The 57,671-nt window shown below is 37.5% G+C and carries 53 protein-coding genes and 1 other RNA gene (2 of these 54 only partly in view); 12 read left to right on the forward strand and 42 right to left on the reverse strand.

Annotated features, from left to right (window positions below):
- Positions 1-2,632 carry the 5' portion of an alanine--tRNA ligase gene (gene alaS, locus AC4BC3_RS07025; RefSeq protein ID WP_490466139.1) on the reverse strand. 11 nt of this gene lie to the left of the window's left edge, so the window shows 2,632 of its 2,643 coding nt (coding positions 1-2,632); its start codon is at positions 2,630-2,632; the stop codon falls past the left edge of the window.
- Between the two features lie 361 nt (positions 2,633-2,993).
- On the opposite strand from alaS, the gene AC4BC3_RS07030 reads away from it, so the two are divergent.
- A complete protein-coding gene (locus tag AC4BC3_RS07030; RefSeq protein ID WP_490466140.1) occupies positions 2,994-3,422 on the forward strand; it encodes a GNAT family N-acetyltransferase in 429 nt (142 codons plus the stop codon).
- Between the two features lie 231 nt (positions 3,423-3,653).
- Here AC4BC3_RS07030 and AC4BC3_RS07035 read toward each other — a convergent pair whose 3' ends face one another.
- Positions 3,654-5,003, reverse strand: a complete 1,350-nt coding sequence (locus AC4BC3_RS07035; RefSeq protein WP_206908844.1) for a DEAD/DEAH box helicase — start codon at positions 5,001-5,003, stop codon at positions 3,654-3,656.
- 126 nt (positions 5,004-5,129) lie between these two features.
- A complete protein-coding gene (locus AC4BC3_RS07040) occupies positions 5,130-6,269 on the reverse strand; it encodes a VanZ family protein (RefSeq protein ID WP_490466141.1) in 1,140 nt (379 codons plus the stop codon).
- A 145-nt stretch (positions 6,270-6,414) separates the two neighbouring features.
- Here AC4BC3_RS07040 and AC4BC3_RS07045 point away from each other — a divergent pair, with 145 nt between their 5' ends.
- Positions 6,415-6,741 (forward strand): hypothetical protein, encoded by a 327-nt coding sequence (locus AC4BC3_RS07045; protein ID WP_206908840.1) that lies wholly within the window; start codon positions 6,415-6,417, stop codon positions 6,739-6,741.
- 87 nt (positions 6,742-6,828) lie between these two features.
- Here AC4BC3_RS07045 and AC4BC3_RS07050 read toward each other — a convergent pair whose 3' ends face one another.
- From AC4BC3_RS07050 to AC4BC3_RS07075, 6 genes are all read right to left on the reverse strand, one after another.
- On the reverse strand, positions 6,829-7,491 hold the full coding sequence (locus tag AC4BC3_RS07050) for an HD domain-containing protein (RefSeq protein ID WP_490466142.1): 663 nt from the start codon (positions 7,489-7,491) through the stop codon (positions 6,829-6,831).
- Between the two features lie 85 nt (positions 7,492-7,576).
- Complete coding sequence (locus AC4BC3_RS07055) at positions 7,577-9,073, reverse strand: carboxypeptidase M32 (protein ID WP_490466143.1); 1,497 nt, start codon at positions 9,071-9,073, stop codon at positions 7,577-7,579.
- Between the two features lie 38 nt (positions 9,074-9,111).
- Positions 9,112-10,275 (reverse strand): THUMP domain-containing class I SAM-dependent RNA methyltransferase, encoded by a 1,164-nt coding sequence (locus AC4BC3_RS07060; protein ID WP_206908834.1) that lies wholly within the window; start codon positions 10,273-10,275, stop codon positions 9,112-9,114.
- A 69-nt stretch (positions 10,276-10,344) separates the two neighbouring features.
- Positions 10,345-10,712, reverse strand: an RNA gene (rnpB, locus tag AC4BC3_RS07065) — RNase P RNA component class B.
- Between the two features lie 17 nt (positions 10,713-10,729).
- Positions 10,730-11,140 carry a cell division regulator GpsB gene (gene gpsB, locus AC4BC3_RS07070; RefSeq protein WP_206908832.1) on the reverse strand — a complete coding sequence of 137 codons (411 nt, stop codon included), beginning with the start codon at positions 11,138-11,140 and terminating at the stop codon, positions 10,730-10,732.
- Positions 11,141-11,234: 94 nt separating this feature from the next.
- A complete protein-coding gene (locus tag AC4BC3_RS07075; protein ID WP_206908830.1) occupies positions 11,235-11,774 on the reverse strand; it encodes an SLOG family protein in 540 nt (179 codons plus the stop codon).
- Positions 11,775-11,837: 63 nt separating this feature from the next.
- On the opposite strand from AC4BC3_RS07075, the gene recU reads away from it, so the two are divergent.
- Complete coding sequence (recU, locus tag AC4BC3_RS07080; RefSeq protein ID WP_206908828.1) at positions 11,838-12,470, forward strand: Holliday junction resolvase RecU; 633 nt, start codon at positions 11,838-11,840, stop codon at positions 12,468-12,470.
- Positions 12,470-14,800 carry a PBP1A family penicillin-binding protein gene (locus tag AC4BC3_RS07085; RefSeq protein WP_490466144.1) on the forward strand — a complete coding sequence of 777 codons (2,331 nt, stop codon included), beginning with the start codon at positions 12,470-12,472 and terminating at the stop codon, positions 14,798-14,800. Before recU ends, AC4BC3_RS07085 begins: the two co-directional genes overlap by 1 nt.
- Positions 14,801-14,851: 51 nt before the next feature.
- On the opposite strand, the gene nth is transcribed toward AC4BC3_RS07085, so the two are convergent.
- The 4 genes from nth to AC4BC3_RS07105 form a co-directional block, all read right to left on the reverse strand.
- On the reverse strand, positions 14,852-15,511 hold the full coding sequence (nth, locus tag AC4BC3_RS07090; RefSeq protein WP_490466145.1) for an endonuclease III: 660 nt from the start codon (positions 15,509-15,511) through the stop codon (positions 14,852-14,854).
- Positions 15,512-15,531: 20 nt separating this feature from the next.
- A complete protein-coding gene (locus AC4BC3_RS07095) occupies positions 15,532-16,251 on the reverse strand; it encodes a DnaD domain protein (protein ID WP_206908822.1) in 720 nt (239 codons plus the stop codon).
- Between the two features lie 191 nt (positions 16,252-16,442).
- Positions 16,443-17,336 (reverse strand): SDR family oxidoreductase, encoded by an 894-nt coding sequence (locus tag AC4BC3_RS07100; RefSeq protein ID WP_490466146.1) that lies wholly within the window; start codon positions 17,334-17,336, stop codon positions 16,443-16,445.
- A gap of 56 nt (positions 17,337-17,392) precedes the next feature.
- The gene (locus AC4BC3_RS07105; RefSeq protein WP_490466147.1) at positions 17,393-18,334 is read right to left on the reverse strand and encodes a magnesium transporter CorA family protein; all 942 of its coding nucleotides are present in this window, start codon (positions 18,332-18,334) and stop codon (positions 17,393-17,395) included.
- Between the two features lie 264 nt (positions 18,335-18,598).
- On the opposite strand from AC4BC3_RS07105, the gene AC4BC3_RS07110 reads away from it, so the two are divergent.
- Positions 18,599-19,093 (forward strand): isochorismatase family protein, encoded by a 495-nt coding sequence (locus AC4BC3_RS07110; protein WP_206908815.1) that lies wholly within the window; start codon positions 18,599-18,601, stop codon positions 19,091-19,093.
- 73 nt (positions 19,094-19,166) lie between these two features.
- Here AC4BC3_RS07110 and AC4BC3_RS07115 read toward each other — a convergent pair whose 3' ends face one another.
- The 7 genes from AC4BC3_RS07115 to AC4BC3_RS07145 all read right to left on the reverse strand — a co-directional run bounded on the left by AC4BC3_RS07115 (position 19,167) and on the right by AC4BC3_RS07145 (position 26,468).
- Positions 19,167-19,448 (reverse strand): DUF5960 family protein, encoded by a 282-nt coding sequence (locus tag AC4BC3_RS07115; RefSeq protein ID WP_490466148.1) that lies wholly within the window; start codon positions 19,446-19,448, stop codon positions 19,167-19,169.
- Between the two features lie 151 nt (positions 19,449-19,599).
- Entirely contained in the window at positions 19,600-20,952 is a 1,353-nt protein-coding gene (locus AC4BC3_RS07120) for an NADH oxidase (protein WP_206908811.1), read from the reverse strand.
- Between the two features lie 321 nt (positions 20,953-21,273).
- Complete coding sequence (locus AC4BC3_RS07125; RefSeq protein WP_206908809.1) at positions 21,274-21,720, reverse strand: transcriptional repressor; 447 nt, start codon at positions 21,718-21,720, stop codon at positions 21,274-21,276.
- Positions 21,721-21,910: 190 nt separating this feature from the next.
- Complete coding sequence (cysK, locus tag AC4BC3_RS07130; protein WP_206908807.1) at positions 21,911-22,837, reverse strand: cysteine synthase A; 927 nt, start codon at positions 22,835-22,837, stop codon at positions 21,911-21,913.
- A 164-nt stretch (positions 22,838-23,001) separates the two neighbouring features.
- On the reverse strand, positions 23,002-23,892 hold the full coding sequence (locus tag AC4BC3_RS07135; protein WP_490466149.1) for a glucosaminidase domain-containing protein: 891 nt from the start codon (positions 23,890-23,892) through the stop codon (positions 23,002-23,004).
- A gap of 231 nt (positions 23,893-24,123) precedes the next feature.
- The gene (gene tkt / locus AC4BC3_RS07140) at positions 24,124-26,118 is read right to left on the reverse strand and encodes a transketolase (protein WP_206908802.1); all 1,995 of its coding nucleotides are present in this window, start codon (positions 26,116-26,118) and stop codon (positions 24,124-24,126) included.
- Positions 26,119-26,228: 110 nt separating this feature from the next.
- A complete protein-coding gene (locus AC4BC3_RS07145; protein WP_067482326.1) occupies positions 26,229-26,468 on the reverse strand; it encodes a DUF896 family protein in 240 nt (79 codons plus the stop codon).
- Between the two features lie 146 nt (positions 26,469-26,614).
- Here AC4BC3_RS07145 and lexA point away from each other — a divergent pair, with 146 nt between their 5' ends.
- A complete protein-coding gene (gene lexA / locus AC4BC3_RS07150) occupies positions 26,615-27,238 on the forward strand; it encodes a transcriptional repressor LexA (RefSeq protein WP_490466150.1) in 624 nt (207 codons plus the stop codon).
- A gap of 136 nt (positions 27,239-27,374) precedes the next feature.
- Positions 27,375-27,593: a hypothetical protein gene (locus tag AC4BC3_RS07155; protein ID WP_067482330.1), complete on the forward strand. Its 219-nt coding sequence runs from the start codon at positions 27,375-27,377 to the stop codon at positions 27,591-27,593.
- A 167-nt stretch (positions 27,594-27,760) separates the two neighbouring features.
- Here the strand turns inward: AC4BC3_RS07155 and AC4BC3_RS07160 are convergent, their stop codons facing one another.
- The 8 genes from AC4BC3_RS07160 to obgE form a co-directional block, all read right to left on the reverse strand.
- On the reverse strand, positions 27,761-29,995 hold the full coding sequence (locus AC4BC3_RS07160) for an immunoglobulin-like domain-containing protein (protein WP_490466151.1): 2,235 nt from the start codon (positions 29,993-29,995) through the stop codon (positions 27,761-27,763).
- A 627-nt stretch (positions 29,996-30,622) separates the two neighbouring features.
- The gene (locus AC4BC3_RS07165; RefSeq protein WP_206899078.1) at positions 30,623-31,135 is read right to left on the reverse strand and encodes an adenine phosphoribosyltransferase; all 513 of its coding nucleotides are present in this window, start codon (positions 31,133-31,135) and stop codon (positions 30,623-30,625) included.
- Between the two features lie 13 nt (positions 31,136-31,148).
- Entirely contained in the window at positions 31,149-33,446 is a 2,298-nt protein-coding gene (gene recJ / locus AC4BC3_RS07170; RefSeq protein ID WP_490466152.1) for a single-stranded-DNA-specific exonuclease RecJ, read from the reverse strand.
- A 345-nt stretch (positions 33,447-33,791) separates the two neighbouring features.
- Positions 33,792-34,235 (reverse strand): LapA family protein, encoded by a 444-nt coding sequence (locus AC4BC3_RS07175; protein ID WP_206908795.1) that lies wholly within the window; start codon positions 34,233-34,235, stop codon positions 33,792-33,794.
- Between the two features lie 8 nt (positions 34,236-34,243).
- Positions 34,244-35,032 carry an SDR family NAD(P)-dependent oxidoreductase gene (locus AC4BC3_RS07180; protein ID WP_490466153.1) on the reverse strand — a complete coding sequence of 263 codons (789 nt, stop codon included), beginning with the start codon at positions 35,030-35,032 and terminating at the stop codon, positions 34,244-34,246.
- Complete coding sequence (rnz, locus tag AC4BC3_RS07185; RefSeq protein WP_490466154.1) at positions 35,029-35,973, reverse strand: ribonuclease Z; 945 nt, start codon at positions 35,971-35,973, stop codon at positions 35,029-35,031. The genes AC4BC3_RS07180 and rnz overlap by 4 nt, the downstream gene beginning before the upstream one ends.
- A 155-nt stretch (positions 35,974-36,128) precedes the next feature.
- The gene (locus tag AC4BC3_RS07190; protein WP_206908790.1) at positions 36,129-36,719 is read right to left on the reverse strand and encodes a DUF1269 domain-containing protein; all 591 of its coding nucleotides are present in this window, start codon (positions 36,717-36,719) and stop codon (positions 36,129-36,131) included.
- A 148-nt stretch (positions 36,720-36,867) separates the two neighbouring features.
- A complete protein-coding gene (obgE, locus tag AC4BC3_RS07195) occupies positions 36,868-38,181 on the reverse strand; it encodes a GTPase ObgE (protein WP_277988512.1) in 1,314 nt (437 codons plus the stop codon).
- 296 nt (positions 38,182-38,477) lie between these two features.
- Between obgE and gap the strand changes: the two genes are divergently transcribed.
- Positions 38,478-39,488 (forward strand): type I glyceraldehyde-3-phosphate dehydrogenase, encoded by a 1,011-nt coding sequence (gene gap / locus AC4BC3_RS07200; protein ID WP_206899084.1) that lies wholly within the window; start codon positions 38,478-38,480, stop codon positions 39,486-39,488.
- 109 nt (positions 39,489-39,597) lie between these two features.
- Here the strand turns inward: gap and AC4BC3_RS07205 are convergent, their stop codons facing one another.
- Positions 39,598-40,530 carry an alpha/beta hydrolase gene (locus tag AC4BC3_RS07205; RefSeq protein WP_206908788.1) on the reverse strand — a complete coding sequence of 311 codons (933 nt, stop codon included), beginning with the start codon at positions 40,528-40,530 and terminating at the stop codon, positions 39,598-39,600.
- A gap of 477 nt (positions 40,531-41,007) precedes the next feature.
- On the reverse strand, positions 41,008-42,102 hold the full coding sequence (locus AC4BC3_RS07210) for a DUF871 domain-containing protein (RefSeq protein ID WP_490466155.1): 1,095 nt from the start codon (positions 42,100-42,102) through the stop codon (positions 41,008-41,010).
- A 186-nt stretch (positions 42,103-42,288) separates the two neighbouring features.
- Here AC4BC3_RS07210 and AC4BC3_RS07215 point away from each other — a divergent pair, with 186 nt between their 5' ends.
- A complete protein-coding gene (locus AC4BC3_RS07215) occupies positions 42,289-43,032 on the forward strand; it encodes a peptidylprolyl isomerase (protein WP_490466156.1) in 744 nt (247 codons plus the stop codon).
- A gap of 74 nt (positions 43,033-43,106) precedes the next feature.
- Here AC4BC3_RS07215 and fabZ read toward each other — a convergent pair whose 3' ends face one another.
- On the reverse strand, positions 43,107-43,547 hold the full coding sequence (gene fabZ / locus AC4BC3_RS07220; RefSeq protein ID WP_067482356.1) for a 3-hydroxyacyl-ACP dehydratase FabZ: 441 nt from the start codon (positions 43,545-43,547) through the stop codon (positions 43,107-43,109).
- 237 nt (positions 43,548-43,784) lie between these two features.
- On the opposite strand from fabZ, the gene fabI reads away from it, so the two are divergent.
- The gene (fabI, locus tag AC4BC3_RS07225) at positions 43,785-44,540 is read left to right on the forward strand and encodes an enoyl-ACP reductase FabI (RefSeq protein ID WP_490466157.1); all 756 of its coding nucleotides are present in this window, start codon (positions 43,785-43,787) and stop codon (positions 44,538-44,540) included.
- Positions 44,541-44,705: 165 nt separating this feature from the next.
- On the opposite strand, the gene AC4BC3_RS07230 is transcribed toward fabI, so the two are convergent.
- Positions 44,706-45,758 (reverse strand): branched-chain amino acid aminotransferase, encoded by a 1,053-nt coding sequence (locus tag AC4BC3_RS07230; RefSeq protein WP_206908763.1) that lies wholly within the window; start codon positions 45,756-45,758, stop codon positions 44,706-44,708.
- A gap of 113 nt (positions 45,759-45,871) precedes the next feature.
- Between AC4BC3_RS07230 and AC4BC3_RS07235 the strand changes: the two genes are divergently transcribed.
- A complete protein-coding gene (locus AC4BC3_RS07235) occupies positions 45,872-46,789 on the forward strand; it encodes a mechanosensitive ion channel family protein (protein WP_490466158.1) in 918 nt (305 codons plus the stop codon).
- Between the two features lie 305 nt (positions 46,790-47,094).
- Here the strand turns inward: AC4BC3_RS07235 and AC4BC3_RS07240 are convergent, their stop codons facing one another.
- From AC4BC3_RS07240 to AC4BC3_RS07280, 9 genes are all read right to left on the reverse strand, one after another.
- Positions 47,095-47,673 carry a lytic polysaccharide monooxygenase gene (locus AC4BC3_RS07240; RefSeq protein WP_490466159.1) on the reverse strand — a complete coding sequence of 193 codons (579 nt, stop codon included), beginning with the start codon at positions 47,671-47,673 and terminating at the stop codon, positions 47,095-47,097.
- A 190-nt stretch (positions 47,674-47,863) separates the two neighbouring features.
- Positions 47,864-48,364 carry a cyclic-di-AMP-binding protein CbpB gene (cbpB, locus tag AC4BC3_RS07245; protein ID WP_206908757.1) on the reverse strand — a complete coding sequence of 167 codons (501 nt, stop codon included), beginning with the start codon at positions 48,362-48,364 and terminating at the stop codon, positions 47,864-47,866.
- Between the two features lie 111 nt (positions 48,365-48,475).
- Positions 48,476-48,988 carry a metallophosphoesterase gene (locus AC4BC3_RS07250; protein WP_490466160.1) on the reverse strand — a complete coding sequence of 171 codons (513 nt, stop codon included), beginning with the start codon at positions 48,986-48,988 and terminating at the stop codon, positions 48,476-48,478.
- Positions 48,989-50,347: a ribonuclease PH gene (gene rph, locus AC4BC3_RS07255; RefSeq protein ID WP_490466161.1), complete on the reverse strand. Its 1,359-nt coding sequence runs from the start codon at positions 50,345-50,347 to the stop codon at positions 48,989-48,991.
- Between the two features lie 3 nt (positions 50,348-50,350).
- On the reverse strand, positions 50,351-51,163 hold the full coding sequence (gene racE / locus AC4BC3_RS07260; RefSeq protein ID WP_206908752.1) for a glutamate racemase: 813 nt from the start codon (positions 51,161-51,163) through the stop codon (positions 50,351-50,353).
- 171 nt (positions 51,164-51,334) lie between these two features.
- Positions 51,335-51,991, reverse strand: a complete 657-nt coding sequence (locus tag AC4BC3_RS07265; protein ID WP_206908750.1) for an amino acid ABC transporter permease — start codon at positions 51,989-51,991, stop codon at positions 51,335-51,337.
- Between the two features lie 14 nt (positions 51,992-52,005).
- Positions 52,006-52,653 carry an amino acid ABC transporter permease gene (locus AC4BC3_RS07270; RefSeq protein ID WP_206908743.1) on the reverse strand — a complete coding sequence of 216 codons (648 nt, stop codon included), beginning with the start codon at positions 52,651-52,653 and terminating at the stop codon, positions 52,006-52,008.
- 11 nt (positions 52,654-52,664) lie between these two features.
- Positions 52,665-53,480, reverse strand: a complete 816-nt coding sequence (locus tag AC4BC3_RS07275) for a transporter substrate-binding domain-containing protein (protein WP_206908711.1) — start codon at positions 53,478-53,480, stop codon at positions 52,665-52,667.
- A gap of 17 nt (positions 53,481-53,497) precedes the next feature.
- Entirely contained in the window at positions 53,498-54,235 is a 738-nt protein-coding gene (locus AC4BC3_RS07280) for an amino acid ABC transporter ATP-binding protein (RefSeq protein ID WP_206908710.1), read from the reverse strand.
- A gap of 254 nt (positions 54,236-54,489) precedes the next feature.
- Here AC4BC3_RS07280 and trpS point away from each other — a divergent pair, with 254 nt between their 5' ends.
- Positions 54,490-55,500: a tryptophan--tRNA ligase gene (gene trpS, locus AC4BC3_RS07285; protein WP_490466162.1), complete on the forward strand. Its 1,011-nt coding sequence runs from the start codon at positions 54,490-54,492 to the stop codon at positions 55,498-55,500.
- 130 nt (positions 55,501-55,630) lie between these two features.
- Here trpS and pheT read toward each other — a convergent pair whose 3' ends face one another.
- Positions 55,631-57,671, reverse strand: partial view of a phenylalanine--tRNA ligase subunit beta gene (pheT, locus tag AC4BC3_RS07290; RefSeq protein WP_490466163.1) — the 3' portion only. Its footprint extends 377 nt past the window's final position; only the last 2,041 of its 2,418 coding nucleotides appear in the window; its start codon lies off the right edge, out of view; its stop codon occupies positions 55,631-55,633.

Consider the following 57,671-nt stretch of genomic DNA (forward strand, 5'->3'; position numbering starts at 1 on the left):
GCAACCAATTTTTTGCTTCAGCTAATGCATCTGGAATACCTGCTGGATTTTTCCCTCCAGCTTGTGCCATGTCCGGACGACCTCCGCCACCACCGCCAACTTTCGGTGCGATTGCTTTGATCAAGTCGCCTGCTTTTAGCCCAGCTTCATTTGCTTCCTTCGACATAGCCACTAACAAACTAACTTTTCCTTCTTGTTCATTTGCCAGAACAAGAATATCAGAGATTGCTTTTTGTTTCCATTGATCTGCTAGTTGACGTAATTGGTTCATATCTTTCACTTTTACTTGTGAAGCAATCAACGTTTTTCCAGCAACTGTTTCTGGGTCTTTGAAAATGTCTCCCGCTTGTTGATTAGCTAATTTACTTGCTAATTTTTCATTTTCTTTTTGTAATTCACGTAATTGTTGTTGTAACTGTTCTGCTTTTGTAACGACTTCTTTTAATTGAGGTGATTTGACAATTGCTGCAACTTCTTTTAATTGTTTTTCTTCACCTTCTAGTAGTTCGTAAGCCTCTTTACTTGTAACAGCTTCGATACGGCGAACGCCTGCGCCGATTCCTGATTCAGAAACAATTTTGAAAATACCAATGTCTTCTGTATTTGACACGTGTGTCCCACCACAAAGCTCGATTGACCATTCACCAATATTGACGACACGAACTTCACGACCATATTTTTCACCGAATAAGGCCATTGCACCCATGTTTTTTGCTGTGTCAATATCTGTTTCAATTGTTTGAACTGGAATAGCTTCCCAGATTTTTTCATTAACAATTCGTTCCATTTGAGCTAGTTCATCTGCTGTGATTTGGCCAAAATGAGTGAAGTCAAAACGTAAGTGTCCCGGAGCAACTAATGAACCCGCTTGGTTTGCATGTTCACCTAAAGTTTCTTTTAACGCTTTATGCAATAAGTGAGTCGCCGTATGATTTTTAATGATTCGATTACGCATTGGTTCGTTGATTGCTAAATGATAGATTGCACCTTCTTGCATTGGTGATTTGACTGTTACTGTATGCATAAATTGACCATTTGGTGCCTTTTGAACATCTGTAACCGTAGCAACTACTTCTTTTGCATCATTTAATATCCAACCTTGGTCAGCCACTTGTCCACCCATTTCGGCATAGAAAGGTGTTTCAGCAAAAATCAATTGAGCAACACCTTCTGTTACTTCACTTAGTAATTCTTCGTCTTGAACGATCACTAGCAATTTACTATCTGCCTCAACTTCTGTATAACCAATAAATTTACTATCCACTTTGATATCTGTTAATAATGCAGATTGGACGCCCATTGATTTTTCCGTGCTTCTTGCAGAGCGGGCACGTTCTCTTTGTGCTTCCATTTCTTTTTCAAAACCAGCATGATCGACTTTTAGCCCCTCGTCTTCTGCTACTTCTTCCGTTAATTCTACTGGGAAACCATAAGTGTCATAAAGTTTGAAGATATCTTTACCAGCTAAAGTTGTTCCTTTTGCTGATTTTACATCTTCAATCACTTGGTTTAAGATATCTAAACCTTCATTGATTGTTTCATTAAACCGTTCTTCTTCTGTACGAATTACTTTTTCAATAAATTCTTTTTGTTGTAAAACTTCTGGATAGTAGCTAACCATGATTTCACCAACAACTGGAACTAATTTATACAAGAAAGCTTGATTGATTCCCAATTTTTTTCCATGCATAACGGCACGACGTAATAAACGACGTAATACATAACCGCGTCCTTCATTTGAAGGTAGTGCGCCATCTCCAATCGCAAAAGATAACGCACGAATGTGGTCAGCAATTACTTTATAAGAGATATCCGTTGTTGGATTTTCGCCATACTTCACTTGGTTACTTAATTTTTCAACAGCGTGAATGATGGGCATAAATAAATCTGTCTCAAAGTTAGTTGGTGCATCTTGAACGATAGAAACCATCCGTTCTAAGCCCATGCCCGTATCAATGTTTTTATGTGGTAATGGTTCAAATGTGTTATCTGGTTTATGGTTAAATTCAGAAAATACCAAGTTCCAGATTTCTAAATAACGTTCATTTTCGCCACCAGGATAATTTTCTGGATCATCTTCGGCTAAATCGTTATATGATTCACCACGGTCATAAAAGATTTCTGTATCGGGACCACAAGGACCGGCACCAATATCCCAGAAGTTATCTTCTACATCGATAATGTGGTCCATTGGTAAGCCCACTTCTTCATGCCAAATACGTTTTGCTTCAGTATCTTTTGGATAAACGGTAACATATAACTTTTCAGGGTCAAAAGCCATCCATTCAGGGCTTGTCAAAAATTCCCATGCCCAGTGGATTGCTTCTTCTTTGAAATAATCTCCGATAGAAAAGTTTCCTAGCATTTCAAACATCGTATGATGACGCGCAGTTTTTCCGACATTTTCAATATCATTTGTTCGAATTGATTTTTGTGCATTAGTGATTCTTGGATTTTCTGGAACAACTGAACCATCAAAATATTTTTTTAATGTTGCTACTCCTGAATTGATCCATAACAAAGTTGGATCATTAACTGGTACTAATGAGGCACTTGGCTCAATTGTGTGTCCTTTTGATTGGAAAAAATCTAAAAACATTTGGCGAACTTGTGCACTACTTAATTGTTTCATTCCATTACCTTCTCTCATTGTTTTTCAATACAAAAAACACCATTACAGCCAAGGACGAAAACTCGCGGTACCACCTTGGTTGCAATGATGTTTGATCATTACCTCTTAAACTCGATAACGCTGAGTTGCGTTGATATTTCTATCAAAAGAAAAAAGGGAGCAATTTGATTGGCAACTATTCTTTTTTCAGCCTAGAAAGAATTTTCTGTGAGTCCCTAAAAACAAATCATGTCCTTTTTTGTACTCGTTAAGTATACGCACTTCGCGGTTGTCTGTCAATAAAGCTTTTCTATTTTGCCTCTTTTTGCTTTTCTTCGTTTGTGTTACGCTGAATAAAAAAGTTGATTGAAGGAGAAGCTTTATGAACGTATTTTTTGGCAATGAAACTTGGATTCAAGCAGCAAGCTTTACGCTTCGCTATGAAGTCTTTGTCTTAGAACAGAACATTCCACCTGAATGGGAGTTTGATGTACTCGATACCAGTCAAAGAAATTATTTTTTACTTCTCGATGATCAAATCCCTGTTGCAACCTTACGTTATCAACTGAAAAACGAAACATGTTTTCAACCTGACCGTTTTTGTGTAGCAAAAGCCTATCGCAAACAAGGAATTGGACGTTCACTTTTGTTCAAAGCAGAACAATTTGCCAAAAATAATGGCTGCTGTTTAAGCTATTTAGTCGCTGAACTAACAGCACAATCTTTTTATGAACATTGTGGATATAATTCCTGTACGTCTCCTTTTGAAGAAGATGGTATTCTTTGTATCGGTATGGAAAAAATTTTATGATTGGTTAACTCAATAACAACATAAAAAAAGTGAACCAAAACAAAACGTCGTTTTGTTTTGGTTCACTTTTTCATTATCCATCAAAGAGCTACCGAACTTTTTGATATGATCATACCTCTATATTTCTTTGCAACACGCTAAGTAAGTTGTGCGTACACTCTTTTGTTTCTTGAAGTTTCCAACGCTAATCGTTCATTAAACACTCAGTTGGAAAAATTGATTTTGATGAACTTATTTGTGAGAATTTTTTTTGTTTTTTCGGGCTGTTCGTGACTGTTGACGACGTTCGATTTTACGTTCTTGTTTGTTCTTTTCAGCAATCGCCCAATCGATTTTCTTCTTGTATCCAGGTTTGATTTTTTTCTTTTTCTTTTTCACTAAACCAATCAAAGTTGGATCTAACGTGTCTTTTGATTTTTCACGTTTTGTTCGACGATTTCGGTCATAGGTTTTCACGATTTCGCCATCTTTGATTTCTTTTGGCTCAAATTTTACGCCTAAAGTTTCCAACGTATCGATTGCTTGTTCATCACTTGGCGAGTAAAGTGTGATTGCTGTTCCTTTAAGTCCATTTCTTCCTGTTCGACCGACGCGGTGAATAAAGAAATCTGTATCTTCAGGAATCTCTGCATTGATCACATGTGAGACCCCTTCAATGTCGATTCCACGTGCAGCAAGATCGGTTGCTACTACATATTGAAATTCTAGATCTTGCACTTGGCGCATGACACGTTTACGTTCGCGAGGCGTAATGCCACCATGAATTTTCGCAACTTTTAACCCTTTTTTCTTCAAGTAATCTGCAATTTCATCAACATGTTGTTTCGTATTTGCAAATACAATTGCTAAATAGGGATGACCAATTGTCAATAATTGGTAGATCATTTTGTTTTTGTCTTTGCCTTTTGTCGACATCACCCAGTTTTCGATATCTTCTGAAATAATTGCTTTTGGCTTGATTTCTTCGATAACAGGGTTTTGCATATATTTACGTAAAAACGGACGTAGTTTTTCTGGAATTGTTGCTGAGAATACTAAAAATTGAACTTTTTCAGGTAAACGACCTGCGATTTGATCGACTTCGTTTAAGAATCCCATATCCAATGTCATATCAGCTTCATCCACAACAAACGCAAATGCTGTATGGATTTTTAACGCTTGTTCGTTCATCATGTCTAGAATACGCCCCGGTGTTCCAACCACGACATGCGGTTGTTGGTGACGTAAACGATCCAGTTGGCGTTGCTTATCCGTTCCACCAACAAAATTGCTGACACGAATTTCTGGCACTGAAAATTGTGCAAGCTGATTAGCTGCTTTATAAATTTGTGCAGCTAGCTCACGACTTGGAGCAGTAATGACTACTTGGACTTCTTCCTTTGTAGCATCAATTTTATTAAATAGGGGTAATAAAAATGTATGTGTTTTTCCAGAACCTGTTTGTGATTGACCGACAATATTTTTTCCTTTGGCAATCAGTGGAATCAATTTTTCTTGTACTTCCGTTGGTTGTTCAAAGCCTTTTGCTGTCAATGCTTCGTTAATAAATGGTTGAAAGTTGAATTTATCAAAATTACTCATCTGTGCACCTCTTCTCTTTAATTTTTCACGACTTTGGCATTATAACACAGCCACATCTTTTTTGCTCTCTTATTCTAAAACAAGGGACCGTGCTTTTTCTACCATCTCTTGTCAGACATTTTCAGTTCATTTATTTTTGATCGTACTGATTGTATAGGTGTGACTAGCTTTCTCATAAAACAAGACACTTTTTTTCCTGATAAATGAAAGCACAAGATTCAAGACAAAGATTCCTTGTGCAAACAACAAGCCCATAAAAACAAAAATCGCACTCATCTGTAATACACCCGTTGATTGCTCCATGATTTGTTGCGCAAATTGGACTCCCCAACTCAAACCATAAAACAGGAAGTAAAGATAGCTGTAACGTATCAGCAATGCCTTAAAAGAAACTCGTTCTTTTTGTTCTTCCACAACTTGGATACGTACAACTTTTTTTCCAAGTGTCTTACCATTTGTTAGATAAGTCAAAACGATAAAATACAAGAACACTTCTAAGAAAATCCATTTACTGTTCGTTGTAACGACATCTTTTTTGAACATTAATTGTAACAAAATGGAAATGACACTATCTACTATGCCCAAAAATGCCCAATCAATCAAATAAGCAACCAGCCTTCTCGTTAAGGACACTTTCCGACCTTTTTCATAAGATATCTCATCCATTCTCGCTCTTGTCGGCAACATGAAGGTAAAAATCGGTGCCACAAGATAGCCCAATGCTCCGCCCAACGTATTGTGAAGCAAATCATTCACATCAAACAAGCGATACGGTCTAGGATAAATAAAATATAGTCCACTTAATTGCGTAAGCTCAAAAAATAAGGATAAACAAAAGCTAGCAATTATTGTTTTCACAAAAGATAATCTAAAATAATATCTGAGATAAATCCCAAATGGTACAAGCAATAAGATATTAAACACTGGTTCTAAAAAAACACTTTGTTTCATCGCCGCTAAATAAGTACTTGGGTCATGGATGTTTAAGACCGTTTGACTCCAAAAATGGCGCCATGAAGCAAACAATTCTAGCTCCATCTTAGGTCCTGTCATCTGGGCTACCGTTTCCCTTGCTGGTAATGGCAAAATGACTAAAAAGTATGCACACAATAAGTAAAATACAAAAGAATAGAGAATAATTCCTCGGGATAAAAGAAATGTGCCGTATTTACGGTATTCATAAATAAAGAAGACCGAAGAAATTGCTAATGCTAAAAAAGGAAATACTAATAACGCAAACCGAATTGGTTCGATGTAACTTGCCATAACAACCCACCACACTTTTTATATATTTTCTTGATTTTCAATGTATAGTTTATCAATCGCTTCAATGCTTAAGCAAGCACGACGCTATTATTTCTCAATTCAATCAATTTGAAGTATCATAAATGATATATGAGGAGGTGTCGAAGTGCTGAATTTCTATTTTGTCTTTGGAGTTCCGATTTTTTTATTCGTACTGTATTTAGGTTTTGCGTATCTACGAAAGAAAACCAAAATCCATTATCTAGGTTTTATTTTGTTGATTATCTCCGGCTTTATGTTCGTTTTTAATCTACAAACATGGCAACAAGCCGCCACCGAGATGCAGAACATTTCGTCACAAACACTTTCCGCACAAATTGGCTATCCAGTTTATCTAATCTGGGTACCGATCATTGTAGCTGGTTGCTTATTTCTCTTAAATCTGTTTCGTGGCTATCGTCGCTTAACAAATTTTAAGAGTAAAAACACTTAGCTTTTTCCTAACATAATACTACAACGATAGTTGTGGTATTTTGTTTTCGTATACAAGTTTACATAATAAATAATTAGTTAACTTCTTTCATTGATCCAATGAGTCGCTTGTATTTTCCCACTCTTGATAAAATTCTTTTAAAAAATCACGCATAAATTGTTCACGACGTTGCGCTTCAGTTTTTCCATAAACGGTATTCATTTGTGCAGGCAATAAAAATAACTTTTCATAAAAATGATTGATAACGGTAGAACCTTTACGATAATCGGCTTTGCTCGCATAGATTTGTGGCAGTATCTCAGGATCATGAATGGGATGTCCATGCCCCCCTCCAAAATAAGCTGTTCGCAAAATCCCGATTGCGCCTAAAGCGTCCAGTCGGTCTGCATCTTGAACAATTTTTCCTTCTATCGTTAGTTCTTCCGCATTTTCTCCAAGACTTTTAGAAAAGGACATATTTTCAATAATAGCAAAAATTGAGGTGATTTGATGCTTGGTCAAATCAATTTTTTTTAAAAAAGCAACTAATTCTTTTTTCGCTTGTTCTTCATTAGATACCACTTTATCATCAATCGTGTCATGAAGATAAGCTGCTGCCAAGGTGATTCCTCGATTAGCAGTTGGCTCCGTCGCTAAAATATCTGTTGCTAACTGAACCACTCGCTTCGTGTGATCTTCTCCATGACCTGTTTGATCGTTTTTCAATTGATTGAAACTATACGCAGCTATCTTTTTTAATTTCTCGTCCATTACTTCACTCCTTCACTTCGTTTTGACAAATTCATCCAACAGAAAAAGTCTGGAACAAATGAAGCAATGTTCCAGACTTCCAGTTTTAGTTTACTTGATATACATTGAAGTATAGATCTCGCATATATTCAATCAAATAATTAGGATTTAATGATTCACCCGTAGCATCCTGAATCAACTGGTTTGGTTTTCTTGAAGCGCCATATTGGTGAATATGTGTCTCCATCCACTTCTTGATTGGTGAATAATCATCTGAAGCTAAAACTTCATCAATCGACAATTCTTTTTCTAATGCATGTAATAGCTGGGCTGCATACATATATCCCAGAGCATATGAAGGAAAATAACCAAAACTTGCACCCGACCAGTGAACATCTTGGAGAATTCCTTCGAGGTCATTCGTTGGTCGAACACCCAAATATTCTTCGTATTTTTGGTTCCAAACTTCTGGAAGTTCAGCAATTGCTAAATTTTCGTTGAAAATCATTTTTTCAATTTCGTAGCGAATAATAATATGCAGCGGATAAGTTAAGCTATCTGCTTCAATTCGGATCAAACTTGCTTGTGTGCGCTTCAATGAACGATAGAAATCAGTAAATTCAACATCCGCAAACGTCCCTTCTGCACAATCTTGGAAAAAAGGATATTGTTTTTCCCAGAAGCTTCGATTGCTTCCGATAATAATTTCGTTGAATAAAGATTGTGATTCATGGATACCCATTGATGCACCTTGATAAACTGGTGTATATGCATATTTATCGTCAATATCTTGTTCATACATTCCGTGACCTGCTTCATGAATGACACCAAAAACAGCCATTTGAAAATCATATTCATTCCAACGAGTTGTGATTCGTGCATCATCGGGATTGATTCCGGTCATAAATGGATGAATCGTATCGTCTAAACGTCCTCGGCTAAATTCATATCCTAGTTGTTCGATAACGCCCACAACAAATCGTTTTTGTTGTTCTTTCGTCATTTTACGTGAAAGAAAGCTAGTTTCAGGTTCTGTTCCTTTTTCACTGATTTCTTGACGAATCGACATGATTCCATCTTTTAATTGTGCAAATACTTTGTCTAGAATTTCAACAGTCATACCTGGTTCATACTGGTTTAACAGCACATCATACGGCGTCTTTTCATCTTTCTGCCAATAAGGAATCAATTCTTTAGTTAATTCAATATTTTGTGTCAACGCCGATTCAAAATCAGCAAACTGTTTTGTTTCTCGTGATTTTTGCCATTGTCCATGCGCAGAAGAAATTGCTGCGCTATATTTTGTCATCAATTCTTTAGGCACGTTATGTTCTAGTTCGAAGTCTTCCTTCACTTTTCGATACGCAGCTTGTCCTACTTCAGATAATTCTTCTGGATGCTCGCCAAAATAAGCAAGTGCTTCCTCGATTTTAGGTCCTACTTTTTTTTCAAAGTAAAGACTGTACAAGTAACTATCAACAGCACTACGGTATTCACTGGCTTTTTCAGGCATCCCTGTCTGTGTATCCCAGTCCAAAATTCCTAATGCTTGTTGCAAAAGATTAATTTCTTTTAATTCTTGTAAAAATTCTGTTTCTTTCATCTGTCATTCCTCCAAAAATCCAAATTTAAAAACAAATCCTAGTCTTCTTTTTTCACACGTGGGGGACGTGTTCCCCAGTACTGGAACAAATCCGTGCGTAAAGCACCGTTATATAATTTACGTTTTTTCGTTGCTTTTTGTCCGTAATATTCTTCAAACGCTAAATCACTGGTCAAGATATATTTACTCCACGTTTTCAGTGGTCTAAATACGTCACCCATTTCTTGATACAGTTTACGAACTGTTTCTTCTTCGCCCAATCGTTCTCCGTATGGTGGATTAGCAACGATTACGCCATATTCTTTATCCGTTTTGAAGTCTTTCAATGCTTGTTGCTTAAAGGTAATGGAATCTCCCAAGCCAATTTCCTCAGCATTTGCTTTGGCGATTTCAATCATTCGTCCATTGATATCTGAACCCGTAATGTCTAGTTCTACATCGTAATCAGCTTGTTCTTCTGCAGCAGCCCGGACTTCTTCCATGACATTATTATCAAACCATTCCCATGATTCACAAGCAAACTCTCGGTTAAATCCGGGTGCTATGTTATGCCCAATCAAGGCTGCTTCAATACAAATAGTTCCAGAACCACAAACAGGATCATAAAAAGGACGATCTTTTCGCCAAGTTGTTAACGCTACTAATGCTGCAGCCATGTTTTCTTTTAATGGTGCACCACCTTTTTCTAAACGGTAGCCGCGTTTAAATAGACTGGGTCCTGTTGTATCTAAAGTAATCATCACATGGTCTTTCAACAAAGCAACTTCTAGTTGAAAATGAGCACCTGTTTCTGTCAACGGCACAGAAGCTGGACGATGATAATACGTACGCAAACGATCAACGATTGCTTTCTTAGTGATTGCTTGGCAATCTGGTGTACTATATAACTTTGATTTAATTGATTTTCCAGCAACTGGAAATTCTGCATCTAAAGGTAAAAAGTCTTCCCATGGCAAAGCTTTCACATTTTCAAATAATTCATCAAACGTAAATGCGTCGAACTCGCCGACGACGATTTTGACACGGTCTGCTGTACGCAACCATAGGTTAGTTGTTGCGATTGTTTCCATTGTGCCTTCAAAACGAGCTCTCCCATTTTCTACTTGACAATCAATTCCTAAATCACGTAGCTCTTTTCCAACCAGCGCTTCTAAACCACTTGCGGCAGTTGCTACAAGGTTAAATTTTCTATTTTTGTCCATACTAGTCTCCTTATTTATAAAAAAAACCTTCACAACATCGTTGGAAGGTATTCCCTGATTATTGCGATTTTCTGTAAGCCATGTTTTGTCCTTTATTCCTCCAGGGAGAAGAAATAAAGGGGTAACCATCTATCTGCAGTTTAACTGCCCTTTTGCCTTGTTCTGATTCCTAGCAAAAAGCGCCCCTACCATTGTTTGGGTTGCTCGCTCGAGGGGTTTACCGCGTTCCACCGAATAAGTTTCCCGATTCGCTTCGTCACTGTGGCACTTTCAAGGATACTAAAGCATAGCCGAAGCCTTAGCTCGTTTTCCTGCCGTTACTCCTAAGAGTACCTTAGCTTATCTTTTCGCTAAGCACGAACACTACAGACATCACAGTCTGTGCGAGCATGGACTTTCCTCAGCCTGATCAAGTCAGACCGCGATTACCCGAAAATCGCAAAAAATTCACTAATTAAAATTGACGTGTTTTTTCATTGTCATCACTTGCATCTGCATTTGTATAGTTGCCTGCATTAGGTTGTGCAGAAGCAGATGGTGTTGCTTGGTCAAGTTTTTTTCCAAAAACTTCACGTTCAAGATTTGATAAACGTTTTAAGATATCAAAGTTTGTTACTGCCGTACTCTTAGGTGCTTCTGTTGGTTGCACACGAGTTTGTGTTCCTTGTGTTTTTGATAGTTGAGCAACTTTTGCACTCAAACGATCATTTTCTTCTTGTAAAGCAAGGAGTTCTTTGCTGTATGCTTCATAATCTTTAATGATATTGTCCAAAAATTCGTCAACTTCAATTGGATCGTATCCACGCATTTTGGTTTTGAATTCTTGTTGTAAAATGTCTTTTGGACTATAAATCAAATTCGCCATATTTACACCTCTATTTAATTCTCATTTACATTATAACTTTTCTACTTTTCCCATTGTATCGGAAAAATAACTATAAATCAAACACTATCTCCTTTTATTCCACAGAATTTTGTAAATCATCCATGCTAATCAAACGAATTTCATAAGGTTTATTCTCTTGAAATTTTCTTGCATCGCGCAAAAAATAATCTGTCTTTCCAATGTATTCAGGGTCATAGATCAACAAAGTCCCTTCTGTATGTGTAAGTAGAAATTGTGTATGATTTTTTAATTGATTAGGATTTTTATAAGGTAAATGACTGACCGACTCAATGTAGTCCGCTACTTGTTCCGCTAGCATTTTCTTTTCCTGATTTGTTTCGTTCCAATTACTGCCAAACTCAGCAAACGGATAAATAATTCCTAAATGTAATTCAGGATACTCTTGCTTCAATTCAGCTACAACCTCAGTCGCCCATAACTCAACACCAAGGTTGCCACTGCTGATCACCCACTCTAATCCTTCTTCAACTAGTTGGCGAATTTCTTTTTTTAAAACATTTTTAATAACTTTGATTTTTGGATCCTTTTCCTGAAAAATACCCAGTTCGAAGCTTCGATAGCCTGAAACATAGATTACTTTCAATTGATTCACCACCTGATTCCTTTTCTTTCTTTACTTTTTTTTGCTATAATGTGCGCAGGAGTGTGATTAAATATGGTCTTACGCTACCCTAATGGCCAACCTTATTCTAAGGATGCCTCTTCAAAACCAAAAATTCAAGGAAAAAAAACTTCTTCCACTGTTTTTGGTAACCGAGGTATGTCATTTGAAGAAGCTATCAATGAGAGCAACAGCTTTTATCTATCAAAAAATTTGGCAGTCATACACAAGAAGCCAACCCCTATTCAAATCGTTAAAGTCGATTACCCTCGAAGAAGTGCCGCAGTGATTAAAGAAGCTTACTTTACTCAAGCTTCGACAACTGATTACAACGGTGTTTATCGAGGTTTCTATTTGGATTTTGAAGCAAAAGAAACAAAAAATAAAACATCTTTCCCATTCAATAACTTTCACGAGCATCAAATCAAACATATGGAGTCTTGTATAAAGCAAGATGGTATCTGTTTTGTTTTATTATGGTTTTCTAGTCTAAAACGTTGCTTCTATTTAAGTAGTACCCATCTGATTGACTATTGGTATCAACAAACTGATGGTGGTAGAAAGTCTTTACCACTTTCATTAATTGAAGAACTTGGAATAGAAATCACACCTGGTTTCTTACCTCGCGTCCCTTATCTTGATGCAGTCGATCAGTATCTATCATTATCAAAAGGAGAAAAGCACTAATGGCAAATGAACAAACGAGAGCATCGCGAAGAAAAACAAGTCCTCCCCAGAAAAAAGGAACAAAATCAACTTCCCGCAATGGCTCTGGTAAGCAAAAAAACGGAAAAAATTTAATTGTCAAAATCTTACTCGGCATTGTTTTCATTGGCTGTGTCTTATTTCTATCTGGTGTTGGTCTATTTTGGTTTTATGCAAAAGACGCCCCTGCCTTAACAGATAAAAACTTAGATGCCACTGTCTCGTCAAAACTATATACTTCAACAGGAGAGCTATTTGAAGATCTTGGGGCAGAAAAACGCGAAAAGATCACTGCCAGCGAACTACCACAACAATTACAAGATGCCATCGTTTCCGTTGAGGATCGTCGTTTCTATAAACATATCGGTGTCGATCCTGTCCGCATCCTTGGTTCTGCGCTGTCAAACTTCACGTCTGGCGGACTGCAAGGTGGAAGTACTTTAACTCAGCAATTGATCAAACTTTCCTTCTTCTCAACAAAAGCAGAAGACCAGACGTTAAAGAGAAAAGCACAAGAAGCTTGGATGGCTGTCAAGTTAGAACAAGAAAAATCCAAAGAAGAAATTTTGACTTATTATGTCAATAAAGTCTATATGGCAAATGGTTTTTATGGCATGGAAACAGCCGCAGAAATGTACTTTGGAAAAAGATTACCTGAACTATCCTTAGCACAAACTGCACTTCTTGCTGGGATGCCTCAAGCACCTTCAGCTTATGATCCATATACTTATCCTGAACAAGCAAAAAAACGTCGCGATATCGTTCTTTATACAATGCTACAAAACGAAAAAATCACTCAAGCAGAATATGATCAGGCAGTAAATGTCCCTGTCACGGACGGTCTACAAGAATTATCTTCTGGTGATGATAATACGAAAATCGTCGATAACTATGTAAAAGAAGTCATTAACGAGATTGAAGAAAAAACAGATAAAAACGTCTATACTGATGGTCTTGATATTTACACAAACCTTGATTTAGATGCACAAAAGCAACTATACAATATTGTAAATACCGACCAATATGTTGCTTATCCTGACGATCAAATGCAAGTTGCTTCCACATTGATCGATGCAAAGACAGGACAAGTCAAAGCACAAATCGGCGCTCGAAAAGTTGCCGAAGATGTCACACTCGGAAACAACTTAGCGGTCAACACGTCACGTGATTTTGGTTCAACGATGAAACCAATTACGGATTATGCACCTGCCTTTGAATACCTAAAGTATTCTACTGGAAAAACGATTTCCGATGCTCCGTATAACTACGAAGGAACGACTACCCCTGTTATGAACTGGGATAACCGCTACATGGGGACAATCACTTTGCGACAAGCACTATATGACTCACGGAATATACCAGCAGTTAAACTATTCAACGAAGTTGGTGCCGACAAAGTTGCTTCTTTCTTAAGTGGCGTTGGTATTAATTATCGTACGATTCATCAATCAAATGCCATTTCAAGTAACACAGAAGATCAGGACGGAACAAAATATGGTGCTTCTTCCTTAAAAATGGCAGCGGCCTACGCAGCTTTAGCAAATGGTGGGACTTACTACAAACCACAATATGTCAATAAAGTGATCTATCAGGATGGGACAGAAGAAACTTTTGAGCCTGAAGGTACCAGAGCAATGTCTGAAGAAACTGCCTACATGGTGACTGATATCTTGAAAGACACCTTGACAAAAGGAACAGGAACGAACGCTCAAATTCCAGGTTTATATCAGGCTGGTAAGACTGGGACATCTAACTATACAGATGATGAATATGCAAAAATCGGACGTTCTTCCGGTGTCTATCCCGATATTTTATTTGCTGGCTATACACCAAACTATGCAATTTCTGTTTGGACGGGCTATAATGAGAAAATGACGCCAGTTACTGATGCATCATCGCATGTTGCTTCTGATGTATATCGAGAATTGATGCAGTATGTTTCTGCAAATGTTTCAAATGATGATTGGACCATGCCGAGCGATTTGATTCGAGTAAACAATGAACTTTATTATAAAGATCAATATACTGTTCCAAGTTACAGTGTACCAAGAAAATCGAATGTCCCAACTTCTAGTTCAACAGTTGAGCCAAAGTCGAGTACTACTTCAACGACCACCGTTGAATCAAGAACAGCTACTACCACTACAGTTGAAAGTAGCTCTTCTAGCTCTTCAGAAGAACCAGTGCCTTCAACTTCAAGTAGTTCTTCAACAGTTGAAGTTGAAACACCACCAGAAACATCTTCAACTGCTCCGCCAACTAGCAATACTGAAAACGCCGCTCGCTCTGAAAAAGCTAGTTCGAGTTCATAATTTGCTACTGATAACTAATTAAGCAGCTTAAAACACAAAAAGGTCAGGACATTATTTTGTCCTGACCTTTTCTTTCATTCGTATTTTTCCATCTTGGCACATCGGTAACAACGGACAAACTTCACACTTTGGATTTCTCGCTGTACAGTGATAACGACCAAAAAAGATCATGGTATGATGTGTTTTCACCCAAAGATCTTCTGGCACTTTTCGCATCAAAGTTTCTTCCACCTCGAGTACACTTGCATTTAATTTACAAATTCGCAATCGTTTAGACACTCGCTCGACATGTGTATCAACGGCAATAGCTGGAATTCCAAAAGCATCCCCTAAGACAACATCGGCTGTCTTACGTCCTACTCCAGGTAAAGACATCAGTTTTTCCCGTGTATTAGGGACTTCCCCATCGAAACGTTCTAACAACTGTTCTGCACATGCTTTGATATTCTTTGCTTTGTTTCGGTATAAACCAATCGTTTTGATTTTTGGAATAATTTCTTCGACAGAAGCTTGCGCTAATGTTTCTGGATCAGGGAATGCTTCAAATAATCTCGGTGTTGCTTTATTTACTGAAACATCTGTTGCTTGGGCACTCAAGATCACAGCAATCAATAATTCAAAAGGGTTTTTATGAACGAGCTCCCCATGTGCATCTGGAAACATCTTATACATTTCTTCAATTGCTAACATTGTGTTTTCTTTACTTAGCATCTTGTCTTCCTCATCATTTTCTACTTTGTTTCGTTTCTCAGTTCTTCTTCCAACCAATTTGTCAAAGAAACCTTAGGTAATTCTTCTGATTGTGCAGACTGTTCTACTTCTTTTTGCAACAGTTGCTGTTTACGTCGTTTTTGTTCTTCCTCGACTTGTTGTTTTGTTCGTAAATTTTTTCGTTCCCAAGACAACAAAATTCGATCGATATAGTTAAAGCTATACGCTTGGTTCAATACTGCTTCACGCAAAGCCAGCTTTAGTACTTCCGGTTGATAGTGATCTTCCTCTAGCCATTGTCCAATTCGCTGGAATTCGATTGAAGACAACGGCCGACCAAATTCTTGCTCAAATAAACGATAAACCGATTGAATTTCTTGCTCTTGTTGATTTTCTTTGGCTTTTGATGCTTGACTATCTAAATACTTTTCCAGTCTTTCATACAATGGAAGTAAATTATATTGATCCGCTTTTTTACCATCAACAGTGATTGTTTCGATTACGAGAAAACCACCACCGACCAATCGATTTAAAATTTGATAAACTTGATCTGATTTCAACCCCATGTTGATTGCTATCAGTTGTAAATCTGGAAAGAAGTCCCCTTCTTGTTGCTTCATGTGTAACTGTAAAATAAAAAGAAATTCTTCTGATTCAAGGCCCATTTTCCGATAATTTACGAATAACAAATTAGAAATTGTTGTCTGTCCTGATTGTAGATATTTGGTTAAACTTAGCATGTTCTTTTCCTCCACTTCAAAATCAGTATACGGAAAAAGCGCAAGTGAAGCAAGCTGGCCTCATTGATTTTGATTTGATTTCGTCATAAACAAACGAAAGAAAGCATCAGAAATCTAAGGTAAAGATTCCTAGTGCTTTCTTTCTCTCAGCCATTTTTCATCACTTAACAAGGTGATTGATTCATGCTTTTTTACAGATTAATTGCCTCACCACCAGTTACGCCATAAATTTGGGCTGTAACATAACTTGCTTTATTTGAAGCTAAAAATACATACACTGAAGCTAACTCAGCTGGCTGACCTGCACGTTCTAAAAGACTATCTTGTCCAAATTCTGGAATAGCTTCGCTCGGCTGTCCTTCGTCAAGCTGTAGAGGTGTCCAAATGGGTCCAGGAGCGACAGCGTTCACACGAATTCCTTTCGGCGCTAACTGTTTGGCTAAGCCAATCGTAAAATTCGCAATAGCGGCTTTAGTTGCTGCGTAATCAAGTAGATGTTCGCTTGGGTTTGTTGCCTGTACAGAAGTTGTATTAACAATGGCTCCTCCAGCTGGAAGATGAGGTACCGCTTCTTTAACTAAAGAAAACATGGCGATGATATTTACCATAAAAGTATCTTTTACTTGTTGCATAGGCAATTCTTCAATGGACGAAGAAGAAATTTGTTGTCCAGCATTTAGAATTAATGTATCAATACCACCTAATTCAGCTACTGTTTGGCGAATGATTTCCTTAGGTGCTTGCTCATCACGCAAATCAAAAGGCAACAGGACTACTTTGCGACCCGCATTCTCAATCAACCTTGCTACTTCGTTCGCATCCGCTTCTTCTCCAGGTAAAAATTGTAATGCGATATCTGCCCCCTCTCTTGCAAACGCAATCGCAGCAGCACGTCCAATCCCAGAATCCCCACCAGTAATCAACACACGCCGATTTTCTAATTGATTGGATCCTTTGTAAGTTTCCTCACCGCAATCTGGAACAGGCTTCATATTTTGTTGTAGGGCTGGTGTATTTTGGTCTTGTTTTGGAAATTTTTCCGTATGGTATAATTTTCGTGGATCTACTAATTTTGGTTCAGTCATGCTATTCCTCCTCATATTAAAACAAATTTTCCTTCAAAACAGCAACTCATACTTAACTATTTCGTATAGTCTTTTCTCAATAAATGCAATGCAACTGCAGCGGTTGCTACAGCAGAACCAATAAGAACTAAGAAAAAACCCAACTCAGAACTTTTACCTGGCAAACCGCCAGTGTTCATCCCCCAGATTCCAGCAATCATTGCTGGGACTGAAATCACTAACGTTGCAGAATCAAGATATTTCATTAAATGGTTCAAGTGATTGTCCATCATACCGCTGAAAAGATTTCCGATACTTTCAAGCAAATCCCGATAAATCGAAATCATTTTTTCAGTCTGTCTTTGCCTTAGTTTGACATCGTAAAGCAACTGATCATCAGCTAATTTCTCTGCAAAATCATTCACCTCCCATAATTCATCAAGTGTCTCTTTTTGATCTCTTAATGTGTGATCAATGTAAACAATGGTTCGTTCTAAATCAGCTTGCTTGTAAAGCTCTTCATTTTCAGTTGTCCTACGTGCCCCTTCATCTAATGAGTCGATTTCTTGCTTCATTTTCTGTAATTCTTTAACGAAATGGGTATAACTGTTCAAAATCGTATAAGCAATGATCTTCTCAAATGAATCAAGCTTTTTCTGGTGTTTGTCAATTAGATTCTTAATAAAAATCGTTTCAGTTTCTACACAAGTAATCAAAAGATCATCCGACACCACAAAAGAAATTGGTGTCAAACGTTCTTCGATTTTTGTACGATTACTGGAAAGGTTTAACAATACAAGTGAAAATGCATTCTTCAACTTCGTTCCAGGGAGATATTCCACTCTTGAAATCGCTTCAGGATAAGAAATACCAATAAAAATATCTTGCGGTAATTGATAATGTTGTGTGATTTTTTCAATCTCGTTTACATCTTTATTATTCACGATTATCCAATTACACTTTGTTTCATCTGAATCTGTCACCTGTTTTTCTTTATCAACAAAGTAATACGCTGGCATTCTTTTTCCTCCTTCACATTCCACGTATTTCAACGCATCGCTCAAATTAGGCTGTTGGTTTTTAATCTATTTATCATCTATCTATCATTATGATAACTGTTTCACTTTTTTTATTCAAAGAATTCGATTAACTATCGCTTGTCAATTAAAAATCCTATTGATTCATCAATCATTTCATTTTCCATTTAGAATCTTCTCCGTTATTCTTAAATTAAAAGAATTTAGATTTATTCCATTCATCTTTCGTTAAAAGGAGAATAAAAAATGTTAGTTATCATCGATATGCAAAACCACATTCTTGATCCAACAAGTAAATTTTACGTTCCCACTGCAACTCATTTAGTTCAACCTATTGCTCAAAGGTTAGAAAAAGCACGAAAAACGAACGAATACGTTTTGTTTACACGAGACATACCTGTTGAAAAGAAGGGAAAAGCAGAGGAAACGAATGATCTTCAACTGATATCCGCTTTAGCACCTTTAGAAAAGGAACAAGTAATCAAAAAATATTATTTTACGATTCCTCCTGAAAAATTAGTTGAAATAAAGGATAATTTTTTTACAGACAAACAGGAAGAAAAAAGAATCGAGGTCGTGGGAGTAGAAACGCATCTATGTATTCTGGCAAATGTACTTGCTTTACAAAGCGCATTTCCAGAAGCTGAATTTACAATCAACCAACACTTAGTTGCTAGTAAAGAACAACAAACAGCAACCTTTGATCTGCTAAGGCATTTTAATATTTCAATTGTTGAATAAAAGAGTTCGATCTTAGTAAAATAAAAAGACCTCATGAAATAATTCACGAGGTCTTTTGTATTTATTGTTCAGATTATTCTTCCGTTTCTAAAACATAGGGCTCGCCTTCATACGTATAACTTGTATTCAAGGTACCATCATTTTCATCCGAATATACGCGACGGCTAAAAGGGAAACAATGGCTCTTTCCATCCACAGCTTCTTCTTTTGGCAAGGTGAAACGATCTGCTTGCGTTCGATTCAATTCTTCAATCACTTGATCTGCTAATTGATCAATCGTCACATTATTTTGTTTGGCAAATTTTTGATAATCTTTTAAAAATACTTCTTGCTGGTTAAAGTATTCTTTTTCCATCTGACATCCCTCCAATTTAAACTCCTAGTTTATTTTCACAAAAAATCGGCTAGATTACAACTAATTATACTTTTAAAGCATACAAACTTTCACAGAATAAAAAGACACACCAACAGTCAGGTAACTCATTGTTGGCGTGTCTCTTCACTTTTTATTTATTTTCTGCAATCTCAGCTAAAGCTGCTTGTGCAAGTAAATTCAAGTAATTCCAAGGACGATCAAAGTGTGGTTGGAAGAAGAAATCAGATAGTGCTAGATCTTCCACTGTCATTTTATTTTGTACTGCAAGTGACAATGTATTTGCAGATTGAGTGACATCATATTTTGACATAAATTGTGCGCCCACAATACGATTTGTCCCTTTTTCATAAACTAATTCCATTAAAACTTTTTCAGTTGTTGGCATAAATTCTGGACGATAGTTATCTTCAAATAAGGTTGCTTGAACGTCCAAATTATTTAATGGTGCACTTTCAGTGGTTACACCAGTTGAGCCGATGGTCCAACCGAATAAATACAAGCCTGATGTTCCTTGTGTTCCACGATAATGCATTTTATTTTCTGTTAAGTTGTACCCAATCAATAATCCTTGGCGAACAGCATTTGTTGCCAACGGAATATAGTTTTGAGTATTTGACGGGTTATAGTGAACAACTGCTGAGTCACCAGCTGCAAAAATATCAGGGTTGCTTGTTTGCATATATTCATTGACCTTGATTGCACCATTTGGTAGTGTGTCGACTTTTCCAGCAACTAACTCTGTATTTGGTTTAAAACCAACGCACAAGATCACCATGTCTGCATCAAATGTTTCGCTAGGTGTTTTAACTTGTTTTACTTTACCTGCTTCATCTGGGATAAACTCTGATACATTTTCACCTAAAGCTAAAGTTACTCCACGATCCACCAATTCTTTTTCCAAAACATCGGTGAATGGTTTATCCAAATATTTATTTAAAATACGATCTAAGCCATCAATCAAAGTGACTTGTTTTCCAGATTCAACAAAAGCTTCAACCAATTCGATTCCAATATAACCTCCACCAACGATTACGACGCGTTTTGCATCTTTGGCTTGTGCAATAATTTCATTTGCTTGGTTGTAGTTTTTACATAGTAAAATATTTTCAGATTCGATCCCTTTAATTGGCGGAATAATTGGCCATGACCCTGTTGTCACAACTAATTTATCATAAGAAACTGTTTCAACTTCGCCCGTTTTTAAATCTTCCGCAGTTACAGTTTTATTTTCTGTATCAACATCTGTGACGTTGTGTTCCATTTTAACTGTCGCACCTAACCCAGCAAGTTCGTCTGGATTTGAATAAAACAACCCTGCAGGATCTTTAACTACGCCTCCGACATACAATGCAATCCCACATGATAAGAATGAGATATTGTCATTACGTTCATAAATTGTTACTTCTGCCTCTGGATGATTGTTTAAAATACTTTTTACAGCTGCTGTTCCAGCATGGGTGCAGCCAATTACAACTACTTTCATGGTAATCCCTCTTCCTACTAAACTTTTTGTCTTTTGACAATGCTAACTATAGCAAAAATAAAACGGATTCAGAAATTTTATGCTTGTGAATTCACAAGTGAAAATCCGCTTACTTTTTAGAAGGTAACAGCAAAAAAACCTGTTAAAAAAAGCTTCATACAGTGGTCGTTTAGGCTTGCGAAAAAAACGGATTGTGAAAGTGTAAAAAAATAAACAACTATTTCATCCAGAATTTAGATAAAATAGTTGTTTATTGCTTTCTTTTTCACCAAGTACTACAAAATAGATTCGTTACGTTCTCTTTTTGGGATAACCCTTTCATTAAACAGACTCATTTGCTTGTGCTTGTTGACACTCTGGACATAAGCCATACAGTTCAAGGCGATGTTCATTGATCTCAAAATCAGTCAAACGGCTGGCAGCCATCTCAACATCTTCAAGACCAGGGTAATGAAAGTCCACGATTTTCCCACAGTTTTGACAAATCACATGATAATGACGTGTCGAAGTAAAGTCAAAACGACTTGATGCATCTCCGTAATTCATTTCCTGTACAAAACCAATAGATGTAAATAACCGAAGATTGTTATAAACTGTTGCGACACTCATATTTGGAAAACGGTGTTCTAACGCTTTATAGATTTCATCAGCTGTCGGATGAGAATGATGTTCGATTAAATACTCTAAAATTGCATATCTTTGAGGTGTGATCCGAATATTTTCATGCTTTAGTTTTTCGATTGCCTCGTCTACCAATTTGTTGCCCACATTGACACCTCCTACGTGATCGTTCACGTATTATCATACTATTTTTATTTTTCAAAATCTACATTTCATGAAGATAAAATTAAAATTCATGTTTTTCTATGCAAAATGTTAAAGTTAACCTAAAGATCAGCAAAGTATATAAAAGAGGCCAAGACACCTGCTCGTCTTGACCTCCTTACTGTCGTTGATTTTAATCTTCTTGATACAATGCAGTTGATAGGTAACGTTCACCATTATCTGGTACAATAACTAAAACTTTTTTCCCTTTACCCAATTCTTTCGCAATTTTTAAACCAGCTGCAATTGCAGCACCTGAAGAAATTCCCACCAAAAAGCCTTCTTGACGACCGACTTCTCTTGAAGTTTCCATTGCTTCCTCACCGGTGATTGGCAAAACTTCATCGTAAACTTTCGTATCCAGTGTATCCGGTATAAATCCCGTTCCGATTCCTTGAATTTTGTGAGGACCAGCTGGTTTTCCTTCTAAAACTGCTGACTCAGCAGGTTCAACGCCGATAACTTTTATTTCAGGATAGACACGTTTTAATTCATGACCAGCACCAGTGATTGTTCCCCCTGTTCCAATTCCTGAAACAAAAGCATCTAACCCAGCCACTCCAAAAGCAGCCTGAATTTCAGGACCAGTTGTCTTTTCATGGATTTCAGGATTGGCTGGATTTTCAAACTGAAGTGGTAAGAAATAATTATGTTCTTTAGCTAAACGTTCTGCTTCTCTGATGGAACCAGAAATACCGTCAGCACCAGGTGTTAAAATTAATTCAGCCCCGTAAGCTTTCATTAGCAAGCGACGTTCCATACTCATTGTTTCAGGCATTACGATAATCACTCGATAACCCTTAGCTGCCCCAACCATCGCTAAACCAATTCCTGTATTACCAGAAGTTGGTTCAATAATCGTGTCACCAGGTTTCAACCTTCCGTCTTGTTCTGCTTTTTCAATCATACTTAAGGCGATCCGATCTTTCACGCTGCCCCCTGGATTGAAGAATTCTAATTTAACATAAACTTCTGCAGAATCCTCTGGAACTATTTTGTTTAATTTAACGATTGGTGTTTCTCCAATCAAATCAGTAATTGCTTGATAGATTTGTGGCATGAAACTCTCTCCCTTCGACCTGTCTTTACTTCTTTATCATAATACAATCAGATACTATCTGGCGAATAATTCGTCTTAAAACAGGCGACAAAAAAGTAGTTTAGACAAAATATCTAAACTACTTTTTAAGAAATTTCGTGTCAAAAAATTAGTAACTTAAACGATTAAACAGATAGCTCTTGTCCAACCATTAATGAATAATCACTTAATCCGTTCTTTGCCATCAACTCATCGATAGACATCCCAAATTTTTGTGCAATCCCCCATAGTGAATCACCAGAGACAACTGTATATGTTTGACCAGTGCCAGTTGACTGAGTATTTCCACCATAAGTTGTTGATTGCGTTGTAGATGAAGTCGTCGTTGTGGTTGTGGTTGTTGTCGTGCTTGAAACAGAAACAGTTGATGGTGTATCAAAACGTGTTAAGTTGTATGTGCTGATCAATGAATTTAATTTTTCTCCATAAGTTGGATCAGTAGCATATCGGCCTGTCAAATAAGCCGTAGCATCATAAACACTGGTTGTGTTACTTTTCCAAGCTCCTGAGTAGTGATAGTCGCCAGTTGAAAAACTAGTTGACCGTAACACATTCGCATGGTCTTGGAATGATTCCCAATAAGAAGAATATTTACGGAATGGTTCATTCATTGTCACCCATTGACCATTTAAATATTCTTTTGTTGGCATATAAACAACAGCACCATTATAACTTCCCTTAACACCAAATAGATTATAGTTTGGTGCACTTGCTAATCCAGATGTTCCATAAGCACTTTCAAGCAATGCTTGCGCAATCATCACAGAAGCATATAAATCATTGTTGGCGGCAACTTCTGATGCAGACCAACCAATTTGGTTAATAAAAGACTGAGGATCAGTTGTCGTTTGGTTTGTACCTTGTTCATCTGCATGTGCACTTTGTGGTGCTGCTGTAACCATCATCGGCCCAACCAAAAGACTTGTTCCCATTAATGGAGCAATGGCTTTTTTATTAATCACCATAGGTTTCTTCGTCTTATGATGACGGGCGCTACGGGTTTTCAGCTCTTGCATTCGTATTCCTCCTCAAAATAAAAAAACTTTAAATAAAAGTTTTCTCCTTAAAACAAACTTAATTAAGTAAATTATACGTTTATTTTGACAAAATCTCAATTTATTCTGGACGTTTTCTGCTTATGTAACACAATTGTAATGTAAAAGAAATCAAACAGTAACTTTACTTCCAATAAAACAAGCCGGGAATTTCTCCCAGCTTGTTCTTATTTTAATTAAATTATTTTATTCTTATAATTCTTCGTAAGTTTTCACAACGTTTTCGACTGTGAAACCAAATTCTTCAAGAATAATATTTCCTGGAGCTGATGCACCAAAATGATTAATGGTGATTGTTGTTCCTTCTGCCCCAACATAACGTTCCCACCCAAATGGTGCAGCTGCTTCGATTGCGACACGTTTAGTTACCGATTTTGGCAGAACACTCTCTTTGTATTCGGAAGATTGTGCTTCAAACAAGTCAAAGCTTGGCATTGAAACGACAGAAACGTCTTTGCCATTTTCAGCTAAAACTTTTTGTGCTTTAACTGCTAAATCAACTTCAGAACCAGTTGCAATCAAGATACCTTCTGGTGTTTCACCTTGTGCTGGAGAAAGTACGTAAGCACCTTTTTTCACCATGTCATCGGCCTTTTCTTTTGTTGACGGAAGAACTGGTAAGTTTTGACGACTTAACACTAAAATAGTTGGTGTTTCTGTTGATTCCATCGCAATTTTCCAAGCAGCACGCGTTTCATTACCATCAGCTGGACGTACAACATGTACACCTGGCATACAACGAACAGAAGCAAGTTGTTCGATTGGTTCATGTGTTGGACCGTCTTCACCCACTGCGACTGAATCATGTGTTAATACATAAATAACTGGTGCTTTTTGAATGGAAGCAAGACGAATAGCTGGACGTAAATAATCTGTGAATACAAAGAATGTTCCACCATAAATACGTGTACCACCGTGTAATTGGATTCCGTTCATCGCTGTTGCCATGGCAAATTCACGAACACCGAACCAGATGTTTCGTCCTTCATAATTACCTGGTTCAAAATCAGTTTCAGTAGCAACCATTGTGTTGTTTGAGCCAGATAAATCAGCAGAACCACCCCATAAGCTAGGAACTGCTTTTGAAATTGCTTGGATCATATCTTTACTTGATACACGACTTGCTTGGCTGTGACCTTCATCATAACTTGGCATCTCAGCATCCCAGTTTTCTGGTAATTTTCCAGCAAACGCATCTTCAAATTGTTGTGCTAATTCTGGATAAGCGTTTTTGTAATTAGCAAATTTTTCATTCCATTGTGCTTCTGCTTTTTCGCCCTCTTCGACCATTTTTTCATGGAAACGAGTAGCTACTTCTTCAGGCACTGTGAAATCTGGGTAATCCCAACCATACACTTCTTTTGCCATCTTGATTCCTTCATCACCAATCGGTGCGCCATGGACAGAAGATGTTCCTTCGTTAGGTGAGCCATAACCGATAACTGTTTTCACTTCAATTAGTGTTGGTTTTTCAGTTTCCCTTTTAGCTGCTTCAATTGCGTTAGAGATAGCTTCTAAATCATTTCCATCTTTCACTAGGATATGTTGCCAGCCATACGCTTCGTAGCGAGCGCCAACGTTTTCTGTGAAGGCTTTTGAAGTTGGGCCATCAAGTGAAATATCATTTGAATCATATAAAACAATTAATTTTCCTAATTTCATGTGTCCAGCCATAGAACTTGCTTCTTGAGACACACCTTCCATTAAATCGCCGTCACCACATAAAGCATAAGTATAATGATCAACAATATTAAAGTTTTCTTTATTATAAGTTGCTGCAAGGTGTGCCTCTGCCATTGCCATACCAACAGCCATGCCGATTCCTTGACCTAGTGGACCAGTTGTTGCTTCAACGCCATCTGTATGATGGACTTCTGGATGTCCTGGTGTTTTTGATCCCCATTGACGGAATTGTTTCAAGTCATCAATTGTTACTTGATAGCCAGATAAGTGGAGTAAACTGTACAACATGGCTGAACCATGCCCAGCAGAAAGTACAAAACGGTCACGATCTACCCAATTTCTCGAAGTAACAGGATTTACTTTTAAATGTTTTGTCCAAAGTGCATATGCCATCGGTGCAGCACCCATCGGTAAGCCTGGATGACCTGAGTTTGCTTTTTGTACAGCTTCAATACTTAATGTACGGATTGTGTTAACGCCTAGTTGATCAATTTTGTCGAACAAAAGAACCCCTCCAATTTAGGTTTTTTTTACTGTAATTCATTTCATGCTCATTTTAGCGGATACAGTTCAAAAAATCAATGCTTTTTTGGTATTTTTTACCAAAAACCACACTAACGGTCATGTAACCCTTTTTCTTTTTGAATTTCTTTTAATTTATCTGGTGTCACATCATTACCTTCTGGATCAACGATTTTCATTCCTTCAATATGATGTCTCATGCCAGAGCGAAAAGCTGTCAAATATTCTTCTCTCAATAAAATCTGTTCTTTTTCTTCTTCTTTTGAAAGTCCTTCAGCTTTTTTCTTTTTGGCTAATTCATTAATACGTGCAATTTTTTCAGGTGATAACATTATCAGCCCTCCTTTTTTCTCTTCTTATATTATATAAAAAAACCAAAAAAAACAACTAGCGATCTCTATTTACATACGAACATTTGTTTGAAACAGCGCTTTTTATGTGGTATTATTTAATTATTAAGTGAAAGAAGGTGTACTTTGTGGCCCGACAAACTGAAACACGACAAATCGAAGTCTTACGTTATATCCACGAACAAGTGACCCGTAAAGGATACCCACCAACTGTTCGTGAGATTGGTGAAGCTGTTAACCTTTCTTCAACATCAACTGTCCATGGACATTTAGCACGATTAGAAAAAAAAGGATTCATTTTACGTGACCCGACAAAGCCACGAGCAATCGAACTAACTGATTTAGGGTTAGATCAAATTGGGATCAAACCATCTACTATTCCAATGCTCGGAGTAGTCACAGCTGGTGAGCCGATTCTTGCAGTTGAAGATGCCTCCGACTTTTTTCCTGTTCCACCAAATTTAACTTCAGAAGAAGGCAGCTTATTCATGCTGACCATTCGTGGTGAAAGTATGATCAATGCAGGAATTTTAGACGGGGATAACGTCATCGTTCGAAAGCAAGAAAGTGCTAAAAACGGCGATATCGTCATTGCTATGACAACAGAAAATGAAGCGACTTGCAAAAGATTCTATAAAGAAAAAAAACATTTCCGTTTACAACCTGAAAATGACTTATTAGAACCAATCATTTTAGATGAGGTCTCTATCTTAGGTTTAGTAGTTGGTCTCTATCGTAGCCACATTTATTAATATAATTAAACCAAAGAATTGCAGTAAAACTTCTGCAATTCTTTTTTTATTGATCTTACCTCTTTACAAACCGAACAAACATTCGTATAATGATTTTACGAACGAATGTTCGCATAAATAAATGAGGTGAGAATTCATGAAATCAATTAGACGTATTGGCTTGGTATTACTGGTTTTATTCTTAGGTATTTTGATTGGCAATTTTGGGATCCAACCGGCATTGATTATTTTTCTTCCGTTATTCACATTATGGTTCATGTTGTGGGACGAAAAAAAATATCGTCAAGCCGAACAGCGTAGGCTTCATGAAGAACATTTCTATCATGAACATTACTTACGCTCTCGGCAATCTTGAAAGAAAAATAAAGGTAATTAATCGTTCGTTACAATCATCTATTGGCTATTATACTGAAGGCAATTGCTTGTCCTTTACTTTGACTAATCCAAAGTATTCATTCAATAAGAACTATTATTCCCCTATCAAAAAAGACGATCAAAATTTTGATCGTCTTTTTGCATTTCTTAATTAGTTGACTCTTTTTTTAATTCCCATGAAGCATCACTACCTGGTACAGATTGTGTCCACCATTTAGCAAGATATTGTTTGCCATTGTAATTTACAAGATCTCCTGCAACATATGTCCCGCCTTGATAATAATCTACACTCCCGTCCTCATTTTTTATTATTTCTTTTTCCCAAACTTGTGCAGATCCTGGAGTATCCCCTTTTGTCCACCATTTAGCCGTATAAGTTGCTCCTTGATAGGTAACTTTGTCTCCTTTCACGTAAATCGTTGTTGAGGAATAGTTAGGTACATTTTCTTTTTCTTTGACTGTTACAGTAATTGTTTGCGTTGTCTTTTCACCTTTGCTGTCAGCAACCGTATATGTAAGATCATTTGTTCCAACTTTTGAAGTGTCGACATTTCCTGCCACAACTATTTTTGATGTTAGGTCACCATCTTCTTGATCGTTCGCTGTTACGCCAGCTAGTTTATCAAAGGTTGCACCAACTTCAATGGTTTGATCTTTCAAACCAGAAAAAATTGGTTTCGTATTCGCATTAGGATCCACTACTGTAATCGTCCGAATCTTTTCTGAATGGTTTTTCTGACTGTCTACCACAGAATAAGTTATTTGGTATTCACCAGCCTTTGAAGAATCCACCGTTCCAGTCGTCGTGATTTTAGCCGTTAGATCTCCATCTTCCTGATCAATCGCAGTCACGCCCGCTAAAGCATCAAAGGAATCATTCAACTCAATTGTTTCATTTGTTGCTCCTTTGATTACTGGTGCTTGGTCTCTTATGCCTGCCTCTCCGTCAAATTCACCCATAATTTTTGAAAATTCATAGGTTTCTTGTTCGAGTCCAGTATTTTTTAAATCTTCATTCAAATCATTGTCCCGATTCAATGACCAGAAAGAAAGCATGCCAATTTGTTTTTCATTTGCATATGCTAACAAGGCTTTAGCATCAGATTGAGTAAACGTTTCGTTTGCTTGACTTGATTTTCCTACCCACGGCGTCAAACCAATTTTCTGATATACTTGCGCGTCTGTCAGGTCTTGATTGGCATCACTATAAATGCGTTTTAATTGTCCAGCTAAGCTTTCTGATGCTTGTTCAACATATGTATAGTATGTATTTGTTGGCCCTGTAACAAATGCAGGTCCAAAACACATTGTCATGATATTCACACCATGAACCTCCACCTTTTTCTGAACAGCATCTTGTAGCACATTGTATGCGTCATTGTCTGTCCCTTCACCTACTAAACCAGTCGGTAAAACAGGGAACGTATACCAAACGTCAGGTGCTTCATCACCCAGCTTATCTTGCATGATTTTGATTGCATCATTATTTCTTTGCCAAGCTTCTTTATCACGTACATGGGCACCTTCGATATCGAAATCGATTGTTGTTAATCCGTAATGCTCGACAATTTCAATGTATTTATCCGCAAGTTCTTCAGCATTATCATAGACATCTTGAAGCGGCGTGCCGTTTTCTCCACCAAATGAAACTAACACATCTCCTCCTTGTGCGCGGAATTCTTTGATTTGTTTAGCAAATGCAGTGACAACTGAACCATTTGTTCCGGTACCATCTACATTATAGTACCCGCCAAAAGAAGCCGTCTTAGGATTACTTGGATCTGATACAATAAATCCGATATTTGCATAACTGATCTGTGATTTCTTCACTTCTTGACCAAGAGGATACAATCCTTGATACCCGTTTTCTCCGTTGTACCATAAACCGCCATCAATATATGGTGCAAAAACCTTTTCGCCCCATTTCACACCTTGTCCCGCATCGACGCCTGCATAAGGAGTATTAGGATCAACATCAGGATCAATCGTCGGTTCAAATGGATTAGCAGTGACCCCTGCATTAAGAGTAACTGAACCATCTGAAGCTATTGTCCCTACCTCTTCCCAACCAGTTGAAGTTGCTTCGCCTGATCCCGGCGCTACATCTGTCTCCCCATTCTTCCACCAAGTTGCTGCATAAATTTTACCATTGTGTTTGACTTGTTTTCCCGTTGTGTCAGAACTTCCAAATTCTGTTAACTTTGTGACCTTTGACCATTCCAACCAGTCCTCTTCTGTTAAACTTGTTGTTAATTTTGAACTTGTTTTTTCTTCAGCACGAACTTGGATGATTGGTTGGATTGTTGATATAGCAAGACCACCTAACATCAGTCCACAAACGAGTGGCGATGCTACCTTTTTTAGCAACTGTTCTTTTTTCAACGATAATCATTTCCTTTCAATAAACTATTTTACAAATTATGTTCGATGAATGTTTACGCATGTTTTGAACCCGGGTTTCAAAATATGCGTGAAACAACATCTGTTGTGAATACTAATAGACTCATGCATACCAAGCAACCCCCAAATAATGTCAGTAATTCGACATGTTCAGAGTGTTTTCGTTGCTCAAAATTGTTTTATTGGAAAGATTTCATTATTGTAAATGCTCTCTTTAAAGACAATTTTCAATAAATTAGTTCAATTATCATTCGTTAGAGGGATCTTCTAGTAATACACTTTTTTATCCCTGCAAAATAATGGGCATTTATCTGTTTTTTTCACTGTTCGTAAAAGCACATATTCTTCTTATTTAGAATTTAGCGTGAACTTATTAAGAAAAATTCTCAACAACTTTCATCTATGATTACTTTTAATAAGCGTTTTTGACAAAAATCGAATAAAAAAAAAGAGAGATTCCTAGAACAGTGTTGTTATCATATACACGTTATTTATATACGTAGAAAAATAGCTTAACAGCGTTTTTTTTAACATTTACTCAATAAAAAAATCTTCAGAAAAGACCAGACACTATGTCTTAGCCATTTCTGAAGATCCACTTAATTTTTATTAGTATTCCATCAAAGTGATGATGTCATAACCTTCAATTTTATCGCGACCATGTAAGTCCATCAATTCAATCAGGAATGCACAACCAACAACTACGCCACCTAATTTTTCAATTAGTTCAATCGTTGCTTTGATCGTACCACCAGTTGCTAACAAATCATCACAAATCAGTACACGTTGACCTGGTTGAATCGCATCTTTGTGCAAAGTCAATGTATCTGTACCATATTCTAGGTCATAAGTTACTTCGATCGTTTCACGAGGTAATTTCCCTTTTTTACGAACTGGTGCAAAACCCACGCCCAACTCATACGCTACTGGACAGCCTACAATGAATCCGCGTGCTTCAGGTCCAACCACCATGTCAATTCGTTTTTCCTTTGCATAATCGACAATTTGTTTTGTTGCTTCACGATACGCATCTCCATCTGCCATTAACGGTGAGATATCACGAAAAACGATTCCTTTTGACGGATAGTCCGGAATACTGGCAATATAATCTCTTAAATCCACTGTTTGTTTCCTCCTAGGTTGTTAGCCATTTCTTAATGGTAGGAATATCACTTAATAGTAAGAATTCCTCAACTTTAATTTTCTTTAGTCGCTGTTGATACAGAGTGCTTTCAGTCAACGGGTGACTTTCTGGATGGGCGACTTTTTGTAAAACACCATCGTCTATTGTAACAAATTTCAATTCAAAAAACACCTGAATCATAAAAATTAATAATTTTTCTGGAATTTTCAAATACTGAGCGACTGCTTTTGTCTTATAACGAATATCAACTTTATCTTGTGTTTTAATAAACTGGAACAAACGAGCATATTGTTCTCTAGAGCCTACTCCATTCAGATAAGCTTCTTGTGAAGAGATCCCTAATAAATAAACTCGGCTAAACGTTCCTGCATTAAAAACAGCTTTCAACTCATCAAGTTCAGTTGGACAATCCACTAACACAAGTGATTCTGGTTGATTCGTCTCCACCCAACGCTTCATCTGATCCATTTTTTCAAAGATAACTACTTGCTCGCGAATACTTGGCGAAACTTGTTTTTTAACTGCTTCATCAAAAGCTAGATAACATGCTTTTTCTGGTAACGCCTCTTGATCTCGAAATCGTTTTGCACGCCAATCAAATACTTGCAGCCCTTTGACCTCAAAATCAGAAACCAACAGTTGCACCTTTTTTTGACCATTCCATTCATTCACTGAGAGTTTGCCAACAATATCAAGTGAATCATTCAACAGTTCACTTTCCTGAGAGCCAAACCCAAAGGCAACTGCATCCAGCTGTTCACCCTCATCTGTTAAAACAAATTTCAAATGTTGTTGATTTGCACCAATCTTTTTCACTTGTTTGGCTGTCACCTGTTGAAATAAAAACTGTGGCACAGGATTATCTGTCCCAAAAGGTGCTAATAATTTCAGCTCATCTAACAATGTCAAAGAAGCATCTTTAGGTGAAAGCACCTCATCAATTTGCATTGTTGGTCCCTTTGTTAGATCAATCTTGTTTTCTTTTACATACTCATTCATTTTTTCTTGTAACACTTCAAGATTTTCTTGAGGCATAGTTAAACCAACAGCTGCATGATGTCCACCAAAATAGGTAAATAAATCTCTTGTTTGGCTCAACATTTCATAAAGATTCAAAGCTTCTACGCTGCGACCTGAACCTTTGGCAGTTCCATCTTCTTTTAAAGTCAGTACGATAGTTGGCTTACCTGTCTCATTCATGATTTTACCTGCCACGATTCCCAAGACTCCTTCATGCCAACCGCTATTCGCTAATAAATGGATACTGTTAGCAGGATTTACCATAGCTAATGCTTCCTGTGTGATTTCTTCAACAATACTTTTTCGTTCTTCATTGATTTCATTTAATTTTTTTGCTTGTGTGTGTGCAACTTCTTCATCAAAGGTCGCCATCAGTTCAACAGCTGGATTAGGATCGCCCATTCGACCAATTGCATTCAAGCGCGGTGCAATCGAAAAACCAATCGTCATTTCATCAGCATCTTTCATTTTCGCGCCACTTTCAGCAAACAATGCTTGTAACCCAATTCTTTCTGAATGACGAATTGCATCAATGCCTAGTGAGACCAAACTACGATTTTCCCCAGTTAGCGACACTAGATCAGCGACTGTCCCAATTGCAACCAGATCTAAAAATTCTGCTGGTGCTTCTTCCAACAAAGCTGTTGCTACTTTGAAAGCCACACCTACGCCTGCTAAATCTGTAAATGGATAGTTTCCATCTGGATGTCGTGGATGGACGATGGCAAAAGCATCTGGTAACACAGCTGGCATTTCATGATGATCAGTTACAATAACGTCAACTCCAACACTTTGAGCATAAGCAATTGCTTCATTTCCAGCAACGCCGTTATCAACTGTGACAATCAATTGTGTCCCTTGACTGATTTTCTCTTTGTAGACCGCTTGATTTGGGCCGTAGCCATGTTCAAAACGATTAGGTAAGAAAGCTTCTACTTCGGCTCCTAGTAATTCAAGTGTTTCTTTCATGATTGTCGTACTTGTGATTCCATCGGCATCGTAATCGCCATAAACTAGAATTTTTTCGCCACTGATAACTGCTTCTTGGATTCTATTGATTGCTTTATCCATGTCATGCATCAAATAAGGATCATGTAATTCTTGTTCTTTTGGATGTAAAAACTGTTTGATTTCTTGTTCTTCCTGATATCCGCGCTGCCAAAGCATTCTGCCAATAAAAGGAGATAAGTTATGGTTATTGATTAGCTGAAAAAAAGCCTCAGAAGGTTCTCCGGTACTTAATTTCCAATCATAATTTGCTTGCTTCACTGTCTCACTCCTAACTTAGTTATTATAGCAAACGAAAACGACAAAAAGAAGAGGGGGAAAAGAACGTTGTAGCTCCAAGCGGTCAGCTTAAAAAAATAATGAGCAACTGGCAAAAATAGCTTTTCATATTTTAGACAATTGAGAATTATTTCAAGGAGTTACTTGGGGAACACCGTGAATAAGGTTGCAGCTCAAGCGGTCAGCTACAAAAGATAAGGGGTCAATCTTTCTTTACTCATTTCTTGGATAAATACCTCTCTCATTTAGTAACTATTAGACTTCCGCTATACAGGGACAAAAGAAAAAGGCGTACGATATCATCGTACTCCTTTTCTAGTTTACCGGTTAGTCAAAATAATTGAAGCTTTGTTGTGGCGATTGCGCACGATCTTCTTTAGCATTGCCAGTCTCTTCTAATTGGCTGATTTCCACTGTTTTTGCTTGTAGTTCTGCTTGGTAAGCAGCTTCTAGCTCTGCTCGTTCGTTGCGAAACTCTCGTTGTTGTTCTTCTTTTGCTGCTTCAATTTTTTGTTGTAAATTAGTTTGATGCTCTGCAAGTTCCTGTGTCAAGTTTTTGATTTCTTTTTTTTGTTGCCACAAACTAGCCGAAGCTGTTAAAAAGACGATCAAAGCACCAATCAGTGCTGAACCAATAATAACTAAAATCAATGGTGCTGAAAATGAAGCGAAGCCAAGACTCACTGGAACTTGTTCAATATTGAATACTGCAAATAAAACGATTACTAATACTAAAATAAAACCTAAAATCACACTACTTTGTTTTTTCATTTTTCCACCTACTTTTTGTTAAAAATTCCTCCAGCTAAATAATCTCCAATATGCGGGAAAAGCGTATAGAATTTGGCTGCAATTTCCATGACAACAGGCTGGTTGATTTCACGTTTTGGATGACTCATACTCCGCACAATTTGTTTAGCTAACTTAGTTGGATCCAATACAATTTGTCCTAAGTTTGCTAAATATTCTCCACTTGGATCTGCTTTATCGAAAAATTCTGTAGCAATTGGTCCTGGATTAACCGTCGTGACTGTAACCCCTAATGGTTTTAATTCCAATCTTAATGCATTAGAAAAACCAATCACAGCAAACTTAGTTGCAGAGTAAATCGTTGATTTGGCTGTAGCCATTTTCCCTGCCATTGATGCTAGATTAATGATGTGGCCACTTTTTCTTTCTGCCATATCGATGGCGAATTTTTGTGTCAAGACCATCATACCTAACACATTAACTTCAAACATATCATAAGCTTTGCCTAAATCAAATTGCAGAAAATCTTCGAAGATACCAAAGCCAGCATTATTGACCAAAACATCCACTCGTCCGACTTCCGTCATTACTTTTTCATACAAACTTTCTACACTTTCTGGATTGCTAACATCAACTTGAAAAGCATACGCTTCTTTTCCACTTAATTCTTGGCACTTTGTTTTTACTTCTCCAATCAATTGAATCCGTCGAGCACAAGTAACCACAATCGCTCCTTGTTTTGCCGCTTCGTAACAGATTTCTGCACCTAATCCCGCAGATCCGCCAGTTACTAGTACCACTTTATTTGCTAATTTCATGACAATTCCTCCTCATCTCTAAATGGAATCTCAATCACATCAAAATCTTTCATGATCGTTGTATTTGGGAAAATTTCTCGTGCTTCCTTTTCCAGCTCTAAGGCCGCTTTACCAACATATCGAGCGCTAATATGCGTCAACAATAATCGTGCAGTCTTTGCTTCCGTGGCAACTTCTGCTGCTTGATGAGAAGTTGAGTGAAAATAATTATGCGCCATTTTTGCTTCATTTTTGTTAAAGGTACTTTCATGAACCAATACGTCACTGTTTTTAGCAAGTTCAATAGCACTAGCCGTTTTTCTTGTATCACCTAAAATCGTTACGATTCGTCCTTTTTTATCTGGACCAACAAATTCTTTGCCATTAATTATTGTCCCATCTTCTAATCGAACTGTTTCGCCACGTTTCAACTGGCCATAAATCGGACCAGCAGGCACACCTAATTCTTTCAGGCGTTCTACTTGCAGCTCACCCTTATGATCCTGTTCGACAACACGATATCCGTAACTATCGATTCCATGATTTAATTTCTTTGTGTATACTGCAAATTGTTGATCTTTAAAAATAGGTTCATTCTCACGAACTTCAATAAATTTCAACGGATAACTTAAACGAGTTTGCGAAACAGATAGAGCCGTCTTAACAAACTGTTCTACTCCTTTGGGACCATAGATTTCCAATGGAGTATCTCCACCTTGGAATGAGCGACTACTAATCAAACCTGGCAAACCAAAAATATGATCCCCATGTAAATGTGTAATAAAGATTTTTTCGATTTTTCTTGGACGAATATTTGTACGCAAAATTTGCATTTGTGTGCCTTCACCACAATCAAATAACCAAATTTCATTGCGTTCATCTAATAATTTTAACGCGATACTTGTTACATTTCGCTGCTTTGCAGGCACTCCTGCGCCTGTCCCTAAAAATTGTAATTCCATAATCTACCTGACTTTCTGTGAGTTCCCTCTAATTTTAGGGGAAAATCAACGGATAAGCAACCGAAAAAGACAGAGAAACGTGCCTAAAATACACTTTTCTCTGCCAGAATTTACTTTTTTCATCAGAATTACCCAACCAAAAAAGAAAACGGAACTTATTCTTGTGAATTGCCCTTATCTATTGGTTGATTTTCAACTGGTGGATGTTTTTCACTCCAAGTTTTTTGTGCTGCTTCTTTCGTACTACGTTCAATTTCTTTCGCATCCGCTACATCTTTTTCGACCTCATCATAATCTAATCGTGTGATTTCACCACCAAGTTCCATCATAACTAATTGGTTCAATGGGCGATTGTCTTCTTCTTCAGCAATCAAAATCAGACCTGTAGCACCCTCGCCAATTTTATCACCAACAAAGTCAAAAACGGTTTGCGCGTTTTGAATCTCTTTTGCATCTTGGGTTGCTCCAATCATTCCACCTGCAAACCAACCAAGTAAAATACCGAGCGGACCGCCTAAAATACCAACGAGCATACCGATCATGCCACCTTTTGAAGATTTATTACTTCCGGTAAAGTCGATAAAGTCTTCTACTTTAAATTGATGTGTGCCATTTGGATCATGACTGATGACAGCCATTTGTTCCCCCTTAATTTGTCGAGTAGCATGAAGCTTTTTGATTTCAGAAAAGGCTTGATAAGCTTGACTCTCCACATCAAAATTTAAAATAATCACTCGTTTGTTCATTTGACTCACTCCTTACTTTTTACGTTCCTTTCATTTTACCTTTGATTGAGTTAGAAATAAAATAAAAACCTCTAAACGAAAGCGCTTATTTCAATATAAAAAAAACAAAAGAGAGGGGACAAAATTTTTGTCCCCTCTCTTACTTATTTTATTCAACAAATTCAAATTCAAATTCGCCAATGCGAACAATATCTCCATCTTTCGCACCACGAGCACGTAATGCTTCGTCCACACCCATTCCACGTAATTGACGTGCAAAACGCATAACTGTTTCGTCGTGATCGAAATTCGTCATTTGGAATAATTTTTCGATTTTCTCACCCGTCAATACCCAAGTTGCATCTGGTTCACGATCAATTTTGAATTCTGGTCCTTCTGGTGTAAATCCATAATGAACTGTTTCTTCCTCGATTTCTTCATCATAAAGAGGAAATTCTGGTGTTACTTCTAATAAATCAGCAGTTGCATTCAATAATGCATCCAGTCCTTTACGAGTCACACCAGAAATTGGAAATACTGGAATATCATCTGCAAATTCATCTGCTTTTTCTTTATTCAATTGCTCTTTGAATTTCACCAAATTTTCTTCTGCATCTGGCATATCCATTTTATTCGCAACAATCAACTGTGGACGTTCTAATAAACGCAAATTATAAGTAGATAATTCATGATTGATTGCTAGATAATCTTCGTAAGGGTCGCGCCCTTCCATTCCGCTCATATCGATCACATGTAAAATAACACGGGTACGTTCAATATGCCGTAAGAATTGCGTTCCTAGCCCAACACCTTGTGAAGCTCCTTCAATTAATCCTGGTAAGTCAGCTGCCGCAAAGCTACGACCATCAGTCGTTGTTACCATTCCAAGATTAGGAACTAACGTAGTAAAGTGATAAGCACCGATTTTTGGTCGTGCAGAAGAGATAACTGAAAGTAATGTAGATTTTCCGACTGAAGGAAAACCAACTAAACCAACATCGGCTAAGACTTTTAATTCCAATTCAATTTTACGCTCTTGTCCTGGCTCACCATTTTCTGCGATTTCCGGTGCAGGGTTTCGTGGTGAAGCAAAGCGAATATTTCCGCGACCGCCACGTCCACCTTTTGCAACTACCAAAGTTTGACCGTTTTCAATCAAATCGCCTAGTAAAGCGCCTGTTTCTGCATCACGTACAGTTGTTCCTTGAGGGACTTTAACATATGTGTCATCTGAACCTCGGCCATGCATCCCCTTGCTCATTCCATTTTCACCTGGTTGTGCTTTAAAATGACGATTAAAACGAAAGTCCATCAATGTGCGCAAGCCTTCATCAACCACTAAAATAACATCGCCACCGTGACCACCATCACCACCAGCTGGTCCGCCATCAGGAACATACTTTTCTCTACGAAAAGCAACCATTCCGTCGCCGCCCTTACCAGCTTTCACATCGATTGTCACTTGATCTAAAAACATGGACATATTCTCGTCCTCCTATTGTATTTATTTATTTAAATTTCTCGACTACCTGAATTTCCACAATAAACAAAAGTCCTATTTATTTTAGCGATGAAATCATGTTTTGTCTATCTTTTCAGCCAAAACTTTGCTATCTCTTACCAATTTTTGTATTTTTAGCAAATCCATTTGGAAGTTTCAGAAAAATCAAGTGAAAAGATAAATTTTTTGACAAATTCTAATTTTAGTAGCAAACTTAAATCGTATTAAGAGAGGTTGCGGCACTTTCACAGCCTAAATTAAAGGAGGAACTTTTGATTATGACAGTAAAAGTAGGTATTAATGGATTCGGACGTATTGGACGCTTAGCGTATCGTCGTATCAAAGAAGTATCTGATGACATCGAAGTAGTTGCAATCAACGATTTAACAAGTCCAACTATGTTAGCACAATTATTGCAATTCGATTCAACACATGGTACTTATCCTGGAACAGTTACTGCTACAGAAGACTCAATCGTGGTTGATGGTGAAGCAACTCGTGTTTATGCTGAACCTGATGCAAGTAAAATCCCTTGGGTAAAAGAAAATGGAGTAGACATCGTACTAGAATGTACTGGTTTTTATACTTCAGAAGAAAAAGCACAAGCTCACTTAGATGCAGGCGTTAAACGCGTTGTGATCTCTGCTCCAGCTGGCGCAATGAAAACAATCGTTTATAACGTAAACGACGACACTTTAGATGCAAATGATAAAATCATCTCTGCTGGATCATGTACAACAAACTGCTTGGCACCAATGGCTTATTTCTTAAATAATGAATTTGGTATCGAAGTTGGTACAATGACAACTGTTCATGCTTATACTTCAACACAAATGTTATTAGATGGACCAGTAAAAGGCGGAAATTTACGTGCTGCTCGTTCTGCTGCTGACAACACAATCCCTCACTCAACTGGTGCTGCAAAAGCAATCGGCTTAGTTATCCCTGAATTGAATGGTAAATTACAAGGTCATGCTCAACGTGTCCCTGTTGTTGATGGTTCATTAACAGAATTAGTATCAATCTTAAAAACAAAAGTAACTGCGGATGAAGTCAATGAAGCAATTAAAAAACATACAATTGACAACCCATCATTTGGTTATGATGATCGCGAAATCGTTTCTGGTGACGTAATCGGAACAACTCAAGGTTCAATCTTCGATCCAACACAAACAGAAGTAACTTCAGCTGGTGATTACCAACTTGTTAAAACTGTTGCTTGGTACGATAACGAATATGGATTCACTTGCCAAATGATTCGTTTGTTAGAAAAATTCGCTAACTTATAAGAAATTTTTCACTAAAAATTTCTTGCGACACTAAAAAGAAGCTGAGACAAATGTCTCGGCTTCTTTTTTATAGTTAGTATCACGAAGTTCCTGTTTCACCTTCACACGCTTAAAAGTACTTCGCTAGAAAGTCTTTTACTACCTGCTGGTATTTATCTGGATCTACAGAGTAAGCTTTCGCATGTTCTGCGCCCTTTACGACATATTTTTCTTTTGGTGCGTTGGTCGCTTCATAAACTTCATTTAACATTTTAAATGGAACAAAGGTATCTTCGTCACCGTGAATAAAGAGCATTGGCGTTTCATTTTTCTTCAATTGTTTGACTGCACTTGCTTCATTAAAAGAGTAACCTGCTCGAACTTTCGTCATTAAACTAGTAGCAGGCATCAATGGAAATGCGGGTAGATTAAACATATCTGCTAATTGATATGAAAGCTCCTCATTTACAGAAGAATAGCCACAGTCCTCAATAATTGCTTTCACATTATCAGGTAGTTGTTCTCCGCTGGTCATCATGACTGTTGCCCCACCCATGCTGATTCCATAAAGAGCGATTTCTTCTTGTTTGCCATTTGTTTCAAGAACTTTGTTGATCCACTTTACATAGTCTTTTCTTTCTGGCCAACCAAATCCAATATAATTCCCTTCACTTTTCCCATGTCCTCGTGCATCTGGAAGTAGGACATTGTAGCCTAGATCATGGAAAATTTTAGCGTAGTTTGCCATCGTTTCCGCATCACCCATATAGCCATGCGCTGCAATCACTGTCTGATTACTTGGTTTAGCTGCAGGAAGATAAATGGCAGAAAGTTTTAGTTGATCCTCTGATTTAATGGTCCAATACGTTCGGTTTTCTTTTGCTTTGAACCAGGTTTGCGTTGCAGTTTCTTCTGCCGTTTTTGTAGTACCAGGTGTATCTTCGCCGATAAAATCTTTTGGTGCTGGAACGATCGCATAATTATAAAAATAATTCGCTGCAAAAATTAACCCAATCGTGAATAGTAGGATCACGCCAATACTAATTTTTACCCAAAGTTTCATATTTTTCATCTTTCTCCTATCATTTAAATTAAAAATAAATCACGAAACGAACAAATTTAGTTCTAAGTATAATCAATGTCTGTGCCTGATGCAAATCGATTTGACAAACAAAAAAGGACCAAGACAATTTCAAGTCCTGATCCTTTTGGAAGTGCGTAATGATAAAAACATATTTTGAAAGGCTGTTTGATTCTTTTAATTTATTGCTTGAAGTTTAACGCTTGGAACCACAACCCTTTTCTACGGTGTTCCCAAAACAACTCCTCCATATAGCTTGCATCCACTTTAAAATATGAAAAGCTATTTTAAGTATCTGCTCGCTATCTCGTCGAAGCTGAGCGTTTTGTACCACAACCTTTTTCTACGGTGTTCCCAAAACAACTCCTCCATATAGCTTGCATCCACTTTAAAATATGAAAAGCTATTTTGAGTATCTGTTCGCTATCTCGTCGGAGCTGAGCGTTTTGCACCACAACCTTATTTCATATTTTCAATCAATTTAAAGCTTGACCATGGTTTCAAGAAATCAAGCAAGAATAATTCATCTGCTGAAATTCGGCCGACCACATTCACTCGTCCATCATTTTTCATTTCTTTCAGAGCAATTTGTGTTTCACCTTTATATTGACCGTAGCCAACATTATCAATCAAAACATCTCCGTGAGTCATATCACGAGTATTATGAGCTGGGAAAGGTTTCTCTTTGTAATAAATACGTGTCATTGTCGAACGTAAAATATACTCTGAACGGTCTCCTCGGTAACTGTGTAAGTTATCAAATAGACAAATCCGTTCGTCTTCTGTAATTCCTTCTTCTACATCGACTTTTAGCGTTGGGTAATCTGCGTTGAAGGCTTCTGCCATTGCTTTTAACTCTTCTTCACTTGCATAGGCGTTCCCAACAGAAATATCATCGATCAAACCAGTCAACATCAAATGTTTTACTTGTGTTGAAATTTCTAAGTCACGATGGTCTTCTAATGAACACAAACCATCCTGTGTTGGCCATGGACCGAACGTTGCAACTTGTGAATTCACAAAAGCCATTGTATTCAAATTATATTTTCTGAATTTTTTTGAGCAATAAACAAAGTGATCGTAACTTAAACCAGAATAGCGATGTGGATAAAAGTTATGTGACCCCAATAAATTATTTGTATTTGGTGAATAACTCATGATGTTATCCACGTAGTTTGTTCCAGAGCTCATATTGATTTCAATTTTGATTCCATATGGGTTACGTGTCATCTTTGCTTCTTCTGCACCCGTGAAACCAATATCTAAACGTACACCATATGCACCCATTTCATCAAAAAATGATAAGTCATCATAAGAGATCTCAAGTTGTTCAAATAAGGCAGGATTAATATCCACCATTACTTCCATTCCTAAGCTATTCGCATAGTCGACTACTTTTGTAAATTCGGCTAATACTTGCTCTTTGTCATCGTTCACTTGCAGCAAGCTTGTAAATACGCGTTTAAATCCATATTTGTGTGCTAGATCTAAATATGCTTTATCCTTTTCAAATGTTGAGCGTTCTGGGTAAATCGAAACTCCAAGTTTTCCCATAATCCTATTGCCTCCTAGCGGTTTGCTTTTTTGTATCCACTTACATTATAACAAACATGATACAAATGGTCTACACCTTTTGCTACTGCTTCAAAAAGAAAATTACTTTCCAATTTTCATTAGGTTTTTGCTCAAGAATTTGCTATCATAAATATAGACTATTTTTAAGAAAGAAAGGATCCAGATATGAAGAAGAAAAAAATAATGTTAACATTTGGATTAGCTGCAGCTCTACTAGCTGTTGCGGGTTGTTCAACAAATCAAACAACTACTTCAAGCACAAAAGCAAGCACTGCAGAAAGTACGACTGAAAGTAGCGTTGACCTAAACGCATTAGAATTACCTCAATTAACGAACGAAGTTGCTGCAAATGAAGCATTGGTCGAAATGACCACTAGCGAAGGAACGATCAAAATCAAATTGTTCCCTGAATTAGCACCAAAAGCAGTCGAAAACTTTTTGACACATGCCAAAGATGGCTATTATGATGGTTTGACTTTCCATCGAGTAATTAAAGACTTCATGATTCAAGGTGGCGATCCAAAAGGTGATGGCACGGGTGGTGAAAGTATTTGGGGCGAAGGATTTGAAACAGAAATTTCAAATCAGTTGTACAACATCCGTGGCGCACTTTCCATGGCGCGCTCTCAAAATCCAAACAGTAATGGCAGTCAATTCTTTATCGTCCAAAATTCTGATGACGTCCATGACGGCTTACTAAAAGATGACTACCCTCGCGCAATTATCGATGCGTATAAAAAAGGTGGCTATCCAAGTTTAGATGGTAGCTATACTGTTTTCGGTCAAGTCATCGAAGGCATGGATGTTGTGGATAAAATTGCTCAAGTTGAGACAGATAGCAATGACAAGCCAACAGCCGACGTAAAAATCGAAAGTATCAAAGTTTTACAAGAAGCTAAAACAAAATAAGCACGTAAAAAGAGGAGAGGACTTTTAAACAAGTCTTCTCCTCTTTTGTTTGATTATATTAAAAAAGCAGCGCATTAAGCATCTTGGTTTACGATAAAAGTGAATTCACATTCGCAGACTTTTTTGTCATCAACGTAAGCAGCTGATAGTGCAGTGCCCACAGCTCCTTTTAATTTTGTGATTTCAAAATGACATTTCATGACATCTCCAGGTACAACTTTTTGACGGAATTTGGCTTTATTGATTCCCCCAATATAGGCACGTTTCCCTAAAAATTCTTCTGATTTCAAAATTAAAATGGAACCAGCTTGCGCCAAAGTTTCTAAAATCAAAGCTCCCGGCATCACTGGATTATCTGGAAAATGTCCTTGAAAAAAATCTTCATTAATTGTCACGTTTTTAGTTGCAACTATTTTCTTTCCTGGTTCTAATGTGTCCACATAGTCAATATAGCAAATCGGGTAGCGATTAGGAATCAAATCCATTACTTCTGTAGCAGATAAAACATAAGACATATACATGCTCCTTCTTTCGTTTCAGGCAAATGCCAATTCATTTATTACTTTGATTATCAAAGTATCATATTCCTAATTATTTAGCAATCTTTTTTTTATTATCAAAAAAATAGTTTGACAATCAAAGCATTTTGCCTAATAATAAGAAATCAAGGAAGTTATTTTTTAAGCACTTATCTTTTTATCCTACTTTTTTACTAGACAACGAAATTTTTCGCGAAACAAAGGAGAGTCAATATGTCATTTTTAAAAGAAAAAAAAATCGTCATCATGGGCGTCGCAAACAAAAAAAGTATTGCATGGGGCTGTGCCGAAGCTATGCAAAAACAAGGGGCAGAAATCATCTATACTTATCAAAATGAACGCATGAAAAAATCTTTACTGAAATTAGTTGGTGAAGATGCTTTTACTGTTGAGTGTGATGTCGCTAGTGACGAAAGTATCGAGCAAGCAATGGATGCCATCGGCGCTTACGCTGGTGAGATTCACGGACTTGTTCACGCAATCGCTTATGCAAATAAAGAAGAATTATCAGGTAATGTTTCAGATATTTCAAGAGATGGTTATCAATTAGCTCAAGATATCAGTAGCTATTCCCTAATCGCTGTAACAAAATATGCACAAAAGTATTTAGCACAAAACAGCGGGATCGTCAGCATGTCTTATCTTGGATCAGAACGTGCAATTCCAAACTACAATATGATGGGCATCGCTAAAGCGTCACTTGAAGCAGCTATTCGTTACTTAGCTGCAGAACTTTCACCAAAAGGTATCCGCGTTAACGGAATCTCTGCTGGTGCAATTAAAACTCTAGCTGTGACAGGCGTCAAAGATTACCAAAAGCTAATTCAATTATCAGAATCACGTACACCAGATCAACAAGGTGTCACAATTGAAGAAGTCGGCAATGCTTGTGCCTTCTTGATTAGCCCACTTTCAAGCGGTATGATTGGTGACATCATTTATGTTGACAAAGGTGTTCACTTATCATAAAAACATCTAATATTCTTTAGAAACAATTTATAAAGCTGCGGTTGGCGAATACGTCATCCGCTTTTTTACATCTATCATTTGATTGAGCAACAACAAAAGAAGCTGGAAAATAACTTTCCAGCTTCTTTGTATGTTTAACTTTATTAAAAAGTAATGGTTCTTGTACTATTCCACTACTTGGATCCAACCTTCAGGTGCTTCTACATCCCCAAACTGAATACCCGTTAACTCGTCATATAAACGTTTCGTTACAGGACCCACTTCTGTTTCACTATAGAAAACATGGAGTTGATTATCATGATAGATTCCGCCAATTGGTGAAATAACTGCAGCTGTCCCACACGCACCTGCTTCAGCAAATTCATCAAGCTTGTCAATAAAGACATCTCCCTCGATGGCATCCATCCCTAAACGTTCTTCAGCCAACTGTAGTAATGAATATTTGGTGATACTTGGTAAAATAGATGGTGATTGCGGTGTGATGAATTTCCCATCTTTCGTGATGCCAAAGAAATTTGCCGCACCGACTTCTTCAATCTTTGTATGCGTTGCTGGATCTAAATAAACACAATCAGAATAATCTAGTTCATGTGCTTGTGTTCCAGGTAATAAGCTGGCTGCATAGTTGCCGCCTACCTTAGCTGCTCCTGTTCCTTTTGGTGCAGCACGGTCATAATCTGAAACAATAAAGTTCGTTGGTTTTAAGCCACCCTTAAAATAAGCACCAACTGGTGTACAGAAAACAACAAATAAGTATTCCGGTGCCGGATGCACACCAATGTTTTCCCCTACACCAATCAATAAAGGTCTTAAATAGAGCGTTGCACCCGTTCCATAAGGTGGTACAAATTCTTCATTTGCTTTGACAACCTCTTTGACTGCGTCAACAAACATTTCTTCTGGAACCATTGGCATCAACAAACGACGCGCGCTTTGGTTCATTCGGCGACTATTTTGTTCAGGACGAAATAGATTGATTTTCCCATCTTTCCGACGATACGCTTTTAATCCTTCGAAACATTGTTGTCCATAATGTAACGCAGGTGATCCTTCGTGAATCGTTAAGTAGTTATCTTCTGTTAACTCACCTTTGCTCCATTCTCCATCTTTCCATTTAGCAATGTAGCGCCAAGGTGTTTTGATATATGAAAACCCAAGATTATTCCAATCTATTTGCATGTTCGTGTCCCCTTCATGTTTTTCTCCATATTTTACCATTCGCTTAGTTGTTTGTCATTTTTATTTTGAAAGACACTTTTTCTCTTCCATTTTCTTTTTTTCTACTTCTTGATACAATGTTACAAAGAACGAGTGAAAGAAAAGAGGATTCTATGTATTTAGCACAAATAACTGAAACAAAAACAACATCAAGTGAAACAATTACCGATCAAGCCGTCCAACAAGTAAATGCCTTCCAGCGATTTTGGAATGAGATTGATTGGGACGAGATTCTTGCAACTTTTATTGAAAAAACACTGTATTTGATTTTTCTAGTCATTCTTTTTAGTGTTCTGAGCAAAATCGGAAAATATTTACTTGATAAATCATTTAGCCAATATTCAAAAAAAGCTAGTTTGAACGAAAGTCGTTTAAAAACCTTACACAGTTTACTTCATACGATTTTTCATTATACGCTTGGCTTCTTCTTTATCTATGCATTGCTTTCCGTCATTGGTGTGCCGATTGGCTCCTTACTAGCAGGTGCCGGAATTGCTGGGGTCGCTATTGGTTTAGGTGCGCAAGGCTTCATGAATGACATGATTACTGGTTTTTTTATTATCATGGAGCAACAAATGGATGTTGGAGATTATATTCAATTGGCAAATTTATCCATTGAAGGTACGGTTGTTTCTGTGGGAATCCGTACACTACAACTCAAAGCAACTGACGGAACCGTGCACTATATTCCCAATCGAAATATCACGACCATCAGTAACTTATCTCGAGCAAATATGTTAGTTCGTTTAGATATCCGAATCGTCCCTGAAGAAGGTTATGACAAAATTCAAGCAGTGATCCAACAAGTCAATCAACATCTAGCAGAAAAATATCAAAATGAATTACAAACTGAACCAAGTATTTTTGGTCTCGTTGATCTAGGAAATAGTAACTTTGCAATTCGAACGATCTGCTATGCTTTAAATGGCAAACAATATGTCTTAAAGGAAGAATTTCTTAGCGCATATGTCCAAGCCTTGACAAAAGCTGGATTTACGATTCCGAATACACCCGTCGGACCCGTTGTATAAAATAAAGAAAGAATTTGTCAAAAAAGAAAGGATGAGATAGCTGCTTTTATCGTTTAAAAACTCTTTCGAAAAAAAGAGTGATCCTTTCATTTCCAGAATGATGATTCTGTCATTTTATTTTCTACTGTCTGATGTTGTTTTATGCTGTATGTCTCAGATTACGAGTAACACTTACTCTTGTGGTAACAACACGAAAAGGAGAAAAAGAGTCTTTGCTCTTTTTCTCCTTTTTTAAACTGTGCTCTTCTCCAAAAAGTTTGGCTTTGGAGATATACATAATCTGTAACTCTTTTTATATTCACTTTTTATTGAACATTCACGTCCATAACTTGATAGAAAGCATTCACTGTATCACTAATGTTCCAAACGGCTAAAATGATGTGATAACCATTGCGATCTTGCGGAACAGAGATAGTATGGCTCACCAATTTTGGTGGTACTGTTGCATTGTCATTTACTTGACCAATTCGTTCGAAATCGCTAAATTTTAATGGCTCATTAGGATTCCAACCTGGTTTTGTCATATAGTAATCCCAAGTACTTGTGCGATGTTGGGCAGTTAATGTCCAAGAAACATTTAATGAACCCGTATTGATTTGACTCTTATGCCAACGCGTCGCTGTTTGTTCGTCTAAAGGTTCGAAACCAGTTACACCTGCACTTGCAATTTTTCCGTCGATAAATGTGTTTTTCAATGCTTCAATACTTTGTGGTTCCCACTGTGCACGACCAACATTTTGATTTAAGTTCCCTGCAGCTGCCGTTCCAAAATAGGCCCGACTACCAGGTTGGGTTACATAGCCATGTGCAAATCCGGGAACACTAAAACCAAACAAACCAATTCCGACCAAAACCAACAATAAGACTTTACCAAGCTTTTTCATAAATGAACCTCCTATGATTTGATAGCTACATTGTAACCGCTTACTCTGATTTTGGAAATAAATATGCTTGGCTGTTTGGTTATTAAGTTGCACAACAAAAAAAGCAGATAGCGGTAAAAACCTTGCTATGTCTGCTTTAAATCAACTATTTAACGTTTAAAATAACCGATAAAATAAAATCATCGTTTTTTTAATTTAACAGATTGATTGTTTCTTTTAGTCCTTCTGTTTTAGAAGTCAAAATGTTTCGTCTCTCTAATTCGTGAACCATGAAGTTTACTGCTTTTAATAATTCTTTTCGCGTGATGATTCCTTTAAAAACTTTGTCTTTTGTCACAACTGGTAAAAAAGGTGAGTCAACTAACAAATGCAATACATCTTCTAGTTCCCAATTTTCGTCAACCGTTGTAACATCTACTTCCATTACATCTGCGACTGTCAATCCTTCTAATGGTTCCATGCTGATATTTTGCAAATCCAGCATCTTATTCACGACATCAGATAAGCTGATCAATCCAACAAAGCGATCGTTTTTGTCTAAGACCGGGATTTTTGAATATCCGACTTTCGACAAAACAAGCAAGCCGTGAGAAAGCGGATTTTGGTAAAGAACGTTTGCTACATTCTCTGCTGGGATCAAAAATGTATCTTGATTTTCCAACAGCATTTCTCTTACTACAGGTCCAATCATTGAGTGGCCTCCATTCTTGTTTGTTCAACAATTTTATTTTACCGAAAACGGATGCAAATTCCATAAAGAAATGATGAACTTTTAGCAAAAATTAGAAATTAGTCCATAAAATCAGCGAGAAAAGTGAAACACTAATTCTTCTACTGGTTGATGTGCACGATTATAATACTGAACATTGATTTCATCAGTTAAACTTTCAATGATTGCATACGACGGAATTTGAATGGGGCCGCGTGGTTGTGAAATACTGCCAGGATTTAAAAATAAAATACCTTTTTCCATCTCACAACCGATTTGATGTGTGTGACCAAAAAATGCCATATTTGCTTCGACTGATTGTGCTTCTAAAGCTAATTGAGTCAAATCAAACCGAACATTCGATAGATGTCCATGGGTAAGATAGATATTGTCACGACCAGTATTGATGACTTTTTTAGCTTCAAACCCTGGACCATAATCACAATTTCCTTGAACAACTTGAAAGTTTTCCCACAATAAATCATCTGCAGGTAACTCTGAATCTCCGCAATGAAAGAAAAAATCAACGTCTGAACGATAACGTTTGACTAAGTCCACTAAGATATCACGGTCACCATGATTATCACTTACAACTAAATAGCGCATTTATTTTGCTCCTTCCAACCACTGTTGCCATTTTTGGCTCAATTTTTGCATTGCTTGTCCGCGATGACTCACTAGATTTTTTTCTTCACTAGACATTTCCGCAGCTGTGTGTGCTGAACCGTCTGGGATGAATAACGGATCATAACCAAACCCATTATCCCCTTCAGGAATTCTAGCAATTTTCCCAGGCCATTCGGCTTCTACCACTAAGCTATCTTTATCAGGCGCTGCAAACACTAATGTACAATGAAATTGCGCTGTTCGTTGTTCATTCGGGACATCCGTTAACTCGTGCAATAATTTTGCATTGTTTCCTGCATCACTTTTTGGTTCACCGGCAAAACGAGCAGAATAAACGCCAGGCATTCCACCGAGTGCATCGACTTTTAATCCAGAATCATCAGCCAGTACAGGCTGTTTCAAGATTTGTGCAATTGTTTCTGCTTTTAAGCGTGCATTTTCTTCAAAGGTTTTCCCTGTTTCTTCCACATCTGGTATTTCTGGATAGTCAAACAAGGTTTTGACTGTATATCCTTTTTTACCAAACATTTGGCGAAATTCTTCCGCTTTTCCAGGATTTTTTGTTGCAATAACAATTGTTTTTGTTCCATCCTCCATTTGAGTTGCTTTAGCTGAAAGTTCAGTCAACAGCGCATGCTTTTGTTCTGCAATCAGCTGTTCAATTGCTGACTTTCCATAAAAAAGCATGTCATTCAATTGTTCACCATCAAAGGTTGCTTCTTCACCTGTTCCTTGAATCTCCACAAATTTTCCAGATTCAGTCATCACTAAATTCATATCAACTAGCGCTGCAGAATCTTCTTCATAATCCAAATCCGTTACACATTGACCATCAGGCAAGATTCCTACACTAATGGCAGCCAAGTGTTCTTTCAATGGATCTTCTGTCACTTCTTTTTCTCTGACTAGTTTTTCGACTGCTAATGTTAAAGCAACAAATGCACCTGTGATACTTGCTGTACGTGTTCCACCATCCGCTTGGACAACATCACAATCAACAATGATGCTTCTTTCGCCTAGCTTTTCTAAATCGACCACCGCGCGTAAAGAACGTCCAATCAACCGTTGGATTTCCATCGTTCGACCGGTTAATTTTCCTTTGCTGCTTTCACGACGGTTTCTAGTATTTGTTGCTCGAGGAAGCATGCTGTATTCTGCCGTAACCCATCCAGTACCAGTTCCGCGTAAAAATGGTGGAACTGACTCTTCAATTGTTGCAGAACAAATCACTTCTGTGTCTCCAAAACTGATGACCACTGATCCCTCAGGGTGTTTGAATACATTGGTACGAATATCGACTTTTCTTAATTCTTGTGCTTTTCTTCCATCATGACGCATGCGTTAATTTCCTCCTAGTTCGATATGTTCAACTTCTAACTCATCAAGCGGTAACCAGTCTTGCGCAATTTCTTTGAACAATTTTGGTGAGCCGGTTGTGTAAAATTTGTTGATTGTTCTTCCTGGAATAGGATTGTTACTAATTTCAAAATAATCGAGGAGCATAGAAACTTCTCCGACAGTCTCAGCCCCCGAGTCGATCAAAGTCACACTTTCTCCCATCACATTTTGAATAATCGGGCGTAATAATGGATAGTGGGTACAACCTAAAATAAGTGTATCTAAATTTTTAGTTAATAATGGTGCTAAAGTTTCTGCTACGATTTTCTTTGCAACAGAGGAGTGATATTCATTGCTTTCGACCACCGAAACAAACTTTGGACAAGGTAAGCTATTAACAGTTAACTCCGGTGCTTTTTCTTTGAGTGCTGATTCATAGGCACCACTTTTCACCGTGCCTAATGTTGCAATCACTCCTACTCGTTTATTTTTCGTTGCTTTTAAAGCCGCGCGCGTTCCTGGAAGGATAACGCCAATCACAGGAATAGGTAACGCCGCTTTGATTTCATCCAGAGCTACTGACGTTGCCGTATTACAAGCAATCACAAGCATTTTGATTCCTTGATCCACCAAGTAATCGGTCATTTCCCACGTAAATTGAATCACTTGTTCAGCAGGTCGTGGACCATATGGACAACGCGCAGTATCTCCTACATATAAAATATTTTCATTTGGTAATTGTTTCAGTGCTTCTTTGACAACTGTAAGTCCGCCAACACCTGAATCAATAAAACCTATTGGGCGATTATCTGACAATGGAACCCATCCTTTTTTTTGATTTCATTCTATCTGTCTATTGTGGACTTTTTGAGGCAATTTTTCAAGTCTTGAACTTTTTGAGCGGGTTGCTTAACACACTTTTTTTACAAAGAAAAAACCCCAACTCTTTGTTCTTTTTTAAACAAAGAATTTGAGATTTTTTATTTATTAATAACTGTACTTCCGTCGTTCTAAAAATCCGGATAATAATGATAATGCGTAACAAATGACAAAGTACATCAAAGTCATAGCGACAAACATTGGCAAAACATAATTTGTATTTTGCCCATAAATGATTCGTGCTTGGTGCGTCAATTCTGGTAAAGAAATAATTACCGCTAATGACGTATCTTTAATTAGCGAAATCAATTGACTGACGATTGCAGGAATCATTGATTTAAACGCTTGTGGCATGACGATTTTACGCATCGTTTCAACGTAAGTCAATCCGGTTGATAAACCTGCTTCCATTTGTCCTTTTGGTACGGCGTTCAATCCTGCGCGGAATATTTCTGATAGCATAGCTGATTCAAAAATTGTCAACGCAGCAACGGCGGACCAAAAGATATTCATTTGAATGCCCACTTGTGGCAAAGCAAAATACGTGAAGAAAATGATGAGTAACAATGGCAGATTACGAATAATATCAATCACCAAGCCAACAATTTTGGATAAATAAGGAATATTCGCAAAACGAATCACACCAGTTAAACCACCAATCAAAAAACTAAAGATGATAGAGACCAAAGAAACTTCGACAGTCACTTTCAACCCTTCTAGTAAAAAACGGATATTCATCCATGAAAAAGCACCACTAAAATCCATTCAACTTCCTCCTTCTATGAACGAACTGCCCATTTTTTCTCAAGATGAACCATCAAATAAGAAAGGGGCAATGTAATAATCAAATAAAATAGACCAACAATAATATAGGTATCAAATGTATTGAATGTTTCACTAGCAATCAAGTCCCCTTGATACATCAAATCTAATCCTGCAACCATTGCTAGAATAGAGGAATTTTTCACTAGATTGATGAACTGATTTCCTAACGGTGGGATAACTATCTTAAATGCTTGAGGCAAGACGATATACCGCATTGTTTCTGAGTAAGTAAAACCAGATGACATGCCTGCTTCCATTTGTCCACTAGGAACTGTTTGGATCCCTGAACGAACAGTTTCTGCAATAAATGCAGATGTATAAATCGTCAAGCCAATTGTTCCAGCCTGAAACCCATCTAATTGCATCCAGTACATTGGTACAACTACATAGAAAAACATGACAATGATCAGCAACGGAATATTCCGGAAAAATTCAACGTAAGCTTTTGCTAAACCATTGATCCATTTATTTTTTGACAACTGAAAAATTGCCATCAATGTTCCAATAACCAAACTAGCTATGAGCGCCAAAATACTAGAAAAGATTGTAATTTTGAATCCTTCTGCAAAGGTCGCTCCATAAGTTTGTATCAATTCACTCATATTGTCCCTCCTTAATCAACTTTGCCATCCGTTTCATTTGGAAACCAGTGTTGATAAATTTCATCATAGGTGCCGTCAGCAATCATTTCTGCTAATGCTTGATTGACTTCATCCAAAAATTCTTTCTGTCCCTTATTGATGGCAATTCCATAAGGTTCATTGGTAAATGTACCTCCTGCCAACGTATAGCTTGGATTTTCATCCGCCATTCCTAAAAGGATCGCATTGTCAGTCGTCATTGCATCTCCTTGTCCCGATTGAAGTGCCGTAAATGCCTCTGCATAGTTCTCTAATTCTAAAATATTTGCATCGGGTGCATGTTCACGAATATTCGCTGCTGAAGTCGAACCTTTGACAGCCAAAACGGTTGTCGAAGCATCTAAATCAGTCACACTTTGGATACTGCTTCCTTTTTTGACTAGCAAAGATTGTCCAGCATCAAAATAAACGTCTGAAAAATCCACTTGTTTTTTTCGTTCATCGGTGATCGTCATCGTCGCAATGATTGCATCGATGTTTCCATTTTTTAACAACGGAATTCTAGTTTTCGAAGTCACTTCAACAAAATTTGCTTGTCCCTCTTTACCAAGTATTTTCTGTGTGATTGCTTTTGCAATATCGATATCAAAGCCTTGAACTTCACCAGACTTGATGTCCATCATTCCAAATAAACGAGTATCATATTTGACACCCCAAGTAATCTCATTTGTTTCTTTGATTCTTTCTGCGATATTTTCGTCCGCTACGCTTGCTCCCTTACAGCCAACCAGTGCAAGTAACACGATACTTAGCAGAAAGAGTAGACGAAAGCTTTTATGCTTTTTCATACAATTCCTCCTAAATTTTAATGGTTGATTACTTTACTAATAAATTGTTGTGCTCGCTCTTCTTGTGGATTGTCAAAGAAACCTTTTACATCGCGACTCTCTTCTAAAACTTCTCCTTCAGCCATAAAAATCACTCGATCTGCTACTTCTTTTGCAAATCCCATTTCATGAGTGACCACGATCATTGACATTCCTTCTCTAGCTAACTTCTTCATAACGTCTAGTACATCCCCAATCATTTCTGGGTCAAGCGCTGAAGTTGGCTCATCAAATAGTAGCATCTCTGGATTCATGGCTAAACCTCTGGCAATCGCAACACGCTGTTGTTGTCCACCAGATAGCATCGATGGGTAAGAATCTTTTTTGTCTAGCATATTAACTGTATCTAAAAATTTTTCAGCATTTTTGATTGCAGTTGCTTGATCTTGCTTCAGCACTTTAATTGGTGCTAGTGTGATGTTTTCTAGTACAGTTTTATTGGGGTATAAATTAAAATGTTGAAAAACCATCCCGATATTTTTACGCACTTCTGTTAATTTTGTCTGTTTATCTCTTAAATCTTTGTTATTTATCAGTAGTTGTCCTGAGGAAATAGTTTCTAAGCCATTGATGCAACGCAACATTGTACTTTTTCCAGAACCTGAAGGCCCGATGACAACAACTACTTCCCCCTTCTCAAATTCGAGGTTAATATTTTTCAAAGCATGGAATTTTCCATAGTACTTTTCCACGTTTTTAAATTCAATCATTGCCATATCATTACACTCCCATTATTATTTAGTAAGATTTCTTTTAAAGATACTTAATAAAACATATTATATCTGATAATAAAGGGAAATGTAAAGTTTCTACGTTATTTTCTACAAATCTATTTTGTTTTTGAATGTTCATTTCACTTCAATTTCCTTTGTACCCTTTCCGCGTTTTTTCATTTGACTAGTTGTTTCTTCCAAAAAAAAACGGTAAGATATAAAGTGCTAGTCTTACAAATCGTAAAGAGGTGTCTTTTTTGAAAAATATTATATTGACTGGAGACCGTCCAACGGGAAGATTGCATCTTGGCCATTATGTCGGTTCTTTAAAAACGCGGGTGGAAATGCAAGCTGACGAAAAGAATCAACTGTTTGTCATGATTGCTGACATGCAAGCTTTAACAGATAATGCAAAAAATCCTGAAAAAGTTTCTTCTAATGTGTTACAAGTCGCATTGGATTACTTGGCTGTTGGTCTTGATCCGACAAAATCAACTTTATTTATCCAATCACAAATTCCTGAGTTATCTGAGTTAGCCATGTATTACATGAACTTGGTCAGTGTTGGGCGTGTGAAAAGAAATCCAACAGTGAAATCAGAAATCGAACAAAAGAAATTTGGCGAAAGTATCCCAACGGGTTTCTTTGTTTATCCGATTTCACAAGCTGCTGACATCACAGCTTTCAAAGCAAATTTAGTTCCTGTTGGTGAAGATCAAAAACCAATGTTGGAACAAACACAAGAAATCGTGCAAAGCTTCAATCATACGTATGGTCAAGTTCTTGTTGAACCAAAAGGTGTCTTCCCTCCAAAAGGAATGGGACGTTTACCTGGGATTGATGGTAATGGGAAAATGAGTAAGTCACTGGGCAATGGTATCTATATTGCTGATCCAGCTGATGTTGTTCAGAAAAAAGTCATGAGCATGTACACAGATCCCAACCACATCCATGTGGAAGATCCTGGTCAAGTGGAAGGAAACATGGTCTTCACTTATCTGGATGTGTTCGGAACAGATAAAGAAACAATTGAAGACATGAAAGCACATTATCGTCGTGGTGGTCTTGGTGACGTCAAAATCAAGCGTTACTTGATTGACGTTTTAGAAGCTGAATTTGCACCAATTCGTGCACGTCGTGAAGAGTTTGAAAAAGATCCAGCAGCTGTTATGGAAATGTTACGTCAAGGCAGTTTAGCTGCAAAAGAAGTAGCAGCAGAAACATTAGCAGAAGTAAAATCTGCGATGGGGATCAACTATTTCAACTAATTATCAAAACAAAAAGCAAGGATCAAAATGAAGAATATCTTGGTCCTCGCTTTTTGACTAAATAAAACCCAGCCACGAGTTAGACTTTCCCGTCTGCCTCGTGGCTGGGTTTTTCTGGATAAGAAAAGAATCAACGAATACTTGCGTGCAAGTTTTCTGTTAATGCATGGGTTACTTTATCCATAGCTTTATTGATTTCTTCATCCGTCAATGTCGCTTCAGGATTTACAAATGTCAAGCTATACGCCATTGATTTGTTACCTGCTTCGATATTGTCCCCTTGATAAACATCAAATAATTGAATTTCTGTTAAAAATTTACCAGCAGATGCTTTAATTACTGTCTCTAATTCTTGATTTGTTATTTCTTCTTTAACTAACAAAGCAATGTCTCGACTAACGGCTGGGAATTTTGTCACAGCATGATAGGTGATTCCTGCTTGTGCTGCTTCAATCAGTGAAACTAAATCTAATTCTGCAACATACGTTTCCGGAATGTCATACGTTTTAGCAATCGTTGGATGAACTTGACCAACAAACCCAATGTATTGTTCACCAAGATAGATGGCAGCCGTTCGACCTGGATGCATTTCTGGCATAGTGGTTGCTTGATAACTCATTTGTTCAGTAATGGATAATTGGGCAAAAATGTTTTCTAACAATCCTTTGATTGTAAAGAAATCAACTGTTTCTGCTTTTGTTTGCCAATCTTTTTCTTGCCATGTACCAGAAATAGCTAACGCAAGATGTTTTACTTCTTGTGGCAAATGAGTCAAAGGATCATTTTCCTGATAGAACACACGTCCTACTTCATAGAAACCAACATCAGTATTTTTACGAGCGACATTGTAATTAACATTGTCCAATAACCCACTAATCAAGTTCATCCGAAGAACTGAACGCTCTTCACTCATTGGCCAGTCTAAACGAGTGATATTCGTTTCTTTCATTGCGAATTGACGAGATTTTTCTTCGGTTGTCAACGCATAACTAATTGCTTCATTCAATCCACTACCTTCAAGCAATGTACGAATGGTACGGGTACCTGCTTGCTCTGCCGTTAAACTTCCAGCAACTGTTTCACCACTTGGTAATGTAGATGGCAAACGATCATAACCATAGATACGAGCAACTTCTTCAATGATGTCTGCTTCAATTTGAATATCCCAACGTCTTGGTGGAACAACGACAACGTATGTTTCATTAGTTTCTTGATAATCAAAACCAAGTGCTTCAAAAATCTCGTTCACTTCTGCACTAGTCAAGTTTGTTCCTAAATATTGATTGATTCGTTGTAATGTGATTGGAACTGTTACATCTTCGACTGTCACTTCCGCACCAGCTACTGCACCCGTTAGAACTTCACCCCCAGCAAGTGCGACGATCATAGCTGCCGCAACATCGTTTGCTTCAGCAATCGTTGCATGATTGATTCCTTTTTCAAAACGTGCAGAAGATTCACTACGTAAATTGAATTGTTTCGCTGTTCGACGAATAGAAACTGGATCAAATAATGCTGCTTCTAATGCTACTGTTGTCGTTGTTTCAGTGATTTCTGAATCCAATCCACCCATGACACCCGCTAAAGCAACAGGAACCGAGCCGTTAGTGATTACCAAGTTTTCTGGTGTCAATTGGCGTGTTTCACCATCAAGTGTCACTAATTCTTCTGCTTCTTTGGCATGACGGACAACAAGTTCTTTCGAACCAAGTTTATCATAGTCAAATGCATGCAATGGTTGACCAAACAATAACAGGATATAATTTGTTACATCAACTACATTGTTGATTGGACGAATTCCTTCGTTCATTAAAAGGTTTTGTAACCATTGTGGACTTGGTTGAATTTTAACCCCTTCAATTACCCGAATTTGATACGCTGGAACAAGTTCTTTGTCTTCCACAGTCACAGTAATTTTTTCACTAGCCAAACGATCAACTTCGGTTAGTTTTTCATCATCGAATGTTGGTGTTTGGCGATAAATTGCGCCAACCTCATAGGCAACACCACGCATGGATAGTGCATCAGCGCGGTTCGGTGTGATCGATAATTCAATAATTGAATCATCCATACCAAGATATGAAAATACTGGCTCACCATTCACAGCATCCTCAGGAAGATAATAAATACCTTCTGCATATTCTTTTGGCACCACGCTATCAGAAAAACCA

The organism is Enterococcus sp. AAFC-DPL-6103, from assembly GCF_058216595.1.

What these genes read in the sequence shown, in the direction of transcription:
- AC4BC3_RS07215 (WP_490466156.1), top strand. Translation starts at nt 42,289, where the DNA reads ATGAAGAAGAAAAAAATAATGTTAACATTTGGATTAGCTGCAGCTCTA.
- AC4BC3_RS07275 (WP_206908711.1), bottom strand. Translation starts at nt 53,480, where the DNA reads ATGAAAAAGCATAAAAGCTTTCGTCTACTCTTTCTGCTAAGTATCGTG.
- gpsB (WP_206908832.1), bottom strand. Translation starts at nt 11,140, where the DNA reads ATGGCGAATTTGATTTATAGTCCAAAAGACATTTTACAACAAGAATTC.
- AC4BC3_RS07230 (WP_206908763.1), bottom strand. Translation starts at nt 45,758, where the DNA reads ATGGTAAAATATGGAGAAAAACATGAAGGGGACACGAACATGCAAATA.
- AC4BC3_RS07265 (WP_206908750.1), bottom strand. Translation starts at nt 51,991, where the DNA reads ATGGATTTTAGTGGTGCTTTTTCATGGATGAATATCCGTTTTTTACTA.
- AC4BC3_RS07100 (WP_490466146.1), bottom strand. Translation starts at nt 17,336, where the DNA reads ATGACTGAACCAAAATTAGTAGATCCACGAAAATTATACCATACGGAA.
- AC4BC3_RS07175 (WP_206908795.1), bottom strand. Translation starts at nt 34,235, where the DNA reads ATGAAAAAACAAAGTAGTGTGATTTTAGGTTTTATTTTAGTATTAGTA.
- AC4BC3_RS07270 (WP_206908743.1), bottom strand. Translation starts at nt 52,653, where the DNA reads ATGAGTGAATTGATACAAACTTATGGAGCGACCTTTGCAGAAGGATTC.
- nth (WP_490466145.1), bottom strand. Translation starts at nt 15,511, where the DNA reads ATGCTAAGTAAAGAAAACACAATGTTAGCAATTGAAGAAATGTATAAG.
- cysK (WP_206908807.1), bottom strand. Translation starts at nt 22,837, where the DNA reads ATGCCACAAATCTATCAAGCAATTACTGATTTGATTGGAGAAACACCA.
- AC4BC3_RS07115 (WP_490466148.1), bottom strand. Translation starts at nt 19,448, where the DNA reads ATGGAAAAAGAATACTTTAACCAGCAAGAAGTATTTTTAAAAGATTAT.
- AC4BC3_RS07135 (WP_490466149.1), bottom strand. Translation starts at nt 23,892, where the DNA reads ATGCAAGAGCTGAAAACCCGTAGCGCCCGTCATCATAAGACGAAGAAA.
- AC4BC3_RS07095 (WP_206908822.1), bottom strand. Translation starts at nt 16,251, where the DNA reads ATGCTAAGTTTAACCAAATATCTACAATCAGGACAGACAACAATTTCT.
- obgE (WP_277988512.1), bottom strand. Translation starts at nt 38,181, where the DNA reads ATGTCCATGTTTTTAGATCAAGTGACAATCGATGTGAAAGCTGGTAAG.
- fabZ (WP_067482356.1), bottom strand. Translation starts at nt 43,547, where the DNA reads ATGTCTTATGTTTTATCTGCTACAGAAGTAATGGATTTGATTCCTAAT.
- AC4BC3_RS07120 (WP_206908811.1), bottom strand. Translation starts at nt 20,952, where the DNA reads ATGAAAGTAGTTGTAATTGGCTGCACCCATGCTGGAACAGCAGCTGTA.
- rph (WP_490466161.1), bottom strand. Translation starts at nt 50,347, where the DNA reads ATGCGTCATGATGGAAGAAAAGCACAAGAATTAAGAAAAGTCGATATT.
- AC4BC3_RS07030 (WP_490466140.1), top strand. Translation starts at nt 2,994, where the DNA reads ATGAACGTATTTTTTGGCAATGAAACTTGGATTCAAGCAGCAAGCTTT.
- AC4BC3_RS07035 (WP_206908844.1), bottom strand. Translation starts at nt 5,003, where the DNA reads ATGAGTAATTTTGATAAATTCAACTTTCAACCATTTATTAACGAAGCA.
- recU (WP_206908828.1), top strand. Translation starts at nt 11,838, where the DNA reads ATGGTCTTACGCTACCCTAATGGCCAACCTTATTCTAAGGATGCCTCT.
- AC4BC3_RS07105 (WP_490466147.1), bottom strand. Translation starts at nt 18,334, where the DNA reads ATGCCAGCGTATTACTTTGTTGATAAAGAAAAACAGGTGACAGATTCA.
- AC4BC3_RS07040 (WP_490466141.1), bottom strand. Translation starts at nt 6,269, where the DNA reads ATGGCAAGTTACATCGAACCAATTCGGTTTGCGTTATTAGTATTTCCT.
- AC4BC3_RS07240 (WP_490466159.1), bottom strand. Translation starts at nt 47,673, where the DNA reads ATGAAAAAGCTTGGTAAAGTCTTATTGTTGGTTTTGGTCGGAATTGGT.
- AC4BC3_RS07085 (WP_490466144.1), top strand. Translation starts at nt 12,470, where the DNA reads ATGGCAAATGAACAAACGAGAGCATCGCGAAGAAAAACAAGTCCTCCC.
- AC4BC3_RS07280 (WP_206908710.1), bottom strand. Translation starts at nt 54,235, where the DNA reads ATGGCAATGATTGAATTTAAAAACGTGGAAAAGTACTATGGAAAATTC.
- AC4BC3_RS07110 (WP_206908815.1), top strand. Translation starts at nt 18,599, where the DNA reads ATGTTAGTTATCATCGATATGCAAAACCACATTCTTGATCCAACAAGT.
- AC4BC3_RS07050 (WP_490466142.1), bottom strand. Translation starts at nt 7,491, where the DNA reads ATGGACGAGAAATTAAAAAAGATAGCTGCGTATAGTTTCAATCAATTG.
- gap (WP_206899084.1), top strand. Translation starts at nt 38,478, where the DNA reads ATGACAGTAAAAGTAGGTATTAATGGATTCGGACGTATTGGACGCTTA.
- AC4BC3_RS07210 (WP_490466155.1), bottom strand. Translation starts at nt 42,102, where the DNA reads ATGGGAAAACTTGGAGTTTCGATTTACCCAGAACGCTCAACATTTGAA.
- AC4BC3_RS07205 (WP_206908788.1), bottom strand. Translation starts at nt 40,530, where the DNA reads ATGAAACTTTGGGTAAAAATTAGTATTGGCGTGATCCTACTATTCACG.
- fabI (WP_490466157.1), top strand. Translation starts at nt 43,785, where the DNA reads ATGTCATTTTTAAAAGAAAAAAAAATCGTCATCATGGGCGTCGCAAAC.
- cbpB (WP_206908757.1), bottom strand. Translation starts at nt 48,364, where the DNA reads ATGATTGGACCTGTAGTAAGAGAAATGCTGTTGGAAAATCAAGATACA.
- AC4BC3_RS07250 (WP_490466160.1), bottom strand. Translation starts at nt 48,988, where the DNA reads ATGCGCTATTTAGTTGTAAGTGATAATCATGGTGACCGTGATATCTTA.
- AC4BC3_RS07190 (WP_206908790.1), bottom strand. Translation starts at nt 36,719, where the DNA reads ATGAACAAACGAGTGATTATTTTAAATTTTGATGTGGAGAGTCAAGCT.
- AC4BC3_RS07180 (WP_490466153.1), bottom strand. Translation starts at nt 35,032, where the DNA reads ATGAAATTAGCAAATAAAGTGGTACTAGTAACTGGCGGATCTGCGGGA.
- AC4BC3_RS07060 (WP_206908834.1), bottom strand. Translation starts at nt 10,275, where the DNA reads ATGGACAAAAATAGAAAATTTAACCTTGTAGCAACTGCCGCAAGTGGT.
- AC4BC3_RS07145 (WP_067482326.1), bottom strand. Translation starts at nt 26,468, where the DNA reads ATGTTATCACCTGAAAAAATTGCACGTATTAATGAATTAGCCAAAAAG.
- rnz (WP_490466154.1), bottom strand. Translation starts at nt 35,973, where the DNA reads ATGGAATTACAATTTTTAGGGACAGGCGCAGGAGTGCCTGCAAAGCAG.
- AC4BC3_RS07235 (WP_490466158.1), top strand. Translation starts at nt 45,872, where the DNA reads ATGTATTTAGCACAAATAACTGAAACAAAAACAACATCAAGTGAAACA.
- AC4BC3_RS07155 (WP_067482330.1), top strand. Translation starts at nt 27,375, where the DNA reads ATGAAATCAATTAGACGTATTGGCTTGGTATTACTGGTTTTATTCTTA.
- AC4BC3_RS07055 (WP_490466143.1), bottom strand. Translation starts at nt 9,073, where the DNA reads ATGAAAGAAACAGAATTTTTACAAGAATTAAAAGAAATTAATCTTTTG.